Genomic DNA, 55,265 nt, shown 5'->3' with positions numbered 1-55,265 from the left:
AAAGCCCTATCTGGAGACCAGCGCCTTCAGCCTGTGGAAAAAACGCTCCGTCTGGCTGCTGCTGCTGTTTGTCGCGGAAGCCTACACCAGCTCGGTGATCCAGCACTTTGAAGAGGCGCTGGAGTCCGCCATTGCGCTGGCATTTTTTATCCCGCTGCTGATTGGCACCGGCGGGAACAGCGGAACGCAGATCACCTCCACGCTGGTGCGCGCCATGGCGCTGGGTGAAGTGCATCTGCGCGATGTCGGTCGCGTACTTTGCAAAGAGATGACCACCTCACTGATGATTGCCGTCACGCTCGGTATTGCCGGGTGCATCCGCGCATGGATGATGGGGATTGGGCTGGAAATTACCCTTATCGTCAGCCTGACGCTGGTGTGCATTACGCTGTGGAGCGCCATAGTCTCGTCCGTTATTCCCATGGTACTCAAGCGCTGCGGCATTGACCCGGCCGTCGTCTCCGCGCCGTTTATCGCGACGCTTATCGACGGTACCGGGCTGATTATCTACTTCAAAATCGCCCAGTATACGCTGGGGCTGGAGTAATCTTGCGAGCACCTCTTTCCTGTGATTGAGGTGCTCACTCCGCTACACATCACCCAGTTGATGCGCAATCTCGCGCAGCTGCTGGGCCAGCGCCTGGAGGTTTTTTACCTTCTCCCCTTTCGGCCCGGTGGACTGTCGCACCACCAGACGGGCAGGTAAAATCGAAGACATGCGCAGGGCACTCTCTTCGCCGCTGTCCAGAATGCGGCGCACCGCCTCTTTGCCCTGCAGATCTAAATCCAGTGAGACCGTCGTCAGCGCCGGGTAGAAGAACGAGCTTTCGTAGGTATCATCGTAGCCAATCACCGACTTCTCGCCAGGAATGGAAATCTGCTGCTGGTGGAAGGCGCTCAGTACGCCCAGCGCCATCTGGTCGTTGGCCACCAGTACGGCGGAAAACTGCGGCGTTTCGCGCAACATCTGCAGCGCACCGGCATACCCGCTCTGCGCATCCCAGTTGCCGCGGATCACCGAAGCGGGCTCCAGCCCGTAACCCTTCAGGGTTTCGATCCAGCTTTTTAGCCTCAACTGTGCCGACACAGAGGACTCCGGCCCCGCCAGCAGGGCGATGTCGCGATGGCCCAACTCGTAAAGGTATTTAACGCTGGCGCGGGTCCCATCCGCCGGGTTAAACGAAACGTTAAACACAGAACTGTACGGGTCGACGTCCAGGAAAAGACAGACGATATCGTCGTTGTCGGTAGCGATTTTCTGCGCCTCTTCGGCCTCCAGAGGCACGTTAATGATCACCTTGCTCACCAGCTGGGACTTCAGTTCGTTGATAGAGTCCTGAATACTTTGATTGACGTTCTCATCTATCATCGAGATCAGTACCTGGTATCCCTCCACGTTCGCATAGCGTTTTACCGCTGCCGCCACCTGAGAAGGCGCGTGCAAAGCCAGTGAAATGGTCACCAGCCCGACGGTCTGACTCTGCTTGCCTACCAGTTGCTGGGCCAGGCGATTCGGCACATACCGCAATAACTCTATGGATTTCTCAACCTTGTGGCGCGTGGCCTCGGATACATTGGCAGATTTATTCAGTACCCTGGACACGGTCTGATAGGAGACGCCTGCATGGCGTGCGACGTCCTCTAACGTTGCGCTTTTCGACTTCATGGTCCGGTTCCTTATGTTGTTATGCGATGATTGTAACAGGGGCGCTGTAAAAAAACGCTCACCGCCCTCACTTCGCAGACATGACACCATCAAAAAGTATTACGTTCACAATGCCATAATTTGTGGCACAGCTCATCACTCGTAACAAAATTGTCTATTTTATTTGCAGTTAATCACACATTTAGGATCGTTCAATTGCCAGCCAGAAGGTTTAGGCATTTTATGACAGCGGATTTGTGAACGTATTACAAAACAATAAGAGGGTAACAATGAACACGACGATCCGCTCTGTATCCGTTGCGCTGGCTGCCGCGTTAGCGTCTCCATCGCTGTTTGCTGCGTCTTCAGTACCGATTGATTTTCATGGCTATCTTCGCTCCGGCGTGGGCGTCTCACGGGATGGTGGGATGGAGGAGTGGCAGAAGAATAAAATAGGCCGTCTGGGTAACGAAGCCGATACCTACGGCGAGCTGGAACTGGGCTCTGAGGTCTACAAAAAGAACGACGTGAGCTTTTATCTCGACAGCATGGTGAGCATGGTGTCTGACGGCTCTAACGATAACGAAACCACCTTTGGCGACGACGCTCAGTTTGGCCTGCGTCAGCTTAACCTGCAGATCAAGGGGTTGATCCCGGGCGATCCGAATGCGGTTATCTGGGGTGGGAAGCGCTATTACCAGCGTCATGATCTGCACATCATTGACACCAAATACTGGAACATCTCGGGATCCGGTGCAGGTATTGAAAACTATACGCTCGGCCCTGGCGCGGTCTCCGTGGCCTGGATCCGCGGCGATGCCAACGACGTGGACTACCGCGTTGACGGTGATAACGACGTGAACATTAATTATATCGATCTCCGCTATGCGGGCTGGAAACCGTGGGCAGGCGCGTGGACGGAAGTGGGTATTGACTATGCCATGCCAAACCCGACCAACAAACAGAAAGAGTATGGCGGGCTGTACGATGCCGACAACGGCGTGATGGTAACCGGAGAGATCAGCCAGGACATGCTGGGCGGCTATAACAAGCTGGTGCTGCAGTATGCCAACAAAGGTCTGGCGCAGAACATGGTTTCCCAGGGGGGCGGCTGGTACGACATGTGGAACTATGTGAACGATGCCAGCGGCTACCGCGTGATTAATACCGGCTTAATTCCCATTACCGATAAGCTCTCCTTTAACCACGTCCTGACCTGGGGCTCGGCGGATGACACCACGCAGTATACCGATAAATCGCGCCTGATTTCGCTGGTGGGCCGCGCGCAGTATCAGTTCACCGAATATGTGCGTCTGATTGGTGAAGTGGGCGGGTTCTACCAGAAAGATACCTATACCGACGGTTCAAACTACAAGCAGAGCGGTGAGAAGTACACGATCGCCTTAGGTCTGGCGGACGGACCTGATTTTATGTCACGTCCCGAGCTACGGGTGTTTGCCTCCTACCTGAATGATTCCGAACATGGGAAATCCTTCGAAGACGGCACCGCCAGTAATACCTGGAATTTCGGCGTGCAGGTTGAAGCCTGGTGGTAATATTTATTTCTAAAATGCGTTAATCGTTATTGTATCTCCAACAACTGGCAGTTTATTCGCCTGTTTCGGGATAGCCATTATTTTGGCTATCCCTTTTTTTATTTATTGATTAAAATGTTCATCTAATAACTGACGTAAGGCATCAGACTGCCTGCCAAATATGGCATGCACCTGCTGGCCAATAATAATTACCCCCAGCGCCCCTTCATTCTGTAATGCCTCTGAGTCAACTTTATTTAAATCTTTTACCGTCACGCGCAGGCGGGTAATACAGGCTTCGACGTGTTCGATATTATCGTCGCCGCCAAACGCGGGAATTAAACGCTGGGTAATTTGACTGTCCATAATACGCCTCATTATATGCAGATAAAAAAATGCCTGCTCGTGGAGCAGGCGTTCTGTGCCTTTTTGCCCGGACGGTGCGGTCTGATGCCCTCACCCCAGTCCTCTCCCACAGGGAGAGGGAGAAAATCAATTACGCTTTACGCCTGAGCACACGACAGTCCCAGGGCAGCAGAGCGGTATCGCCCGCAGCAGCGGCGTCTGTCATGCAGTCGGTATACCCCTGTGGCAGCGTGATGTACTGCTGCTGTGCCGTGTAGTTCTGCACAAACACCCAGGTGGTTTCGCCATCCGTGCGTGCCGTGGCAACCACGCCCGGCGGGAGTTCACCTTCGATGGCGCGCGGTAGTGCCAGCTCGTTGATAATTCCGGCGAAGAAATCGCGCTGGAACGGCAGATCGTTACGTGAAGCGACATGCCACGCCTTGCCTTTACCGACGCGGTTGACCGTTACCGCAGGGCGACCTGCGTAGAAATCATCGCGGTAGGTCGCCAGCACCTGTGCGGACTCAGCGTGGATCAGCTCGCATAAATGCCGCACCTGATACGGCCCCTGCAAACCTGCCGCGTTGCCTGCCAGCCCCTGAATCAGGTTGCGCTCCCCCTCGCCCAGGCACTCGATTTCTTCCGCCCAGATGCCCAGAAGCTTGCGCAGCGGGCCAGGGAAACCGCCCAGATGACAGAGATCGGTCTCATCCACCACGCCGGTCCAGTAGGTCGTCACCAGATGCCCGCCATTAGCCACAAAGGTTTCTGCCCGCTCGGCAAACCCTTCGCGTACCATATAAAGCATGGGGGCAACCACCAGCGCGTAGTCGCTCAGATCGCCGTCAGCGTCAATGACATCCACCGCGATGCCTTTTTCCCAGAACGGACGATAGTGCTCGTTGACGGTTTTTTCGTACTCCATTCCCATATTGCGCGGACCTTCGGCATCATCCAGCGCCCAGCGGTTTTGCTGGTCGAAGACAATCGCCACCCGGGCCTCGGTACGGCAACCTGCGACCTCCGGCAGGCGTGCCAGCATCTCGCCCAGGCGCGTCACTTCACGCCCGACGCGGGTATCCAGATGACCCACGTGGTCGATAACCGCGCCGTGGAATTTCTCCACCGACCCGCGGCTTTTACGCCACTGGAAGTACTGCACCGAATCCGCTCCGTGCGCCACCGCCTGCATTGACGAGAGAATATGCATCCCCGGCTTTTTCAGCTTGCTGGTTGGCTGCCAGTTGGTGGTGCTCGGCGTCGACTCCATCAGCACGAAGGGCTTACCGCCCTTCAGGCTACGCATCATGTCGTGATACATGGCGGTGTAGCAGGCGAGCGCCGTTTCGTCTTTCTCCTTGTGCCACATCGGATAGCTGTCCCAGGAGATAAAGTCGATCGCCTTCGCAAGCTGCCAGTAGTCGTAGTCGTAGAAATACTCCATAAAATTGGTGGTTACCGGCAGTTCCGCATTCGCTACTTTTAGCGGGGCCACTTCATGGCGGCAGAAATCGGTCACCTGTGCGGTATTGAAGCGACGCCAGTCGAGGTTGAGGCCGTGAATCGACACTTCTCCCTGCGGCGCAGGGGACTCTATCTGCGACCAGTCGGTGTAGGTGTGGCTCCAGAAGGTGCTCCACCACGCGTGGTTCAGCGCGTCCAGGGTTTTATAGCGCGCCTTCAGCCAGTCGCGAAAACGTGCCTGACACAGGTGACAATGACATTCGCCGCCGTATTCATTAGAGATATGCCAGCCCAGCACCGCCGGATGGTGTGAATAACGCTCCGCCAGCAGGCGGTTAATGGTGAATGTCTTCTCACGGTACACTGGCGATGACATGCAGTGGTTATGTCGGCCTCCGTGCAGCGCGGGCACCCGGTTGCGCCCGACGCGCAGCACCTCAGGGTATTTTTGCGACATCCACGCCGGACGCGCGCCGCTTGGCGTAGCAAGGAAAATATGAATACCTGCCGCATACAGTTTTTCAATAATATTATCCAGCCACGCAAAATCATATTCCCCTTCACGCGGCTCCAGCTTTGCCCAGCTAAATATGCCCACCGACATCACATTACATTTTGCCTGCTGCATCATGGCAATATCTTTTTCAATAATACCGGGATAATTCTCCCATTGCTCCGGGTTATAGTCGGCGCCATGCAATAACGCCGCGACCTTTGGGCTTAAAGGCGCAAATTTATTCATATTAAAAACGTCCTGAATGAAGATAAAAATTATTTAAATACCGTTATTGATGGCAGCACTTTTCCCTGGCAATCAAATAACGCCTGATTCTCGCGGGCATTCCCCTCTTTCCATTCGTCATGAATATATTTCATGCCGGCTTTGGTCGCCCACGTGGTGCCCGGTACGGCAATCCAGGTCGGCTCCCAATAAAAAATGCCTTTGCCACGGTGGTCCGGAACATCAATAACGGACTGCATTAAATCGTGAATATAATCGTACTGGCCCTGAACGGTACCCGGATAGCCGCCGTCTTTTTCTTCTTTCGCCTGGAAGCTGTTCTCAGCGTTATCGCAGTTGTCCAGCGTATAGCCGTATGCCGCTTCCACCACAATCACGTCTTTGTTATAGCGCCTGCTGATGTCATCCATATTGGCCTTCAGCGCGCTAATCGGGCCGTTCCAGTAGGTGTACATTGACAGGCCGATGATATCGAATGGCACGCCGCGCTTCGCGATTTCGTCAAACCACCAGCGGAAGGTGTCATTTTTAGTCCCTTCGGCCAGGTGCAGCATGATTTTCACCTGCTCGCCGCCGGTCAGATTCTCTTTTAGCCCGCTAATCGCGGCGTTGAGCAGTCCGGCCAGACGGTCAAACTCGCCGCCGCCCTGCCCCCAGCTTTTGCCTTCCGGCCACAGCATGCCGCCGTTGATTTCGTTACCGATTTGCACCATGTCCGGCAGTACGCCCTCTTGCTTAAAGCGGGCGATGGTGTCGCGGGTGTAGTCATGGATCGCCGTTTTAAGCTGCGGGTAGTCCATCTTCTCCCAGGCTTTCGGCTTGAACTGTTTGCCCGGATCGGTCCAGAAATCGCTGTAGTGGAAATCGAGCAGCAGCTTCAGGCCCAGCGCCTTCACGCGCTTCGCCAGCGCAATCGTGTTTTCCAGGTTGTTACTGCCACCGCCATAGGTCTTGCCGCTCGCATCCTGTGGATCAACCCACAGGCGCAGGCGTACATAGTTCACGCCGTTGGCCTTCAGGATCGCAATCGCATCCTGCTGCTGGCCGTTCTGGTTATAGAATTTCGCGCCGTGTTGTTCGGCTTCCAGTAGGGTCGAAATATCCGCCCCCTTAATAAAATCTGCAGGCATGGCGTTAAACGGACGCGTTTTCACCGCGTCGGCAGCAAAAGCACTCGCGGCAAGGCCACATGAGAGGCAAACGGCGAGCAAAGCGGGTTTGAGTCTTTTCATGGTTATCCTTTGGTACTCCCGGAGGTCAGGCCGGAGACGAAGTATTTTTGTAACGCCAGGTAGAGGATCGCCACCGGCACCGCAATCAGGACCGCGCCTGCCGCGTAGGTGGTGTAGCTGGCACCCATTTTTTGCGCCACCAGGTTATAAAGCCCGATGGGTAAGGTGTATTTGTCCGGGGTGCGCAAAATGGTGCTGGAGAGGATGAAATCCCCCAGCGGCCCGGTGAAGGAGAACAGCGCCACCACCGCCACAATCGGCTTCGAAAGCGGCATGATAATTTCGATGAAAATCCGGAAATTACTGGCCCCGTCCATGCGCGCGGATTCATCCAGATCTTTCGGGATGGCATCGAGATAGCCTTTCATCAGGTAAGTGTTCATTGGGATCATGCCGCCCACGTAGATCAGCACCAGCGCCAGATGACTATTGATAAGGCCCAGCAACTGCGACAGCACGAAGATGGCAATCAGCGCCGAGAACTGGGGGATCATCTGCAGCAGCAGGAACAGCATCAGACCGTTCTGGCGCCCCTTAAAGCGAAAGCGCGAAAACGCGTAGGCGGTAAAGCTGACGCTGATTAAGGTCAGTACCATGGTCAGGAAGCTGATTTTCATTGAGTTCCAGTACCAGGTCATGTAGTTCACCTGGCCGTTGAACAGGTCGGCATAGTGCTGCACCGAGAAGATCTCTGGAATAATCGACGAGCTCAGCAGGCTATTACCCGCGTTAAACGACGCACCGACCGTCCACACCAGCGGGTAAATGATGATTATCGAGACCAGCACGATAACCAGCCAGGAGAGCGAGAGGCGAACCCACTTCTCACGTTTAATACTTTGTGATTGAGCCATTGTTCCGTTCCTTACGCCATGTCGTCATTTTTGAACGATTTCGTGGCGCGGAACTGCCACAGCGCCAGCCCGACGACAAAGATCGACAGCAGGATAGTGATGGTCGCCGCAATCGCATATTGCGAAGAGGACATCGTCAGTTTGTAGATCCACGACACCAGGATATCCGTCCCACCCGCATTCGACCCTACCACCGCCGGTCCGCCGTTATTAAACAGGTAGATGATGTTGAAATTATTGAAGTTGAAGGTGTATTGAGTGATCAGAATCGGCGCAATCGAGTAAAGCACCAGCGGCAGCGTGATGGTACGCAACTTAGTCGCGCTACTGGCACCGTCCATGGTCGCCGCTTCGTACAGATCGTCCGGAATGGCCTGCAGCACGCCGGTGGTCATGGCGAAAACAAACGGGAAGCCGAGCCAGGTCTGCATCATAATTAGCGCCGTTTTGGTCCAGAACGGATCGGTCATCCAGGCTTTTGGCGCGATGCCGAAGAAGGCCAGAATGGCGTTGTTGATCACCCCAAAGGAGTCGTTAAACATTCCGGCAAACACCAGGATGGTGACAAAGCCCGGCACCGCCCAGGGCAGAATGAAGATGGTGCGGATCAGCGGTTTAAAGCGCAGATCTTTCTGGTTTACCAGAATGGCCAGCAGCACGCCTACCGAACATTGCAGCGTGGTAGCGAGCAGGGTCCAGACCACCGTCCACTGCAGCACGTCGAAGAAGGTCGAACGCCAGATGGAGAGCGTGAAGATATTGATGAAGTTCTTAAACCCAACCCAGTCCACCAGCTTAGCCGGCGGCGTGTGATAGAGGTTGTAGTTGGTAAAGGCGATGGCAAAGCCGAACAGGATCGGGAAAACCACTACAAACACCAGCAGGATAAAGCCGGGCGTGATCATCAGATACGGGAAGCCGTCGCTCAGCAGCATCTGGTACTGCTTGCGCACGCTGTTAAGCGCAAGTCCCGTATCGCGTTTTCTGCCATTCACCCACGCATCACGCATCGACAGGTACCAGACCATCACGCCAAACGCGGCGATCAGCACGCTGATGATCCCCTCAGCCAGCAGGAAGATAGAGTTGTCCCGCGGCACCTCCTCGCCCAGCGTCACCAGCCCCCACAGCCCTTCGCGCAGAAAATCGGCAAATACGCCGATAAAACTCACCAGCAGTACCAGGAAGATGATCCCTTTCAGCCACTGACGATGGTAGAACTGGCCGAAGCCGGGGATGAACGCCAGCAGCAGGCCGGTCCAGGCATGGCGCCCGGCCCCGTGCGGTCTGGCAAAATTTTCCGGGATGATACTCACAGACAACTCCTTTCAAAAAAACGGGAGAGAGTCCTCCCGTTTTGCGACGGCAGAAAATTACTGGTTGCTGGCCTGCATGGCTTCGATTTGCATCTGGACCTGTTTTTCTGCGCTATCCAGCGCGGCTTTAGGATCCTGTTTGCCGGTCAGGCTCAACTCCAGCGCGGCGTTGGCTGGCCCCCAGACTTCACCCATTTCAGGGATGCCCGGCATGGCAGTTGCGCGCGCCGACTGTACCGCGACGGCACTCGCTTTTTCGTCGTTTTTGATAATCGGATCGTCGATCATCGCGGTAAGCGGCGGGATTTCACGCGTGGCGATGTAGCGCGTTTTCACATACTGCGGCTGGTTGATGAATTCGATAAATTTCTGCGCCAGGGCTTTGTCTTTGCTCCACGTGGAGACAACGTAGCCTTTCACGCCAAGGAAAGAACTCATAGGCTTGCCGTCGGGCAGCGTTGGCAGCGGCGCAACGCCGTAGTTGATCCCTGCTGCTTCATACGGCTGGAATGCCCACGGCCCATTGATCACGGCTGCCGCTTTCTTCTCGGTGAACAGGGAGTCAATGGCGTTCAGACCGTTGTCACCGACTATCCCGGCCGGGAAGATCCCGTCGGCGTAGAATTTTTTAAGGTACGTCACGGCCTCTACCGCGCCCGGCTTGTTCAGGCCAACGTCGCTGGCGTTATAGCCGCCCTTGTCGTTATGACCGAAGATGTAGCCGCCCATCGGGGAAATTGCCCCCCAGCTGTAGTAAATCTGGTCGAACTTGGCGAGCAGGCCGTACTGGTTTTTCGCGCGCTGCTGTTTCGAAAAGTCATACCAGTCCTGCAGCGAATTGAGGGGCTTGTCGATGAGGTCTTTGTTGTAAATCAGCACCAGCGTCTCGACCGCTTTCGGTACGCCGTAGAGGGCATTATCCATTTTGAAGGCATTGATTGAGGCCGGGGTGTACTGTTCGGTCTGCTTAGCCTCCAGATTCAGGGGGGTCAGCAACCCTTGCACTACGGCGCCGCCCAGCTGATCGTTAGGGATCACCAGCACGTCCGGGCCAATGCCCGCCGGGCCATCCAGACGCAGTTTTTCCAGCTGCTGGGCGTAAGGGGTTTCCTGGACGTTGACCTTAACGTCGTACTGTTTTTCAAAGTCAGCCACCGCCTCTTTTATACCGGATGACTTCTTGATGTCTTCCCAGACGTTAAGCTGCGTGGTGGCATGTACCTGCACCGAGAGCGTAGAGAGGATCAGAGCGGCAAGTAGGTTCTTTTTCATTACAAACCTCATGTGAAGGTATAACAATTTTATGGTTGTTATGACATTTAACGCCTTATCTGCCTCATCTAAAATTCAGCAAAATCAGATGCTGCACGTATGACATCAAATATCTTTGGTTTGGTATACGCTACCCTTCACATCATGATAACTCTACAAAAAACTGTAAGTTGTGTGATCGTCATAACATTAATGGAAAATCTGTATAGGGCGCATGAATACTGGAAGTTATAGTCAATACAGACAAATTGCACCGTCCAGCTATGTTGAACCTGATTGTTATACGTAAAACATAGGCAGCGGTTTACTCGGGGAACACTGATGTCAAACATACAGTTAAGGAATGTCACCAAGCGCTTTGGCGACACCGTCACCTTGCACAACGTGAATCTTGAAATTGAAGACGGGGAATTCGCCGTCTTTGTTGGCCCTTCCGGCTGCGGTAAATCGACCATGCTGCGCATGATTGCCGGTCTGGAGGAGATTAGCGAAGGTGAAGTCTTAATCGGTAATGAGGTCATGAATGACGTCGCGCCTTCCCACCGCGGCGTGGCCATGGTGTTTCAGTCCTACGCGCTCTATCCGCACATGACGGTCGCCGAAAACATGGGCTACGGGCTGAAAGTGAATAAGGTTCCAAAAGAACAGATCCGTCACCAGGTGGAGATGGTGGCAAAAACGCTGCAGCTCTCCCATCTGCTGGACCGCAAACCTAAACAGCTTTCGGGCGGGCAGCGCCAGCGCGTGGCAATAGGCCGCGCCATCGTGCGTAACCCGCGCGTCTTTATGTTTGATGAACCGCTCTCTAACCTGGACGCCGAACTGCGCGTCGAGATGCGTCTGCACCTTGCCCGCCTGCATCAGGAGCTGAAAACCACCATGGTGTATGTCACGCACGACCAGATCGAAGCGATGACCCTGGCCGACAAGATCGTGGTCATGAACTATGGCAAGGTTGAGCAGATGGGCGCCCCGATGGATCTCTATTACAAACCGGCAAATAAGTTTGTCGCCGGGTTTATCGGTTCTCCGAAGATGAACTTTCTGCCGGCGACCGTTGAAGCCTGGCAGCCAGGTAAGCTTACCGTCAGGCTATCGCAACAGAAGTCGCTCACGCTCGCGATAACCACCACACCGCTGCAGCCGGGAAGTCAGGTCACGCTGGGCATCCGCCCGGAACATTTAACCACCGACCTTCACCGCGGCACGCGGCTGGAATTTAACTGTGAAGTAGTGGAGCGACTGGGAAACAATACTTACCTGTTTGGGCAATGCTATGGCCATGACAACGTGAAGATCTTGCTGCCGGGCGACGTGAAGTTCGCGCCCTGGCAGAAGATAGACGTGGCGTTTGACGACCATCACTGCATGGTTTTTGACGACCAGGATGTACGGGTGAGCGCTGATATCGAAGATGCGGTGCGTTCGGTGGCTTAACGCGCGCCACCGTCAGCCAGCGCTCTCACCGCCCGCCCAAACGCCTCAATCGCCAGCGCAACATCCTCAGCCATCACCGACTCCGCCGGATGGTGGCTGATGCCCCCCTTGCAGCGCACAAATAACATCCCCACCGGCCAGCGTTCTGCCAGCGCAATGGTGTCGTGCCCGGCACCGCTCGGCAGCGATAGCGTGCGGCCCTGAACCGATGTCACGGCCTCCCCTAACAGCGATTGCAGTCTGGCATCGCAGGGCGTGGCGGCTATCCGGTAAAACTCCTCGGCGCTGAAACTGAGCCCACGCCGGGCTGCGATCTCTTCCGCCTGAATGAGCTGTTCAGTGAGCAGTGCGTCCAGCGGGGCATCCTGCGGGCCGCGAATATCCAGCGATAGCGCCACCTCGCCGGGAATCACATTGACCGCGCCGGGCAGGCAGCGTAACGCCCCCACCGTGGCAACCAGATTGCCGCCGCGCTGTCGGGTGGTGTTTTCAACCTGCACCATCCATTCGGCAGCTGCGGCCAGGGCATCTTTACGGTGAGCCATCGGCACGGTACCGGCATGCCCGGCTTCGCCGGTAAAGAGACAGTTCAGACGCCGCGCACCGTTAATGGCTTCTACCACCCCCAGCGCCAGCCCCTCCTGCTCCAGGCACGGCCCCTGTTCAATATGCAGCTCCAGACAGGCGCTGAAATCGTCCTGATGTCGCGCGGCAAGTGCTACCCGCGCGGGATCCAGCCCCGCCTGCACCATCGCCTGCGCCACGCTTATGCCACTGGCATCACAGGTATCAAGCCAATTCTCCGACCAGGTGCCCGTCAGGCCGCGACTGCCTAACAGCGTGATGCCGAAGCGGGTCCCCTCTTCGTCGCAGAAGCCAACAATCTCGATGGCCTGCGCCAGGCGCACACCCTGCTGATGCAGGCTGTCCACCACCTCAATGGCGGTGAGCACGCCGAGCATGCCGTCGTAGCGCCCGGCATTGCGCACGGTATCCAGATGCGAGCCAAGCAGTATCGCCGGTGCGCCCTCCAGCTGCGCCTCATAGCGCCCGCAAATATTCCCGACGCTATCCTGCCAGACGGTCATGCCCGCCTGGCTCATCCACTGCCCGACGAGCTGGTTGGCCTGCAGATGCTGCGTGGAAAGATAAACCCGCGTCAGGCCGTCCGGGGTTTCGCTGATGGCGGCCAGCGCATCGGCACGGGCCATTACCCGCTCTGCCGCCGGGCTCATTGTGACGTCTCGCGGCGATAATGATCCCACGCGGCCTGCATCGCCGCCCCCTGGGGGGTGGTAAATTTCAGGTAATTCAGCACCGACTCCAGCGCGCTCAGGGTGGTCATTACGCAGTCTTTACGGGCGTTATAACCCATGGTGCCAATGCGCCATACCTTGCCGTGCAGCGGGCCAAACGAGGTGCCAATTTCGATACCGAAATCTTCCAGCATCAGTTTACGCACCTGATCGCCGTTAACGCCCTGCGGGATCACCACGCCCAGCACGTTGTTCATCTTGTGCTTCAGAGCGCCAAAGGTCTCCAGCCCCATCGCCTGAATGCCTTTCAGCAGCGCATCGCCGTGCAGCTTGTGCCGGGCGATGCCGTTGTCCAGCCCCTCCTGCAGGATCAGCCGCGCGCATTCGCGGGCGCCAAACAGCGCGGTGGTAGCTTCAGTGTGATGGTTCAGCCGCTCCGGCCCCCAGTAATCCATCACCATGCCGAGATCAAAATAGTTGGAGTAGATCATCTCCTCGTCGCCGTCGCGATGGGCGTCGGTGCGGATCCCTTCCTCGACGCATTTGCGGCGGCGGATCGCCTCTTCCATGCGTGGGCTCAGGGTGACCGGTGACGTGCCGGACGGACCGCCAAGGCATTTCTGCATGCCAGCGGAGACGGCATCCAGCCCCCAGGCATCGGTTTCCAGCGCGTTCCCCCCCAGCGACGCGGTGGCGTCGGTGTAAAACAGCACGTCATAACGGCGGCAAATCGCGCCGAGCTCGGCCAGCGGCTGCAGCATGGTGGTGGAGGTATCCCCCTGCACGGTCAGCAGCAGACGGGGACGAATACGTTTGATGGCATCCTCCACCTGATCCGGGGTAAACACCTCGCCCCACGGCACCTCGATGGTATGCACTTCCGCCCGGCAGCGGCGGGCGATTTCGCACAGCAGATGGCCGAAGCGGCCAAACACCGGCACCAGCACTTTATCGCCCGGGCGAATGGCCGACACCAGAATCGCCTCAATGCCCGCGCGCGAGGTGCCGTCCACCAGCATCGTCCAGCGGTTTTCGGTGCGGAACACCCCGCGGTAGAGCGCCATTACTTCGTTCATGTAGTGGGTCATCGCCGGGTCGTACTGACCAATCAGCTGGCTCGACATGGCGCGCAGTACGCGCGGATCGGCGTTGATCGGCCCCGGCCCCATCAGCAGACGCGGCGGCGGATTAAGTTGCGGAAATTGAGCGATATCCATTGTTAAGTCCTTATCAGTTGAGGCCGCGCACGGAGGAGATGAACTGCTTCAGTTCGGTGGTCTGCGGGTTAGCGAAAAGCGTTTTGCTGTCGCCCTGCTCCCAGACTTTCCCCTGGTGCATAAACACCACGCGGTCGCCCACTTCGCGGGCAAAATTCATTTCATGGGTCACGAGAATCAGGGTCATCCCTTCTGCTGCCAGCTGCTCCAGCACCTTAAGCACTTCGCCCACCAGTTCCGGGTCGAGCGCGGAGGTGATCTCGTCACAAAGTAAGACTTTTGGCGACATCGCCAGCGCACGGGCAATCGCCACGCGCTGCTGCTGGCCGCCGGAGAGACTCGACGGGTAGTAATCCAGACGATCGCCGAGGCCCACTTTCTCCAGCATCTGCTGCGCCAGCGCCCGGCATTCGGCGGCGCTTTTCTTCAGCACCCGACGCGGGGCGAGCATCACGTTTTCCAGCGCCGTCATGTGCGGGAACAGGTTAAAGTTCTGGAACACCATCCCGACCGAGCGGCTGATTTCACGCGCCTGGGAATCCCGGTCGGTAATGGTCATGCCGCCAAGCTTGATGCTGCCGTCCTGATACCCTTCCAGACCGTTGATGCAGCGCAGCAGGGTGCTTTTGCCGGATCCGCTGCGCCCGATAATCGAAATCACCTGACCCATGTCGATATCGAGATCGACCCCCTTCAGGACATGGTTATCGCCGTAGTACTTCTGCACCTGATTAATGGTGATGAGAGGCATTGAATTTAGTCTCCAGATAACGGCTGTAACGCGACAGCGGATAACACAGAATGAAGTAGCCCAGCGCCACCAGCGCAAAGACCTTAAACGGTTGATAAGTGACATTGGTGAGCATCGTCCCGGCTTTGGTCAGCTCGATAAAGCCGATGATTGACGCCAGCGCCGTGCCCTTAATCACCTGGACGGCAAAACCGACCGTCGGCGCAATCGCAATCCGCAACGCCTGCGGCGCGACCACCCGATAAAGCGTCTGGCCAAAGGTCAGCCCCAGACAGCGCGACGCTTCCCACTGCCCTTTGGGCAGCGCGCGAATGCTGCCAAACCAGATATCAAGCAAAAACGCGCTGGTGTAGAACGTGAGGGCCAGCGATGCGGCGGTCCATGGCGAGACATCGATGCCGAACAGCGCCACGCCGAAGAACGCCAGAAATAGCTGCATCAGCAGCGGTGTACCCTGAAACAGTTCGATATAGCCGCGGATCAGGCGCATGATCATTCGCCCGCCAGTGAGACGCAGCAGCAGCAGCGGCAGGGTCACCACCGCGCCGCCAACAAACGCCACCAGCGACAGCAGTATCGTCCAGCGCCCGGCCAGCAGCAGGTTGCGAATAATGTCCCAGTCGGTAAAGGTGGTCATCATGCCTGTACCCCCAGCCATTTGCGTCCTGCCGCCATCATCAGCTGACGCAGGGTAATCGACAGCGCTAAGTAAATCCCGGTTGTCACCAGATAAACCTCAAAGCTCAGAAACGTTCTGGACTGGATCAGGTTGGCGGCAAAGGTCAGCTCTTCATACGAGACCTGCGACACCACCGACGAGCCGAGCATCACGATAATGCACTGGCTCACCAGCGCCGGATAAATACGCTGTAGCGCAGGCGGTAACACCACGCGAATGAAGGTCTGGGTGCGGGTCAGCCCCAGCACGCGTCCGGCCTCCCACTGCCCTTTGGGTGTCACCTGAATGCCCGCCCGGACAATCTCCGTGCTATACGCGCCCAGATTGATCACCATCGCCAGCAGTGCCGCCTCACCCGCCGTCATCTTCAGCCCCATATTGGGCAGGCCAAAGACGATAAAAAACAGCTGCACTACAAACGGCGTGTTACGGATAATCTCCACGTAACCGCCCCAGATCCGGCTAAACCACGTCGCCCGCCCGCTGCGAATAGCCGCCCCGAAAATACCAATCGTCAGACCGCCCAGGGTCGCCATCACCGTCAACTGGATGGTGACCCACAGCCCGGCCAGCAGCGCGGGCCAGTGCGGCCAGAGCTCAGAGAAATGGAGTTGCTCTGTCATTGCCTTACACGCCAAGGCTTGCCGGCAGCGGCGCCTTGAGCCACTGCTCAGAGAAGCCGTTCAGGGTGCCGTCTTTAATACCCTGTTCAATCAGCGCATCCACTTTCGCCTTCAGCGCTGGTTCATTTTTCTTCAGCCCGATAAAGCACGGTGAATCTTTCAGCATAAAGCTCGGCACCGGAGCTTTCTCCGCATTCTGGCGCGAGATGGCCGCCACCACGAGGTTGCCGGTGGCCACATACTGTACCTGTCCGGACAGATACGCCGACAGCGTGGTGTTGTTGTCCTCATAGCGTTTTACGTCTGCGTCTTTCGGCGCCAGGCTGGTCAGCACCATGTCCTCGACCGCGCCACGCGTCACGCCGATGGTTTTACCGCTCAGGGCGGCGGCATCTTTCAGCTCTGCGCCTTTCGGGCCAAACACCCCGAGGAAGAACGGCGCATAGGCGCGGCTGAAATCGATCACCTTTTCACGTTCCGCATTCTTACCGAGGCTTGAAATGACAAGGTCAACTTTGTCGGTTTGCAGATACGGCACGCGGTTGGCGCTGGTCACCGGGACCAGTTGCAGCTTGACCTTCATCTGTTTGGCCAGATAACGCGCCATATCAATGTCATAGCCCTGCGGCTGCAGATCGGTTCCGACCGAGCCAAACGGCGGGAAATCCTGCGGCACGGCAATGCGAATGGTGCCGCGTTTTTCAATATTTTGAAGCTGGTCCGCCTTTGCCGACAGGTTAGTGAAGAGACAAACGGCCCCGGCCAGTGCAATCAACAATTTTTTCATGGTGCTTCCCCGTAACGTTAACATGAAACAAAAGATTCTTTGAATTGAATTTTGCAACTAATGTGCCAGATAAAGCGAAACGCGGGATTTTGTTGTAAAGCCTGATAAAATAAAGGCGGGGCGAAAAAGCTCTCTCTTTTTCGCCCCGCCTCACTGCACCATTTCAATGCAAAGCACCACACCGATGCCCCATTATCGTTGTTCGAGCTCGTCCAGGTGCTGATACAGGGTGGCGATCTCATGAATGCGCGGACGGCCTTTATCGAGGATTTCATGCAGGAAGGCGTTTGCCAGCAGGTTGATCAGGCTATTGACCGAGGCGTAGCTGTCATAGGCTGAGACGCTGTCCAGCGGAGCGCAGAGCTGCCAGCTCGCCAGCGGAAACAGGCTGTGCGCCTGCGGCTCGCACATCAGCAGCACCGGAATACCACTGCTCTGAAGCTGCTGCAGCAGCGGGCGGATAATGCGCGGTCGGCGACGAAAGGCCATCATCACCACCAGATCGTCAGGGGTGAGATCCACCAGCTCTTCGCTCAGGCTCTGACCGGGCTGCGGCAACACCAGCACCTGCCCGCGCGCCTGCAATAGCTGCTGACGCAGGTGCAGCGCCGCGGGATAGGCATTACGCATCCCTATAATGACGATGCGCTTCGCCTTAACCATGCACGCCATCGCGTCGGCAAACTGCCGGGCATCCAGGGCATTCACCCACTGGGTCAGGTTAGCCATCTCCTGCTTATAGTGACGCGCCAGCAGCGTATTGCCCTGCACCGCGTCGCGGTTGTCCGTCAGCGGCATACCGCTCTGGCGCAGGGTACGCAGCTCATCGCGCATGTCCTTATACTTCTCATAGCCCAGACGCTTAAACAGGCGGCTCACCGTGGCTTTCGACACCCCGCTCAGCTGTGCCAGCTCGGCGCTGTTGTAGCTGATCAGGTCGTCGAAGTGATCGAAAATAAAATCCGCCACCCGCTGCTCCTGCGGCGACAGTGACGCGTATTGTGCTTTCAGTCGTTCATCAAGCTGTTCCATAACGCCTCTGTAACGTTTGTTTCATCTCTCGCTCTCTATTCATTAAGCATGCCAGCTTATCAGCCGGGATGACATGAAACTTTTCTTTCATACCTGGAACAGCTTTTGCAGCGCCTTGTGACTTTCAGGGTTATGAGGACTGTTCATGCAAAGTAATGTCTCCGTACACGGAATGGCGGTTGCCCCCCATCATCTTGCCAGCCAGAGCGCGCTGTCTGTGCTGCGCGATGGCGGTAGCGCGATTGAAGCGATGGTCGCGGCAGCGGCCACCATTGCCGTGGTCTATCCCCATATGAATGGCCTGGGCGGCGATGGCTTCTGGCTTATCGTGCCCCCCGGCGGCGAACCGATTGCCATCGATGCCAGCGGCGCGGCGGGATCGCTGGCGACGCTTGCCGCCTATGGCGATCTGGCGCACATCCCCCACCGCGGCCCCCGTGCGGCGCTGACCGTGGCGGGTACCGTCAGTGGCTGGGCGGAGGCGCTTAAAGTCTCACACGCGCTGACGGGCAACGCCCTGCCGCTGACGCGCCTGCTGGCAGATGCCATTGACTATGCCCGCAATGGCACGCCGGTCACGGCCTCGCAGGCCACTGCCACCGCCAGTAAATTCGACGAACTGAAAGACCTGCCCGGCTTCGCAGAAACCTGGCTGGTAGACGGCAAACCACCGGAGGTCGGCAGCCGGTTTTATCAACAGGCGCTGGCCTCCACGCTGACGCAACTTGCCGAAGAGGGTCTGGAGAGTTTTTATCGCGGTCCGCTGGCGGCGCGTCTGGCCCGTGGGATGGAGACGCTCGGCCTGCCCATTACGCTGGCGGATTTGAACGCGCATGTCGCCCGGCGCACCACGCCGCTGAAATTAGCGCATCAGCAGGGTGAGGTCTGGAACCTCGCCCCACCGACGCAGGGGCTGGTCTCGCTGGCGATCCTCGGCATCACCGACCGTCTGGCGATGGCCGATGCCGACGACGCCGGGACAGTGCACCGCATTGTGGAAGCCACCAAACTGGCCTTTGGCCTGCGCGATGCCCACATCACCGACCCGCGCGAGCTGAAAACCGATATCCATAGCCTGCTGGATCCTGCGGCGCTTCAGGCGCTCGCCGACCGGGTTGACGATAACCATGCCGCGCCGTGGGGCACCGGCAAAGGCCCTGGCGATACGGTGTGGATGGGGGTGATGGATAACAGCGGCCTGGCCGTGTCGTTTATCCAGAGCATTTATCACGAGTTCGGCAGCGGGGTGGTGCTCCCGGATACGGGTATCGTCTGGCAGAACCGGGGGGCGTCGTTCAGCCTCGATCCCGCACATCTTCTGGCTCTCGCGCCGGGCAAACAGCCGTTCCATACCCTGAACCCGGCCGCGGCGCGTCTGAACGACGGACGGGTGATGGTCTACGGCTCCATGGGCGGTGACGGCCAGCCGCAAACTCAGGCCACGCTCTTTACCCGCTATGTGGTGCAGGGTCTGCCGCTGCAGGAGAGCATCTCCCGTCCGCGCTGGCTGCTGGGGCGCACCTGGGGACAAAGCTCAGACACCTTAAAGGTGGAAGGTCGGTTTTCCCCCGAAACGATCGCGCGCCTGCAGGCGCTGGGTCACGAGGTGGAGATCTTCCCGGACTTTAGCGAAGCCATGGGCCACGCGGGCGCGATTGTCCGCCACCCGAACGGGCTGTTTGAAGGCGCGTTCGACCCGCGCAGCAACGGCGCCGCCGCCGGATACTGAGGAGAAAACCATGACAACACAACAACCTGACTGGCATGCCTACCTGGCGCAGATGGAGGCCGTGCTGGGCGTTGAGCTGGATGACGCCCGCCGCGCGGAGCTTCAGCAGCAGTTTAGCCGCATTGCCGCCATGGCCGCCCCGCTGATGGCGCTGCCGCTTGATGACCGTCTGGAGATCGCAGGAGTATACAAAGCATGAGGCTACACGAGATGAGTATCAGCGCGATCCAGCAGGCACTGACTGCAGGCGAGTTAAGCGCCCGCGAGATCGCCCGTCAGACGCTGGAAGATATTACGCGCATCAACCCGCAGATCAACGCCTGGACGGCGGTTACCGAAGCGCGGATGCTGGCCGAGGCAGAAAATATCGACACCCTGCGCCGGGAAAAGCGCCCCCTGCCGCCGCTGGCGGGCGTGCCTTACGCGGTAAAAAACCTGTTTGATGTGGCCGGGCACACCACCCTCGCCGGAGCCGAGTTGTTCAGCAAGCGAACCGCTGCCAGCGCAGACAGCTTTGCGGTTCGCCAGCTACGCAGCGCGGGAGGACTGTTGTCCGGGATGGTCAATATGGATGCCTATGCCTACGGCTTTACCACGGAAAACAGCCACTACGGCGCCACGCGTAATCCGCACGATCTGACGCGCATTGCAGGCGGTTCCTCCGGTGGCTCTGCCGCCGCCGTCGCCGCCGGGCTGGTCCATTTTTCACTGGGTACCGACACCAACGGGTCGATTCGCGTCCCGGCGTCCCTGTGCGGAATTTACGGCTTAAAACCGACCTTTGGCCGCCTGTCACGCTCCGGCAGCCACCCGTTTGTCGCCAGTCTCGATCATATCGGGCCGTTTGCCCGCCGGGTGTGCGATCTGGCGTCCGTGTACGATGCGCTACAGGGACGAGACACCAGCGACCCTTTTCAGGCAGAGTCCTCCCGCGAGCAGACGCGGCCTTTGCTCGATCGCGGTCTGGATGGTTTGCGCTGCGCCGTCCTCGGGGGCTATTTCAGCACGTGGTGTAACGACGACGCCCGGGAAGCCGTCGCGCGCACGGCACGTGCTCTTGACGTCCAGGAGGAGTTGCAGTTCCCTGAAGCCGCGCTGTCCCGCTCTGCCGCGTTTATCATCAGCGCCTCCGAAGGGGGGAACCAGTACCTGCCGTCACTTCGCCGTGAACCGGAGCGTTTTGAACCACACTCCCGCGAACGCCTGCTGGCTGGGGCAATGATCCCTTCCGCCTGGTATATTCAGGCCCAGCGTTTTCGCGCCCACGCCCGACAGGCCTGTAAAGCGCTGTTTGAGCAGGCCGACGTGCTGATCGCCCCGGCAACGCCGCGCAGCGCCACGACGATTGGCGAGCAGACCATGGAGATTAACGGCGAGCCACTGCCGGTGCGCGCCAGCATGGGGATGCTGACGCAGCCGATTTCATTTTTGGGTTTGCCCGTCACCACCGTTCCGCTACGCACCGCCCAGGGGGCACCGATTGGTCTGCAACTCATCGCAGCGCCGTTTAATGAACAAGCCTGCCTGCGCGTGGCACGGGTCCTGGAAGCGAGCGGGATAACCGATGCTCGTCCTGCGGAGATGGCACAATGATGAATCACGACGACATTAACCTTCCCTGGGTGGTGGCGGACGTCACGGCCGCGTTTTATCGCTATGAAGATGCGCTGGTGAGCAACAACATTGCGGTGCTGGATGAGTTGTTCTGGCACGACAAAAACACGGTGCGACTGGGCGCGGGGGAAAACCTCTACGGCATTGATGAAATCCGCGCCTTTCGGGCGGCGCGCCCCTCCGCCGGGCTGCAGCGGACGTTGCGCAATACCGTGATCACCACCTTCGGAGAAGATTACGCGGTGTGCAGCACCGAATTTACCCGCGAGGGGACGGAACGCATTGGCCGCCAGCAGCAGACGTGGGTGCGGTTTGCTTACGGGTGGCGGATCGTGGCGGCGCAGGTGAGTTTGATGGTGTAATGAAAAGATGCGTAGGGTTGCCTCCATAAGCCACCGCTGAGGTATCCACTCACGGTTGTTTATAGGGTTGCATAAGTCCCTCTGCTTGCTATAGAAAAATCATCGTAGTCATTTTACAAACGGTAGTCATATATCCGGGTGAATAGTCATTCATGACATCATAAATTAACCAGACGCGTCGGGGTATTTACGGGGGAATGCATATGCTTTTGCAGTTCAGGGCGGGAAATCGCCCTGAATGTTTTTTAGCAGTGTACGTAACGAGCGTATGATAAATCAGATCATTCTGGCGGAATATAATCCGTTATTTGCTCAGGTAAAAGAGAAGGCATTGCAACAGTGCGGCCTTCATCATCAACAAATTCAACCATGTAAGCCAGATGTGGTTTTTCATGTATGAATACGATGGCACCTATCATGCCTTTAGTTAACCCTTCATCCGGCAAATCTTCCGCTAACACAACCACTTCAAACTCTTCTCTTCTCATGGTCTGATCTCACTTAACCAAAATCGTCGTCATGCGTGGAACAACAGCATCAGTTTCATATATCCAACCGCTGCGCACTATCACTGTCTCACCGTTTATGCCTAATATCGGCATCTCTACAGCCATTCGCTGCCCGTACTGGTCCGCGTTCAAAATTTTAGCTGGGGCAGTTAGTATGCCCTCTCGGACTCGACCTGCTAACACGTCAGAATTTGTCGGGTTATAACCCAGTGCCGATTGGAATACTCTAGCCTTATGCCCGCCGACTGGGTGGTTAACATCTAAAGAGTAAGTTGATAGTTTTCTGTAATCTACAACGGCGTGTTCGGCATTAAGCAATGTGCCTGACTCCGAGGTAAACCCCTTTAAAGCTGGTGATTCAAACTCTGGGATTTTGCTTAATGACGATAACTTTTCCAGTTCTCCGGGGATGTTAATTTTTCCCATTCTTAGTCCGGCAGCAACAGAAGCGCCAGCAATGATGAGACCTTTGTTGTCCATAATCTGATCGTAACCTGCTGGAGCATCGCCGCCTAGCTGCTGTACGGTCTTATGAAACCCCTCTATGTTGCCGTTGTAGATGCCGCCCGCTGCAAGAAGCCTTCCAGCTGCTTTGTTGTTGATAGTTTTTGTGGCCTGAGCGTGTTGTATCGGGGCATCGTAATAGTGCTCCTTAACGGTCGGAGGCGGCTTCCTGCCCTGGTGTTCGTTGAGGGCATGCTCGTAAATTTGATGCACAACCTGCGGGAAGCTCTCGCCGTAGGTATCCATGAAGCAGTCATAAACCAGATTACCTTCGCCATCAAAGGAGAACGGATTGCGGAACCTATCCCACTTTTCCCCCGTGTCGACGCCGACCATCCAGCCGTGCCCAAGATTCCATTCCACCTCATCATAGAGCTCGTCGAATTCCGACCTGTGCTTGCGTCTGTAGGGCTGCGCCGCATGGCGGTGGTGAACACCTTGCCGCCGTTTCGGGACACTATGACGGTGAAAAGGGTAACGCTGGTCATATTCCAGGTAATCCAGTTCGTAAAATATGCTCGCCATCTCAAGTGATTCACGTGGCGTGAGGATGAACTGAATATCAGCCGGAGCCAGTTTCCGCCTGGCTTCCCATTGCATGTAGAGTGTGAACATCCGGTGTCTGCCTTTCCCTTTAAAATTGCAGGGATTTTCCGGCTAATATGATGAAAAAATCAATCGTTCAGATAAAGAAAGCCTAATGCCCCGTGGTGGGTACACAAGAAAACGGCGAGCGGAGCGACCAACTTCAGGCCGTTCTTTTGGGTTTCAGATTTTGCTTTGGGAGGATAATAGCGTATGCAGCACCGAATTTACCCGCGAAGGGGCGGAACGCATTGGCCGCCAGCAGCAGACGTGGGTGCGGTTTGCTTACGGGTGGCGCATTGTTGCGGCGCAGGTGAGTGTAATGCCGTCGTAGGCCGGGTAAGGCGCAGCCGACACCCGGCACAATACGACACCGCTATTTCTGAAACGGATGCACGTCCCGCCAGTGGTCAGCAATTTGCTGGCGGGTACAGACCCAGACCCGCTCATGCTGCTGCACATAATCCAGGAACCGCTGCAGCGCGTGAAAACGTCCCGGACGCCCCAGCAGGCGGCAGTGCATGCCGATGGACATCATCTTCGGCGCGCTTTCACCCTCTTCATACAGCACGTCAAAGCTGTCTTTCAGATAAGTATAAAACTGCTCGGCGGTATTAAACCCCTGGGCGGTGGCGAAGCGCATGTCGTTGGCGTCCAGCGTGTAGGGCACGATCAGGTGCGGTTTACGGCTGCCATCGCTGCAGGCCACTTCCGTCCAGAAGGGCAAGTCGTCGCCATAGTAGTCGCTGTCGTAGTCAAAACCGCCGTGCTCCACCACCAGCTGGCGCGTGTTGGGGCTGTCGCGCCCGGTGTACCAGCCCGCAGGCGGCTTGCCAAACAGATCGGTCAGCACGTGCACCGCTTTGTGCAGATGTTCCCGCTCCTGGTTGATATCCATGTTCTGATAGTGGATCCAGCGCCAGCCGTGGCTGACCACGTCGTAATCCGCCGCCTTAATCGCCGCGACAATCTCCGGGTGACGCGCCAGCGCCATCGCCACGCCAAAGACCGTCAGCGGCAGGCCGCGTTTCTGAAATTCATGATGAATTCGCCAGAACCCGGCGCGGCTGCCGTATTCGTACAGGGAGTCCATGGACATGTGTTTGTCGGGATAGCTGGCCGCTCCGATGATGTCCGAGAGAAACTGTTCCGACCCGGCATCGCCGTGCAGGACGTGGTTTTCTGCCCCCTCTTCATAATTGAGCACAAACTGCACGGCGATGCGTGCCTGATTCGGCCACTGCGCATGCGGCGGGTTGCCTGCGTAGCCACGCAGATCCCGCGGATAACCCTCTTCAAAAAGCCCCATTGCCACCCCCCAAAAATTAAAATGGATTCAATGCCTGAAAATGTCCGCTTAAGGGTTTGTTCTCCGGGAAGGCCAGATCCCCGTGCTTGCTGGTTGACAGCCCCAGCGCCACCAGCGATTCCACCATCTTCACCGCCGCACTGACGCCGTCGATCACCGGCACGTGCAGCTCGCGCGTCAGCTCCTGGGCGAGCGTTGCCATCCCGCCACAGCCCAGCACGATGGCGCCGCAGCCATCCTCTTTCAGGGCCTGTATACAGCGCGCGCGCACCTTCTCCTGCGCCAGGCCGCTGCCGTCTTCCAGCGCCAGCACCGGGAGATCAATCGCGTGCAGGGCCGCGCAATGATCCTGAAAGCCATACTGCTGCAGCAGATGACGGGCGATAATCAGCGTGCGCGGCAGCGTGGTGACGATGGAAAAGCGCGTCGCCACCAGTGTGGCCATGTGCATGGCGGCTTCGGCAATGCCGACAACCGGCCCTTGCGCCAGCTCGCGCGCGGCCAGCAGCCCCGGATCGCCAAAGCAGGCAATCACGTGCCCCTCCACCCCCTGCTCTCTGCCTTTTTTGACTTGCTCAAGGACACCCACGGCGGCAATGGCTTCATCAAAATGACCTTCGATTGAGGGCACACCCGCACTGGGGCAGACCGCGAGGATCTCCGTGCCCGGCGCAGCCACCGCGCGGGCGGCCGCGCCGATGGTTTCCGTCATCGCGAGGCTGGTATTGGGATTAATGACTTGTATACGGACAGACGACATTACGACTCCTTGTGGCTGGCGAACAGCCGGGCAAAATCGGGCAGGCATTCCCCCGCCCGTTCGAAACAGAGGCTGGCGACGATATGTTCAAAATGGTGCATTAAGGCATCACTCAGGGGTTGCAGCGCTTTCTGACGCAGCAGCTCCACAAGCTGTTCGTGATCATTGCAGCGACACCCCTGACGCCACGGCGCGCCCCAGGTGGCAATCACCAACGAGGAGCGCTGGCTCAGGCGGGTCACCATCTCCGTCAGGACCTGATTGCCGGAGATGGCCTGCAGCTGAATATGGAAATTTGCGGAGTGGCGGATCGCCGCCGGGCCGTCGTAAGCCTCATGCGCCTGCTGCTCCTGACGGATGATTGACGCCAGCGCCGCCAGATGCGGCGGCTGACAGTGCGCCAGTACGTCCGGTAGATTGGCGACCTCCAGCAGCGCGCGGGTGCGAAAGATCTGCCGGGCCTCTTCGACCGTCGGGCTGGCAACGTGTGCACCACGTTTGGGCGTTAAGGTGACCATTTGCACAGCGGCGAGTCGCTGCAGCACCTTACGGATGCCCGTACGGCTCACGCCAAAGACCTCCGCCAGCGCCTCTTCCGGCAATTTGCTTCCCGGCAGCAATTGATGTTCGACAATCGCGGTCATCAGCGCCTGAAAGATGGATTCGTCTTTGTCTTGCAGGTCTGGCGCGGCGTGCAGACTGTTCACGTTGTTCATTAACCACTCCACTTTTTACTTTTCGCTATCGAATCGTATACATAAAAATAAAATATTGCATACAAGATTTATTATTTTGGCCTGAATCCTGCAACACCGTCTGCACTCCCACTCAACGGGTTTTCATTCACAGGAGCAGGTTTCATGCCAAACAGACAAAATATGCAACATGGTACGGCCGCTGATTCCGGTGCGGTATACAGCCCACGGCTTTGCAATGAGGATTTGGCACCGACGCGTGACCAGAACTGGAGCTGGTACAACATCTTTTCTTTCTGGATGTCCGACGTCCACAGCATGGGGGGATACGTGGTCGCCGCGAGCTTCTTTACGCTCGGGCTGGCAAGCTGGCAGGTGTTGCTCTGCCTGCTGGTGGGAATTTGCATTGTGCAGTTGTGTGCCAACCTGGTGGCGAAACCGAGCCAGATGGCGGGCGTGCCGTATGCGGTGATCAGCCGTCAGGCCTTTGGCGTGTTCGGGGCAAACATTCCGGCGGTGATCCGCGGGCTTATCGCCTTTGCCTGGTACGGCATTCAGACCTATCTGGCCGCTAACGCCCTGATGCTGGTGGCGCTGAAGTTCTGGCCGTCGCTCTCGTCGCTCACCACCGGCGCGTTCCTCGGACTGTCGCACCTGGGCTGGGTCTGCTTTGCCATTATGTGGGTATTGCAGGCAATGGTCTTCTGGCACGGCATGAATGCCATCAAGCGCTTTATCGACATCGCCGGCCCGGCGGTGTATGTGGTGATGCTGGCGCTGGCAGGATGGATTGTATACAAGACAGGATTCGACGGGATCTCCTTTACCCTCGCCAGCAAATCCCTGAGCGCGGGCGAGCAGACCTGGCAGATGATCACCGCCACGGCGCTGGTGGTTTCCTACTTCTCAGGCCCGTTGCTCAACTTTGGTGATTTCTCCCGCTACGGCAAAAGCATGGGGGAAATCCGCCGCGGTAACCGCTGGGGCCTGCCGTTTAACTTCCTGCTGTTCTCCATCGTGACTGTGGTGATTGTCTCCGGTACCCAGTCGCTGTTTGGCCGCATGATCACCGACCCAATTGAAACCGTCAGCCGCGTGGGCAACGATCTGGCGGTGGCGATTGGTCTGTTGACCATGATCACCGCCACCATCGGGATTAACATCGTGGCCAACTTCGTCTCCCCGGCGTTTGATTTCTCTAACTGTTCCCCGCAGAAAATCAGCTTCCGCACCGGGGGAATGATTGCCGCCGTCGGCTCGATCCTGTTAACCCCGTGGAACCTGTTTAACTCCCCGGAGCTTATTCATTACACCCTGGATGTGCTGGGGGCGTTTATCGGTCCGCTGTTCGGTATCCTGATTGCCGATTTTTACCTGATTAAGCGTGGCAAGGTATCCGTGGACGACCTGTTCGATGACACGCCAGAAGGGAAATACTGGTACCGCAACGGCTTTAACCCGAAAGCCATCGGCGCGCTGATCCCCTCGGTTGCCGTCGGGCTGGTGATAAGCTTCATCCCGGCGCTGCATGAGGTGGCAAACTTTAGCTGGTTCATTGGCGTGTTCCTTGGCGGGGTAACCTACCGCTGGCTGGCGCGCGAAGAGCGCGAAGGGGCGTCCGCCGCTCACTTCACGGCACGCGAGGCCACGCAAACAATCAGACAGGAGCCGTGATGGATTACCAGACTGCGATACGCGGTGCATTTTTCGATATCGCCCGGGTCTGCGACAGCGCAGACCTGATTGCCGACCATGCGCGCTACCAAGAGGACGGCCTGCTGTTTATTTACCACGGGAAAATCGTGGCGCTCATGGCCTGGCAGGAGGGAGAGCAATATCTTGACCCGCACAAGGGTTACACCGACCTGCGCGGCAAACTGCTGCTGCCAGGCTTTATCGATACCCACGTTCATTACCCGCAGACCGAGATGATCGGCGCCTTCGGCGAGCAGTTGCTGGAGTGGCTGACCACCTATACGTTTCCGGTGGAGAGCCAGTTTGCCGACGAGAGCTACGCAAAAGAGATCGCGGAATTTTTCATAAATCAGCTGGTGAGCCACGGCACCACCACCGCACTGGTGTTTTGCACACTGCATCCGCAATCGGTGGATGCGCTGTTTACCGAAGCATCGCGCCTGAATATGCGCCTTATCGCCGGGAAGGTGATGATGGACCGGCACACCCCGGACTACCTGACCGAAACGGCACAACAGAGCTACCAGCAGACGCGGGATCTAATCCAGCGCTGGCACCACCATGGACGGCTGGGGTATGCCATTACGCCACGCTTTGCACCCACTTCATCACCGGAACTGCTGGCGGCGGTGCGTTTACTCAGAGAGGAGTTTCCGGACACCTGGCTGCAGACCCATCTGAGCGAAAACCCGAACGAAGTGGCCTGGGTTAATGACCTGTGGCCGGAGCATGAACGTTATCTGGATGTCTATCACCACTACGGCCTCACCGGCGAGCGCAGCGTGTTTGCTCACGGGATCCATCTGCACCACAGCGAGTGGCAGTGCCTGCACGACACCGGATCGGCGGTGGCGTTTTGCCCTACTTCCAATCTGTTTCTTGGCAGCGGGCTGTTTCGGTTACCCGCCTGCTGGCAGCACAAGGTGCGAATGGGTATCGGCACCGACGTCGGCGCGGGTACCACCTTCAGCATGCTGCGCACGCTGGGGGAAGCTTACAAGGTGGGTCAGTTGCAGAGCTATCGCCTGCGCGCCAGCGAGGCCTTTTATCATGCCACGCTGGGTGGCGCGCATGCCCTGCGTCTGGATGATAAAATTGGCAACTTCGCTCCGGGCAAAGAGGCCGATTTTATCGTGATCGACCCGGCTGTCACCCCGCTGCAGCGCCTGCGCAGCGGGCGCTGCAAGGATATCTACGAGCAACTGTTTGTGCTGATGACCCTGGGCGACGAGCGTAATATCAGCCAAACCTGGGTCAACGGCGAGCCAGTGTGGTCAGCTGCCGCGGTAGGTTGACCAGCCGCCTGGGGCAATCACAAACGGCAGATGGAAGTGCTCATCTGCCGTTTCGCCGATTAGAAAATCAATCTGAGCGCAGGGATAGAGCGTGTCGCGCCCCGTTTCGCTAAACCAGGCGCCAGTCTCGGCCACCAGCCGATAGCGGCCCGCAGGCAGGACGGGAAAAAATTCGGTGATGCGGCCCTGCGCGTTGGTCACGCCAGTTGCGATGATCTCCGCGTCCTGTTCAAGACGTACCGTCACCCCCTGCGCGGGTTTGCCCGTCGAGATATCCAGAATATGTGTACTGAGCGTGCTCATGCGCCAATGACTCCTTCCAGTCGTAATAAGGTAATTTCCCGCAGCTGATCCAGTGCGGCCTGCACCTCCTGCGCATCGCTGTTTTCCAGCCGCGCGTTCAGGGCCTGGAGGATCTCCTCCCCGCTGCGGCCTTTGGCGCGGATCAGAAAGACGCGCCCGAAACGACTTTCGTAGCGGGCATTGCCTGCCCGCAACGCCTCAGCAAGCCGGGCATCATCATGATTCACCGCTCCCTGCTCCCGACGCGACAGCGCCGCCTCCGCCTGCGTGCCCATGGGCTTCTCACCGATGCGCGGATGCGCGCTCAGGGCCCGCGTGAGCGCGTGTTCATCCCAGCTTTTCGTCAGCGCCTGGGCCGCATCAAAAAGAGCATCCCGGCTCGGATAAGGCCGCCCGGCGACCAGCGCCTCGGCCCAGCCGGGAATGGCCACGCAAGGGTGTAATAGCGTAAGCACCTCTTCGTGACTCCGGTAATTAAAATCGTCCAGCGTTATCATGGTTCCTCCCGTGTCATCATCGTCCCTGAACATTGCACAAAACACGCCACTCTTGCCTGAGACCTGAAACAGTTGATTCCTTAACCCTAAACTGGAAATTATTGATTCATAAAAAGGCATTCCCACCGCGATAACGCACCTTAGCAGTGCAAACATCCCTCCCTCAACGCCCTTTACCCCACTCTGCAGCCTGGTACGCAAATTGCTGATGTTAATGACACCCGGCAAAAGGAGAGAAGCATGAAAGCAATCGTCATTGGTGCGGGCATTGGTGGTCTGAGCGCCGCTGTCGCGCTGGAAAAGGCGGGCATCGACTGTACCGTGTTTGAAGCAGTAAAAGAGATCAAACCCGTTGGCGCGGCCATCTCCATCTGGCCCAACGGGGTGAAATGCATGCAGCACCTCGGCATGGGCGACATTATTGAGACATACGGCGGGCCGATGCGCTTTATGGCCTACAAGGATCACCGGCGCGGCGACACGTTGACCCGCTTTAGCCTGGCCCCGCTGGTGGAGCGCACCGGGGGACGCCCCTGCCCCGTCTCGCGCGCTGAACTACAGCGCGAGATGCTGGACTTCTGGGGTCGCGAGCGGGTGCAGTTCGGCAAGCGCGTCGAACACGTCCGGGAAGATGATGCTGGCGTCAGCGTAACATTTACCGACGGCAGCACGGCGACGGGCGATTTTCTGATTGCCGCCGACGGCAGCCATTCGGCGGTGCGCCCGTACGTGCTGGGGTATACCCCCGAGCGCCGCTACGCCGGTTACGTTAACTGGAACGGACTGGTGAAGATTGATGAAGAGATTGCCCCCGCCCACCAGTGGACCACGTTCGTGGGAGAAGGCAAGCGTGTGTCGCTGATGCCCGTCTCCGGTGGCCGCTTCTATTTCTTTTTTGATGTCCCGCTTCCCCTCGGTCTGGCGGAAGATCGCACCACCCTCAGAGCCGATCTCACGGGTTACTTCCGCGGCTGGGCGCCGCCGGTGCAGAAGCTGATCGCCGCGCTGGATCCGGATACCACCAACCGCATAGAAATCCACGACATTGAGCCCTTCGACAGCCTGGTACGCGGCCACGTGGCGCTGCTCGGCGATGCGGCGCACAGCACCACGCCGGATATCGGCCAGGGCGGCTGTGCGGCGCTGGAGGATGCGGTGGTGCTGGGTGATTGTCTGCGCCAAAACCACAACATTACGCTGGCGCTGCGGCAGTACGAAGCTCTGCGCTGTGACCGGGTACGCGACCTGGTGCTGAAGGCTCGCAAGCGCTGTGACGTCACGCACGGTAAAGATATGGCGTTAACCAGAGCCTGGTATCAGGAGCTGAGAGAGGAGACCGGGGAGCGCATTATCAACGGTCTGTGCGACACCATTCAGGGCGGACCATTAGGCTGAACGTAAGAGGAATACACATGAATAAAGCACCTGTACCACCCGCCCATTGCACGTTTGAGCCAGAGGACTGGCTGCGTCTGGCAAAGTGCTGGCATCCGGTTGCGCGCGCCTGCGACATTGGCGCGGCGCCGGTTAAGGCGACCCTGCTGGACGAAGCGCTGGTTATCTACCGCGTGAACGGCCAGGTCGTGGTCGCTCGCGACGTTTGTCCACATCGCGGCGTGCCGTTGACGCTGGGCTTTCATGATGAGCACGGGATTATCTGCCCCTACCATGGCCTGCGCTTCGGGGAAGATGGCCGCTGCAACCGTATTCCCTCCAGCCCCGACCAGCCGGTACCGGCGAAGCTGAACCTGATTAACTACGCCGTGGAGGAGCGCTTTGGCTTGATCTGGACGTGTCTGGCGTTTGACCCCGACAACCCGATGCCGCTGCCCACCATGCCACACTGGGATGACGACGGCTTTCAGCAGATCAACTGTCCGGCGTTTGAGGTGAATGGCTTCGCTGGCCGCCAGGTGGAAGGATTTCTGGATGTGGCGCATTTTGCGTGGATCCACACCAGCACCTTTGCGGACCCGGATAACCAGCTCGTCCCGACCTATCAGCCACAGGAAACACCGTTTGGTTTTGTAGCGGACTACTGGAGTTCGGTGAGCAATTATCCCGCCAGCGCTGACGTGCAGGCGCCGGAAGGCTTCCAGTGGCTGCGCCATTTTGAAATGCATTTGCCGTTTACCGCCACCCTGACGATCCATTTTCCGGGCGAATCCCGGCTGGTGATCATGAACGCCGCGTCGCCGGTCTCGTCACGCGTCACCCGCATGTTTGCCCCGATTGCGCGCAACTTTGACCTGCATATCCCGGTGGAAGAGGTGCATGCCTTTAACCTGCGAATTTTTGAGGAAGACCGCCTGATGGTCGAGACCCAGCGCCCGGAAAGTTTGCCGTTGGATCTGACCCTTGAAGCCCATATTCCCGCGGATAAAAGCTCGATTGCCTATCGCCGGGGGCTGAAAAAGATGGGTTTTGGCGCGTTTTTCCTGGTCTGATGGAGGGCTGTCATGAGTGATATCTTAAGCGTTATCGTCGACGGGCTGTGGCGGCAGGGGAACAAAAGCCTCGCCGTCAGGCTGGTGGCGGAAAACGGTGAAGCGCTGCCAGAGTGGCAGCCCGGTGCGCATATCGACGTGCATCTGCCCTGCGGGGTAATTCGTCAGTATTCTCTGACCGGCCCATGCGGGAGTGAAGGCTATCTGATCTGCGTGGGCCGGGAAACCGCCTCGCGCGGCGGGTCGCGCTATATTCATGAGACGCTGCGTCCCGGTCAGACGCTGCTGATCTCCGCGCCGCGCAATCTGTTTGCCCTGCAGGAGGCCGAACGGGTGTTGCTGCTGGCTGCGGGGATCGGGATTACGCCACTGTATGCCATGGCCCTGCAGCTGGAAGCAGCCGGAACCCCGTTCACTCTGCACTATTATGTCAGACACGCTGAAAGCGCGGCTTTCGCCCGCGAGCTGGCGCAGCTGAAGCACGGCGAATGCGTTATCCATACCACCAGCCCGCGCACGTTGCTGGCAGAGCATATCCCGGTGGCCACGGCGGGTCTTCACGCCTGGGTCTGTGGCCCGGCCGGGTTTATGGAAAAAGTACGTGAGGTGGCGACGGCGAAAGGCTGGGATGGCGCCACGATCCACAGCGAGGCGTTTCAACCCGCTGCGCCTGATACCTGCGCTGAAAGTGGCGAGATCTTCACGGTTAAACTGGCCTCCACCGGAGAGCGCTGGCCTGTGCCCGCAGATAAAACCATTGCTCAGGTGCTACAGGAAAACGGTGTGGCCGTACCGCTCTCCTGCGAGATGGGGATCTGCGGTGCGTGTCTGACACCGGTGATTGACGGCGTGGTGGATCACCGGGATAGCGTACAGTCAGAGGCAGAGAAAAACGCCCCGAACCCGCATGTGGCGCTGTGTTGCTCAAGAAGTCATTCCGCTGAGCTGGTGATTGGGCTGTAAAACGAAAAAACCCTGCGATAGTGCTATCGCAGGGTTTTCGAATTTGGCGGAAGCGTAGAGATTCGAACTCTAGAACCCTTTCGGGTCGCCGGTTTTCAAGACCGGTGCCTTCAACCGCTCGGCCACGCTTCCAAAGTGAGGCGCACTATAAACATCTCTGAGCATGATGTAAAGCGTGAAATTGCATAAAGTTACACTTGCTCACCATCACCCCGCCCTCTGGCGTCATGACTCACTTCGGCGACGTTAATCTGGATGTGAAGTTTCCCTCTCATTACAGGCACCGGCAAATGTCCGGCAGGCAGCGTGTTGCGCTCAATCACAATATATGTGTTATGTTATAACATAACAATTTGGGATTGATTTTTATGCTTCTGAAAAAAGGGTTATTACTGACAGTACTGCTGGCCATGGCACCAGCCACGTTTGCAGCAACAACTTACCCGCTGACGATTGAAAATTGCGGCGTCAGGCAGACCTTTACACAAGCGCCACAGCGCGTCGTTACCGTGGGTCAGCATGAAACGGAATTGATGCTCGCGCTGGGGCTGGAAAAATCTGTCGCCGCAACCTCAGTCTGGTTCGGCAAACTCCCGGATTCGCTGGCTGATGCCGGAAAAAAACTCCCCCGCCTTGCGGATAACTCCCCCTCTTTTGAAGCCGTGGTGGGACAAAAACCGGAACTCGTCCTCGCTCAGTATCACTGGCATATTGGCCCGCAGGGCGAGGTGGGAACACGCGAGCAGTTTGCATCACTGGGGATCAAGACGTGGATCTCCCCTGCCGACTGCACGGACAAAACGGTGACGGCAACCTCAAATGCTGACGGAGCACGGAGCACGCCGTTTTCACTGGCAGAAATAAAACACGAAGTCACAGACCTGGCCGCCATCTTTGATGTTCCCACGCGTGGCGAGCAGCTCAATCGTGAGCTGACAGAACGGATTCAGAAAGCGCAGGCGCGCATCTCAGCAAAACCCCTGAAGGTTGTCTTCTGGTTTTCAAGCAGCCGCCTGAATGGCGATCCCTGGGTGGCAGGGAATTTCGGCGCGCCTGGCTGGATAAGCCGCACGCTGGGGTTAAAGAACGTTATTGACTCGCATGATGAATGGCCCGCTGTCACCTGGGAACATATTGCCCAAATGCAGCCAGACGTTATCGTCATCGCTCAGATGTCACGCAGGCTCTACCCTGCCGATGACGCCGCGGTAAAAGAGGCCTTTTTACGACGCGATCCGGTGACAAGAAACATTCCGGCGGTCAGGAATAATCAGATTATTGTGGTGCCCGCAATGTCGTTAAACCCTTCTTTGCGTAACGTCGACGCGGTTGAGCTTATCAGCGATCGGCTGGCTTCATTCCAGGGCGAATAATGAGTCATGTATCTTCTCCCCGCCGCCAGCAGGGGTTAATGGCGGCAGGCGCCGTGGCATTGCCGCTGATGCTGGTCTTTGCCGCGAGTATCGGCGATATGCCGGTATCGTATGCCGTTACCGGAAAAGCGATCCTCAATGGTCTTGGGCTGACTGCATACGTTCTGCCGCAACCCGAGGAAGGCATCGTCTGGCAGTACCGCATGAGTCGCGCACTCATGGCTGCTTGCAGCGGCGGCGGCCTGGCGCTGTGCGGGCTGGTGCTCCAGTCAATACTGCGCAACCCCCTGGCGGAGCCCTATCTGCTGGGCATCTCCGCAGGCGCTTCGCTGGGGGCCGTCTGCGTGATGCTGCTCGGTATCGGGGGGAGCGTGATTGGCGTGAGCAGCGGTGCGTTTGTTGGCGCCTGCGCCGCTTTTGCGCTCATCATGTTGATTACAAACGGCATGAGCGCAAGCCCGTCACGCATTTTGCTGGCAGGCATTGCGGGCACACAGCTCTTCAACGCCATGACTGCGTATATCGTCAGCACCTCCGCCAATGCCGAGCAGTCGCGTAGCGTTATGTTCTGGTTAATGGGCAGCCTGAGCGGTGTGCGCTGGCCGGACGCGCTGCTGGCGCTGGCCGTTACGTTGACGGGCCTGCTGATGGTATGCCTCTTTGCGCGGGCGCTGGACACCTTTACCTTTGGAGACGAGGTCTCTACCACCCTCGGGATTCCGGTGACCGCTGTACGAATTATCCTGTTGCTGACCTGCGCGTTCGTCACCGCAACCCTGGTCAGCGCCATAGGGGCAGTGGGATTTGTGGGGCTGGTCATTCCCCATGTGACGCGCATGCTCAGCGGTCCGGGCCATCGCCGCACGATCCCGCTGACGTTTCTTATCGGCGCGCACTTTATGATCCTGGCCGATGTCGTGTCACGCACGCTGATTGTGCACCAGGTGCTTCCCATCGGCGTGGTGACGGCACTGGTGGGCGCGCCTGTCTTTGTGGCGCTGCTTTATCAAAACCGGAAGGAGCATCCATGAATATTTCCGTCTCGGGGTTAAGTGTGACCCGACAAGCACAGACGGTGCTTGAGGATATCGATCTCGACCTGTCATCCGGGCAGATTGTCGGCCTGTTAGGGCCAAACGGCTCGGGCAAATCAACGCTGCTACGCTGTCTTGCCGGGCTGTTTCCACACCACAGTGAACGCGTCGCGCTTAATGGCACGTCGCTTAGCGTGATGCCGTTAAAAACACGCGCGCGGCAGTTAGCCTTCGTCCCGCAACATGCCAACGTTGAGGGAGAACTGACCGTCGAGGAAATCGTGCGGCTGGGACGTACACCTTACCGGAAGGCGTTTCAGAGAAGCACTCGCGATGATGATATGGCGGTGGAAGAGGCGATTAGCCTCATGCGGCTATGCGGATTACGCCAGCGGCGGTGGCAGCAACTGTCTGGTGGGGAGCGTCAGCGAACCCAGATAGCGCGAGCGCTGGCACAGCAGCCCCGGGTGTTGCTACTTGATGAGCCGACAAACCACCTGGACATTCAGCACCAGCTGGAGCTGATGCGACTTATATCGCAACTGCCTCTTACGGTGGTGGTGGCGCTGCACGATCTCAATCTGGCGGCCAACTACTGCCAGCGGCTGATCCTTCTGAAGGCCGGGCGTATCGCGGCCACGGGCGCGCCTGCGGAAGTGCTCACCCCTGAAAATATCGAGCAAACCTGGTGTGTCAAAGCGAGCGTCTACAGGGCAGACGCCGGGATGACGATCGGCTACAACATGGGCGGCATGGCGGAGGTGTAGAGCCAAAGCAAAAAACCCTGCGATATTGCTATCGCAGGGTTTTCGAATTTGGCGGAAGCGTAGAGATTCGAACTCTAGAACCCTTTCGGGTCGCCGGTTTTCAAGACCGGTGCCTTCAACCGCTCGGCCACGCTTCCTAAGTGAGGCGAACTATAAACACCTCACCGCAGGCTGTAAAGAGCACGCGCATTCGTTCGCTTTAAAAATAGCCAAATTACGTTTAATCGGTTGAATAGACAACATATTGGCCATTTTGCCAGCATAATATCCAGCGATTGCCTTAGTGTTTTTTGATGTACATATCTTTCGTGTAGTAGTACCCGAGCTTATCCGGCGTGAATCCCCCCACCCACGGCTTCACCAGGTGCGTACGAACGTAGTGATAGACAGGGATCGCCGGCACATCACGCCCCAGCAAATCCTCTGCCTGTTGATAAAACTTACCGCGCTCTTGTGCCGTTTTCGACTTCGCCGCATTCACCAGCGCTTGATCGTACTCAGGATTGCTGTACTGCGTGGTGTTTTGGCTATCCCCGGTACGGAAGTTATTCAGGAATGTGGAGGCGTCATCGTAATCGGCAATCCAGGCGTAGCGCACCGCGTCAAAGTTATGGGTGTGCATGGTATCGAGCATGGTTTTCCACTCCTGGTTCTGCAGCTTCGCCTCGACGCCCAGATTTTTCTTCCACAATGAGCTGGCAGCAATCGCGATACGCTGGTGCGTTTCAGAGGTGTTATACAACAGATTAAAACTCAGTGGATGGCTGGCGTTATACCCGGCCTCTTCGAGCAGTTTTTTCGCCTCGGCAATTCGTTTGTCCCGCGGCCAGCTGGCGTAATCCGGGTTCTGTAACTTAACGCCACCAATGTCCGGCTGGCTGATAAGCCACGCCGGACGCTGCCCCTGCCCCATCACTTTATCTGCGATGATGTCTTTATCGAGCGCCATATTGAGCGCCTTACGCACGCGCGCATCGTTGAACGGCGGACGGGCGGTGTTGAATTCGTAATAGTAGGTGGCAAGCTGCGGAGAGACATCCAGCTGACTGCCCAGCGTTTTCTTAAGCTGGGCGAACTGGTTGACTGGCACCGTGTAGACAATATCGATTTCTCCCGCTTTATAGCGGTTCACATCAGCCGCCTCGGAGGTGATAGGCAGATATGTCACCTTATTGATCACGGTATGGGCATTATCCCAGTAGCGCGGGTTACGCTCCGCCACAATGCGTTCGTTAACCACCCATGAGGACAGCTTATAGGCACCGCTGCTGACGATGTGCTCGGGCTTGGTCCACTTATCGCCGAAACGCCCCACCAGGACTTTATCTATCGGCACCAGAGACGGGTGTGCCAGCATCGCAAGGAAAGCTGCATTAGGCTGCGAAAGCGTGACTTCCAGCGTGGTGTCATTAATGGCTTTCACGCCCAGCGTATCGGGCGCTTTTTTGCCTTCGGCAATTTCAGTGCCGTTGACGATAAGCATGCTACCAGGATAGCTGGCATACGGTGAGGCGGTTTTTGGGTCAACCAGTCGCTGCCAGCTCCAGACGATATCTTCCGCGGTGATGGCGGTACCGTCGCTCCAGGTGATGCCCGGACGCAGATGGAACGTCCAGACTTTGTTGTCCTTGTTCTCCCATTTTTCCGCCAGCCGTGGCTGGATTTCACCCGCCGGGGAGACACTGACCAGCCCGTCGAATAAATCGCTGATAATATTGAATTCGACGTCGCTTTCGACTTTATGCGGGTCGAGCGAAGCGGGTTCACTTCCGTTATTCCTGACCAGTTCCTGCTTATCGGCCAACTGCGTTCCTGCCGGCACGTTAGCCGCCAAGGATGCCGTGCTGGCACACAGGATCCCGGCCGCCAGTAAAGAGAGTGTAAAGTGAGTGCGTGTTTGTGGTTTCATTTCCTTCGCCTTATTGTCTGTTTTGTGACGATCCGGAAATAACTCTTAGCGGCCTTATGGTAATAAGGCAATATTTTTCAGTAACCTATAAGAGCTTGATCTGATTAATTGCGCCAAACCGCTGTTCATACTAATGAAACGTCTTTCTGCAGAATAAATAACCAGCTCCGGCGCTAACCTGCTGAGTAAAGATGGGTAAAACCACTTTGAGACTGGCGCGCCGTTTCCTATTCTTTCCGTTAATTACATCTGTCATAAGAGAGTGACTCATGGATCGTATAATTACTTCCTCACGCGACCGCACATCGCTACTCAGCACCCACAAGGTGCTGCGCAATACGTACTTTATGCTCAGCCTGACGCTGGCGTTTTCGGCGATCACCGCCACCGCCAGCACCGTGCTGATGCTGCCGTCTCCGGGGCTGATCCTGACGCTGGTGGGGATGTACGGTCTGATGTTCCTGACCTACAAAACCGCTGACAAACCGGTCGGTATTCTCTCCGCGTTCGCCTTTACCGGCTTCCTGGGTTATATCCTGGGGCCAATCCTGAACGCATACCTGTCTGCCGGCATGGGTGATGTGATCGGTATGGCGCTGGGCGGCACCGCGCTGGTGTTCTTCTGCTGCTCCGCCTACGTGCTGACCACCCGCAAGGACATGTCCTTCCTCGGCGGTATGCTGATGGCAGGTATCGTGGTGGTGCTGATTGGTATGGTGGCTAACATCTTCCTGCAGCTCCCTGCCCTGCACCTGGCGATTAGCGCGGTGTTTATCCTGCTGTCATCCGGCGCGATCCTGTATGAAACCAGCAACATCATTCACGGCGGTGAGACCAACTACATCCGCGCCACCGTGAGCCTGTATGTGTCGCTGTACAACATCTTCGTCAGCCTGCTGAGCATCCTGGGCTTCGCCAGCCGGGATTAAGCCAGAGTGTTGTGTACCGAGCCCCGCTTATGCGGGGCTTTGTTTTTTGGTACACTGCGGCGGTTTTTGACTGATGCGTGAATAACTATGTTGAGCTTTGAAGGTAAAGAGATCGAAACCGATAACGACGGTTATCTGAAAGACAGCCACCAGTGGAGCGAGGCGCTGGCGGAAGTGATTGCAGAAAAAGAGGCGATCGCGCTCTCCCCTGAGCACTGGGAAGTGGTGCGCTTTGTGCGCGAGTTCTATCTCGAATTCAATACCTCTCCGGCTATCCGGATGCTGGTTAAAGCTATGGCCAATAAATTCGGTGAAGAGAAAGGCAACAGCCGCTATCTGTATCGTCTGTTCCCGAAAGGCCCGGCCAAACAGGCCACCAAAATTGCCGGCCTGCCTAAACCGGTGAAATGCATTTAGTAGCGAATACCGAAGTTCATGTATTCCCGGCCGGGTTGATGCGGTTCGGTTAAGACCTTATCAACCCGGGCACTGCGCGGCCCACCCGCTTTCAGCCACGCCAGCAGTTTTTCAACCTGCTCTGCCTCGCCACAGGCGACCACCTCAACGCTGCCATCATCCATGTTTCGCGCATATCCCGTTAGCCCAAGCTGAACGGCCTCGCGCTGCGTGCTGTAGCGGAAGCCCACGCCCTGAACGACGCCGTGAACCCAGGCGATAGTGCAGACTTTTGACATCTTCCTTCTCCTTATCCGTCTGGCGCGTTGCATTTCCCCGGCGAACTCGGGAAAATGGCGGCCATTTTCTTGAATCGACAGAATAGCAAATTATGAGTGTACGTTTAGTGTTAGCCAAAGGGCGCGAGAAGTCATTACTGCGCCGTCATCCCTGGGTCTTTTCCGGCGCGGTTGCCCGTATGGAAGGTAAAGCCAGCCTCGGTGAAACCATTGATATTGTTGACCATCAGGGGAAATGGTTAGCACGAGGCGCCTACTCGCCAGCCTCCCAGATCCGCGCGCGCGTCTGGACCTTCGACAAAGATGAAACCATCGATATCGACTTCTTCGTGCGTCGTTTGCAGCAGGCGCAGCAGTGGCGCGACTGGCTGGCCAAACGCGATGGTCTGGACAGCTACCGCCTGATTGCCGGAGAGTCCGACGGTCTGCCGGGCGTGACCATTGACCGCTTCGGTAACTTCCTGGTTCTGCAGTTACTGAGCGCTGGGGCGGAATACCAGCGCGCCGCGCTGATCAGCGCCCTGCAGTCGCTGTTCCCGGAGTGCGCCATCTACGACCGCAGCGATGTGGCTGTGCGTAAAAAAGAGGGAATGGAACTGACCCAGGGTCCGGTGACCGGCGAACTGCCGCCTGCCTTGCTGCCTATCGAAGAACACGGCATGAAGCTGCTGGTGGATATTCAGGGTGGTCATAAAACGGGCTATTACCTCGATCAGCGTGACAGCCGTCTGGCCACGCGTCAGTACGTTGCCGACAAACGCGTGCTCAACTGCTTCTCTTACACCGGCGGCTTTGCGGTATCGGCTTTAATGGGCGGCTGCGCGCAGGTGGTGAGCGTGGATACGTCTCAGGAAGCGCTGGATGTGGCAAAACAGAACGTCGAGCTGAACAAGCTGGATCTGAGCAAAGCCGAATTCATTCGCGACGACGTCTTCAAACTGCTGCGTAAATATCGCGATCAGGGTGAGAAGTTTGACGTTATCGTGATGGATCCGCCTAAGTTTGTGGAGAACAAAAGCCAGCTGATGGGTGCCTGCCGCGGCTATAAAGATATCAACATGCTGGCCATTCAGCTGTTGAACCCAGGCGGCGTGCTGCTCACCTTCTCCTGCTCTGGACTGATGACCACAGATTTATTTCAGAAAATCATCGCCGATGCCGCAATAGATGCTGGTCGTGATGTACAATTTATAGAGCAGTTCCGTCAGGCAGCCGATCACCCGGTGATCGCTACCTACCCGGAAGGGCTGTATCTGAAAGGGTTTGCCTGTCGCGTCATGTAACTTGAAAAGAGAAATATTGCCCGCACATAGAGTGTAAGTAGTGTTTCCCGGGAGGTGACTATGATTGCCAGCAAATTCGGTATCGGCCAGCAGGTCCGCCACACTTTGCTCGGGTATTTGGGTGTGGTCGTGGATATCGACCCGGAGTATTCCCTTGATGAACCGTCGGCGGATGAGCTGGCGGTGAACGCAGAGCTTCGCGCCGCACCCTGGTACCATGTGGTGATGGAAGGTGATGATGGACAACCCGTCCATACCTATCTTGCTGAGGCGCAGCTAAGCAGTGAATTGCAGGATGAGCATCCGGAGCAACCCACGATGGATGAACTGGCTCAGACTATCCGCAAACAGTTACAGGCTCCGCGCCTGCGGAACTAAGCGTGTAAAAAAAGCCCGATAACGGGCTTTTTTTTATGACTTTGTCAGCCCCAGCCGGGGGATTTCAATCGCTGGACAGCGGTCCATCACTACCGCCAGCCCCGCCTCGCGCGCCAGCACCGCAGCCTGTTCGTTAATAACGCCTAACTGCATCCACAGCGTTTTCGCACCGATGGCAATGGCCTCCTGCGCCACGCCCCATGCAGCCTCGGAATTACGGAACACATCCACCATATCCACTTTTTCCGGTACGTCGTTTAGCGTGGCGTATCCTGGCTGGCCCAGCAAGGTCTTACCGGCCACTTTTGGTGACACAGGGATGACGTGGTAGCCCTGATCGAGAAGGTACTTCATTACCCGATAGCTTGGACGATCCGGTTTATCGCTCGCTCCCACCAGCGCAATGGTGCGTGTGGACGTCAAAATCTCGGCAATATCATTCTCTTTCATGCTTTTCCTCCTGGCTTTTTAACAAGTGTATGTCAAAGCGCACATCTCAACCATCCATCCCATACAGATGTATGAGAGCAAAAGGCCAGAATATGTCTATATGTTAGTAAACATGATTATCGACAAATTTAGATACATTATCGCGGTAAGCGTACGTAAACAGGAGCCCCTATGAAAGCCGGCCTTGCCACTGCTGTGATTGCGTTAGCGATGCCGGTTTGCGTTTTTGCAACCACGCTTCGGCTTTCTTCCGACATTGACCTGCTGGTGCTGGACGGGAAAAAAGTCTCCAGTTCGTTATTACGCGGTGCCGACAGCATCGAACTGGATAACGGCCCTCATCAGGTGGTGTTCCGGGTGGAAAAAACCATCCGCCTTGCTAATCATGAACAACGCACGTATCTCTCTCCCCCGCTGATTATGAGCTTTAACACCCAGCAGGTAAGCCAGGTGAACTTTACGTTGCCGCGTCTGGAAACGGAAAAAGAGTCGGCGACGTTTGACGCCTCGCCGCGTGTGGAACTGGTGGATGGCGATGCCACCCCGATCCCGGTGAAGCTGGATATTCTGGCGCTGACGTCGTCACCGAAGGGCACAGATTATGAGGCCGCAACGCAAGCCTATAACAAAGCGGGTAAGCGCGCCTCGCTGCCCCGGTTTGCCACCATGATGGCTGACGACAGTACGCTGCTGTCCGGCGTCTCAGAGCTGGATGTGATCCCCCCTCAATCCCAGACGCTGACAGAACAACGCCTGAAATTTTGGTTTCAGCAGGCCGATCCCGACACGCGAGCCCGTTTTTTACAGTGGGTGAAGCAACAACCTTCGTCGTAAGCCACATTTTTTTCGCCTTTCTCTTGCAGCATCAGGCGGTTCCCGTCATCGTGTAGCCAGTTAACCTGATGGATATGATTATGGAACTGACAACACGCACATTACCGGCACGCAAGCACATTGCGCTGGTTGCGCACGATCACTGTAAACAAATGCTGCTTAACTGGGTTCGCCGCCATCAGTCCTTGCTGGAAAAGCACGCCCTCTCGGCGACGGGCACCACCGGTAACCTTATCCACCGCGAAACGGGTCTGGAGGTGAACGCCATGCTGAGCGGCCCGATGGGTGGCGATCAGCAGGTGGGCGCACAGATTTCTGAGGGGAAAATTGATGTTCTGATCTTCTTCTGGGATCCGCTGAATGCGGTTCCGCATGACCCGGACGTGAAAGCGCTGCTGCGTCTTGCCACCGTCTGGAATATTCCGGTGGCGACAAACCTGTCGACGGCGGATTTCATCATTGAATCACCGCAGTTCAACTCGCCGGTTGAAATTCTCATCCCGGATTATCAGCGTTATCTTTCCGAGAGACTGAAGTAGCGTTATGCCAGGCGGCGCTACGCTTGCACGGGTCAACGAGTTTTGTCGGCCGGGTCAGGCGAAGCCGCCACCCGGCAATCCCGCTACGGCTTGCGCGCCACCGGCACATCAATACTCTTCAGAATATCGACAAATACTGACGGCTCCTCTTTGTTGAACAGCAGCCACACGCAATGACGCGCGCGGGTGATCGCCACGTACAGCAAACGCCGCTCTTCGGCATCCGGGAAATCCTCCGGTACCGGCAGTAATGCTTCTTCCATCACCGACTCACGGGCAGGGGCCGGGAACCCATCGCTCCCCTCTTTCAGCCCGACCACAATGACGTAATCGGCCTGCTGGCCTTTGCTTGCGTGGATGGTCATAAAATCAAGCAGCAGCTTCGGCCAGCGAGTCGCCGCCTTCTCCAGCGCCGCAGGTTTTAGATGGTGATAACGCGCCAGTACCAGAATACGTTCATCTGGCTTTGCGTAGCCGCTGAGTTTGTCCAGCAGCGGCTCAAGCTGGTCGTCCGCCAGCAGGGTTACGGCTTTTTTATCTCCCGCCCTCAGGCTATTAAGCGGCTTGGCCAACTGATGGGGGTTCTGCTGAATAAAGCGGTTCGCAATTTCGCCAATTCGGGAGTTAAAGCGGTAGGTGGTATCCAGATCGCTGCGATCGCCTTCGCCAAAATAGTGATGGAACGCGGTGGTCAGTGAAAGCTGCGCGCCGCTAAAGCGGTAGATGGCCTGCCAGTCATCCCCGACGGCAAACAGAGAGGTATGTTTATTTTGCGCCCGTAACGCCGAAAGCAGCGCGGCACGCTGCGGAGAGATATCCTGGAACTCATCAACCAGAATGTGTTTCCACGGGCTGACGAAGCGCCCCTTCTCCAGAATGATGATGGCCTGATGGATCAGGCCTGAGAAGTCGACGGCGTTTTCCTCCTTCAGCGCCGTTTTCCAGGCTTTCAGCAGCGGTGCCATCAGTTTGACCCGCTTTGAAAAAAGCGCGCGGATGTCCTCCGGCGCACTCTCAATCATCTCGGCTTGGGTTCCGCCGTGCATACGCATCAGGCTCACCCAGCGGTCGAGACGCGAGCCAAGCCGTCGCGCCAGCTTTTCATCCTGCCAGAAACTGCCTTCCGGCACGTCCCAGTTGAGCTCGTCTTCCAGCCATTGTCGCCACCCTTTCGCCTGCGCTTTTTTCTCGCTGCACTGCTGCCGCCACGCCTTAATAAACAGGGCCTGACGCGCCTGGGTGTCGTTTTCCAGTTTACTGATGGAAGGGACTTTTTTGCTGCCCTGCTGAATGATGTGCAGGGCGAGGGCATGGAAGGTTCGGGCGGTAATATCCCGGGTGTGCAAACGCTCCTGAATGCGTTCGTCCATCTCCTGCGCCGCCTTGCGACCAAACGCCAGCAGCAGGATCTGATCGGCGACGGCCTCGCCCGTTGTCAGCAACCACCCCGCCCGCGCGACCAGTACGGACGTTTTGCCGCTCCCGGCCCCCGCGAGCACCAGCAGCGATTGTTCGCCGTTAACCACGGCGCGAGCCTGGGCAGGATTCAGCGGCGACGACTCCACCGTACTGAAGAAATCGGCATAGCGGGTGAGCATTTCGTCAGTCCACGCCTGGTTATGCGCCAGCCGGCTCTTGTCTGCGTCGCTCAGCCAGGCCTGACACTGTCGCCAGGCGTCACGGCAATTATCAAACTCATTGAGACGCGTCACCGGTAACGGCAGCGCCGTCAGCGCCTGCCTGATTTTTTGCTGCAGACCGGCGGTCTGCTGACGGGTCAGCCACGTTTGTTGGGCATTACTCTGCGCGATATCACTCAGCACCTGCTGCAGGACCTGTGCGGCTATCACGCTCATATCGTGACTCCACTGCTGCCAGAGCTGGTTCAGATGATGATGAAAACGCTGGGTTTCGCCCCACTCCGTACCGTGAAGACGCACGACTTTATCCGCAGGAAGCACAAACTCCAGTTCGCCCCATACCAGCCCGCGTTTGCAGTGGATGGCCAGGAGTTGATTGAACGGAATGAGGTATTCGTGGCGTTCACCGGAGACCTTTACTCCCGCGTTGAGGAGGACAACCTTGTCATAAGGGTGTTGCGCCAGGCGTTTGCCCATTGAAGTTGCTTTCAGTTCCATATCCAGCCGGATCCACGAAGAGATAATTGCCTGATAGTTTAACTGCCAGTTTTAAGGTGCTCCAGCCTAAAAAAACGTTACAATCATTGGGCGTTAATTTTATCGAAAGGAAGTGAGGGTTTATGCGTACCGTTCTGAATGTGTTGAATTTTGTGCTGGGCGGTTTTGCCACCACCCTTTCCTGGCTTTTTGCCACCCTGGTGAGCATCGTCCTGATTTTTACGCTTCCCCTGACCCGCTCCTGCTGGGAAATCACCAAACTCTCCTTTATCCCTTACGGGAATGAAGCGGTTCACGTTGACGAACTTAACCCGGAGAATAAAAGCGCGCTGATGAACACGGGCGGAACCGTGCTGAACATTCTGTGGCTGATTTTCTTCGGCTGGTGGCTGTGCGTAATGCATATTTTTGCCGGTATTGCGCAGTGCATCACAATCATTGGTATTCCGGTGGGGATCGCAAACTTTAAGATCGCCGCCATCGCTCTGTGGCCTGTCGGGCGCAGGGTGGTTCCGGTCGAAGTGGCCCAGGCGGCGCGTGAAGCGAATGCACGTCGTCGTTTTCAGTGATTAAGGACTGGCCGCGTCTATGCTAAGCCCACTGCTTCGCCGTTACACCTGGAACAGCTCCTGGCTCTATAACGTCAGGATTTTTATCGCACTTTGCGGCACGGTTGCCCTGCCGTGGTGGCTGAATGATGTCAAGCTCACCATTCCGCTCACGCTGGGGGTGGTTGCGGGGGCGCTGGCGGATCTCGACGATCGCCTTGCCGGGCGTCTGCGCAACCTGGTCATCACCCTTGTCTGCTTTTTTATTGCCTCCGCGTCCGTGGAGTTGCTGTTCCCGTGGCCATGGCTGTTTGCATTAGGTCTTACGCTTTCCACCAGCGGGTTTATTTTGCTGGGTGGGCTGGGGCAGCGCTATGCCACCATCGCGTTTGGCGCCCTGCTGATTGCCATCTACACCATGCTGGGGGTGTCGCTTTACGACCAATGGTATCAGCAGCCTGTACTGCTATTGCTGGGGGCCATCTGGTATAACCTGCTGACGTTAACCGGCCATCTGATCTTCCCGGTTCGTCCTCTGCAGGATAACCTTGCCAGAAGTTACGAGCAGTTGGCCCACTATCTTGAGCTCAAATCCCGGCTGTTTGACCCGGATATCGAAGAGGAGAGCCAGGCTCCGCTCTACGATCTGGCTCTGGCGAACGGCCAGCTTGTCGCCACGCTTAACCAGACAAAAGCGTCGCTGCTTACCCGGCTTCGCGGCGACCGTGGCCAGCGAGGGACGCGCAGAACGCTGCACTATTACTTTGCCGCTCAGGATATTCATGAACGCGCCAGCTCGACTCATGTTCAGTATGCGGCCCTGCGCGAGAAGTTTCGCTACAGCGACGTTATGTTCCGCTTCCAGCGTCTGCTCTCCATGCAGTCCCAGGCGTGCCAGCAGCTGGCGCGCTCCATTCTGCTGCGCACGCCTTATCAACACGATCCACGCTTTGAACGCGTGTTCAGCCATCTTGATGCGGCAATTGACCGCGTGCGAGCCAGCGGAACGTCGCCGGAGCACATTAAAGCGTTGGGATTTTTGCTCAATAACCTGCGGGCGATTGATGCTCAGCTGGCAACGATTGAGTCTGAACAGGCCATGGCGCTGCCGGGCAATGAGGCGGACAGTCAGCTCGCGGATGACAGCGTGCACAGTTTTAGCGATATGTGGCTCCGGTTAAGCCGAAACTTTACGCCGGAATCTGCCCTGTTTCGCCATGCGGTACGCATGTCGCTGGTGCTGTGCGTGGGCTACGCCTTTATCCAGATAACCGGTTTACACCACGGGTACTGGATCCTGCTGACCAGCCTGTTCGTCTGCCAGCCGAACTATAACGCCACCCGACACCGCCTGGCGCTGCGTATTATCGGCACGCTGGTGGGGGTCGCAATCGGGCTACCGGTGCTCTATTTTGTGCCCTCGGTGGAAGGTCAACTGATCCTGATCGTGATAACCGGGGTGCTGTTCTTCGCCTTTCGTAATGTGCAGTACGCCCACGCGACGATGTTCATCACCCTGCTGGTGCTACTCTGCTTTAATCTGCTGGGCGAAGGGTTTGAAGTCGCCCTGCCCCGCGTGGTCGATACGCTGCTCGGCTGTGCTATCGCCTGGGCGGCAGTGAGTTTTATCTGGCCCGACTGGCGTTTTCGTAATTTGCCGCGCGTCCTGGACAGGGCGATGAATGCCAACTGCCGCTATCTGGATGCCATTCTTGAACAGTACCACCAGGGACGCGATAACCGTCTGGCTTACCGCATTGCCCGACGTGATGCGCATAACAGCGATGCTGAACTGGCTTCCGTAGTCTCTAATATGTCAACGGAGCCGCGCGCCACGGCAGAAATTCGTGAAACGGCTTTCCGCCTGCTGTGCCTGAACCATACCTTCACCAGCTATATCTCTACGCTCGGTGCCCACCGCGAAAAACTGACAAACCCGGGCATCCTTGCCTTGCTGGATGATGCTGTCTGCTATGTCGATGATGCGCTACATCACCGCCCAGCCGATCAACCGCGTGTCCAGCAGGCGCTGGATGAACTGGCTCAACGGATTGCGCATCTTGACCCAGGAAACGACAGCAAAGCGCCGCTGGTTCTCCAGCAGATTGGTCTGCTTATCGCTCTGCTGCCAGAAATTTGCCGACTGCAACAGCAAATCGCTACCTGGAGGAGCGATTCTCCTGTGGCTCAGGCAGCGCATTAAACCACTCCGTCAGCTCCCGGCGAATTTCCGCCGGGAGTGCCGCTTCATGCAGGCCCTCAATCGCCCCTTCCAGGGCAAACAGTACTTTGATACTGAGTGCTTTATTTTTTGCCCGCAGCTTTAGCCAGCTCGTTCTGGCTCCCAGCGACCGGAGGGTATCTTCGTTGGTAATCCCGGCTTCACAGAGCAGCACTTCCAGCTGAAAAGTCAGGTTGGGCAGATCCTTAAGCCGGTTTCGCTGGTAGCGCTGGATGCGCTCTTTACGCGCGGCATTAAGCGCGTAAGAGGAAAGCTGAAGCAGCCGCTCCCTGTCCTGCCAGAGACCGTCATCCACACGATAATAGTTGAGAAGGATCGGCCGGCCGCGTTTCATTAAGGTCAAAAAGGAGGATCCGTTTTTTACACAGTACTTCGCACTTTCCTCACAGGCGCGAAGGTAAAGCTCACCGTCTGACACCATGGCAAACACCGCCTCATCGACGGCCAGGGTATAGCCACCAAAAAGCGCACGATGATGAATTTCTCCTAATGGAGAGAGGTATTCCTGGGATTTATAAATCCGTTCATAAGATATCTTTTTCATGATATTTCCATTAAAAATCAGATATTAACGACGACATTTCTTACTAACGGATCCGTTAACAGGAAAATAGGCAACTTATTGCCGATGAGCAAGATGATTTTTTCAGGTTCGCCAGGAATGAATGAATTTTGCGAGTCGCTTTCCGAAATTGAGGTTGATCTTTATGCATACAGGGGTTACTGTATATCCATACAGTAACTACAGGGCTGGAATGATTATGTACACTTCAGGCTATGCAAATCGCTCAACATCTTTCTCTTCTACCGCTGGCGATGTCGCACAGAACGCCGTCGGGCGTGTTTCGACAGGGCTTATCAGTGAAGTGGTTTATCGTGAAGACCAGCCCCTGTTGACCCAACTTCTGTTACTGCCGCTCTTGCAGCAGCTTGGCCAGCAATCGCGCTGGCAGCTCTGGCTGACGCCGCAGCAGAAACTAAGCCGGGAATGGGTTCAGTCTGCAGGCCTGCCGCTGACGAAGGTCATGCAAATTAACCAACTCTCTCCTTGCGATACGGTTGAGTCGATGATCCGGGCATTACGTACAGGGAATTACAGCGTGGTGATTGGATGGTTATCAGACGAATTGACGGAGCAGGAACATTTTCGCCTCACCGAAGCGGCAGAAGAAGGCAATGCGATCGGCTTTATCATGCGCCCGGTTCGCCAGGATTCTTACCGCAGAGGACAACTTTCTGGGCTAAAAATTCACTCAAATTTGTATCACTGAGCAAATTTAAGAGTTTTCCTGGAATTTTTTTCGGCCTTAAGATGCGCTTTTAGTTCCATCGTCCAAAACGGCGGCAAGGCTTGTCTGGTGCGGTTCTTCTTAATTTTATTGCACAAATTTCGTTCAGAAATTGTTAAATAATCGGTATACGGAACTTTTTTTTTCATATGCCTGACGGACTTCACACTTGTAAGTTTTCAGCTACGTTGTAGACTTTACATCGCCAGGGGTGCTCGGCCTAAGCCGAAGATATCGGTAGATTTATATTTGACCACGCCCCCCGGTGAAGGATTTAACCGTGATTCTCGATTGAGATTTTCATGGCGAATTTTGGATGATAACGAGGCGCAAAAAATGAAAAAGACAGCTATCGCGATTGCAGTGGCACTGGCTGGCTTCGCTACCGTAGCGCAGGCCGCTCCGAAAGATAATACCTGGTATGCAGGTGGTAAACTGGGCTGGTCTCAGTTCCATGACACCGGCTGGTACAACAGCGCAAACAACAATGATGGCCCGACTCACGAGAGCCAGCTTGGTGCAGGTGCGTTCGGTGGCTATCAGGTTAACCCGTATGTTGGCTTTGAAATGGGTTACGACTGGTTAGGTCGTATGCCATACAAAGGCGACACCGTAAACGGCGCTTTCAAAGCTCAGGGCGTTCAGCTGACCGCTAAACTGGGTTACCCAGTAACTGACGATCTGGACGTGTACACCCGTCTGGGCGGCATGGTATGGCGCGCTGACTCCAGCAACAGCAACGCTGGCGACGACCACGACACTGGTGTTTCCCCAGTATTCGCTGGTGGCGTAGAGTGGGCTATGACCCGTGACATCGCTACCCGTCTGGAATACCAGTGGGTTAACAACATCGGTGACGGTGCTACCGTTGGTGTTCGTCCAGACAACGGCATGCTGAGCGTAGGTGTTTCCTACCGCTTCGGCCAGCAGGAAGATGCAGCACCAGTTGTTGCTCCAGCGCCGGCTCCAGCTCCAGAAGTACAGACCAAGCACTTCACTCTGAAGTCTGACGTTCTGTTCAACTTCAACAAAGCGACCCTGAAACCAGAAGGTCAGCAGGCACTGGATCAGCTGTACACCCAGCTGAGCAACCTGGATCCTAAAGACGGTTCTGTAGTGGTTCTGGGCTTCACCGACCGTATCGGTTCTGACGCTTACAACCAGAAACTGTCTGAGAAACGTGCTCAGTCTGTTGTTGATTACCTGATCTCTAAAGGTATCCCAGCTAACAAGATCTCCCCACGTGGTATGGGCGAATCTAACCCAGTTACTGGCAACACCTGTGACAACGTTAAAGCTCGCGCTGCTCTGATCGACTGCCTGGCACCAGATCGTCGCGTAGAGATCGAAGTTAAAGGCGTTAAAGACGTTGTAACTCAGCCAGCGGCTTAAGTTATCGTCTTATAAAAAAACCCCGCGATGCGGGGTTTTTTATTATCTGAAGAAACTCAAAAGTTATTTTTTACCCAGCAGCGCCTGAAGATCGTTCTTCAGCGTAGACATCTGGTTGGCGTATTTCTCTTTATGCTCGGCATCTTCAATCAACTGCACCACCGTTTCTGACAACGTTTTTCCCCGCCGTTGCGCAAGCCCTGCAAGACGCTGCCAGACCATGAATTCGAGGTCGATGGATTTTTTACGGGTGTGCTGATGCTCAGCATTAAAATGCCGTTTGCGTCGTGCACGGATAGTTTGCTTCATCCGGTTCAACAGTGCCGGATTGATATGTTTCTCAATCCAGCCATTCACCTGTACCGGTTCATTTTCGAGGGTCAGCAAAATATCCACGGCCTCTTGTGCGGCGCTGGCTTCGATGTAGCAGGTAATCAGCTCCCCTTCTCGGTGCTTCTTGACCAGGTACTTCCATTTCCAGCCGCTTTCGAGATTTTCCAGTTGTTGATATTTCATTGCGATCTCAGTGTTACCACGTAACTCTGTTCAGAATATCAGTTTTTTAGCAATCTGCTGAAAAGAAATCATATCCTGTGAAGCATTGCAGGCGATTCGCTTCCCGAAAACCCCAATCCTGCTTGGGAAGAGCCCCCCGCTTACGGTATACTCCACGGTTTTACATCTGACTAAAAAACATCAACTTTGACCATTACGAAACTTGCATGGCGTGACCTTGTTCCGGATACCGAAAGTTATCAGGAATTGTTTGCACAGCCAGACCTCGCACAAGAACACGAATTCATACTTAGCGATACACAACCGCGTTTGCATTACGCACTGGAGCAGGTGTTAAGCCCGTGGGCGACATCTCCCTTCATGCTGCTCAAAGCCCCGGAAGAAGCCGAGTATTTAACGCTTCTGGGTGATGCCATGCGCCAGTTGCAGCCGGAAGCCAATGCTATTTACGGCGGTCAGTATCGTATTTCAGGACATGATGTCACTTTCGAACCCGCAGAACAGGCTGATGGCCGTTTTGCGGTAAAGGGCGAAGTGGTATCCGCTAACTGGGCCGAGGCCGAACAACTCTTTGGTTGCCTTCGCCAGTTTAACGGTGAGTTATCGCTGCAACCGGGCCTGGTGCATCGCGCCAATGGCGGCGTACTGATCATTTCCCTGCGTACCCTGCTCTCCCAGCCGCTGCTATGGATGCGCCTGAAAACGATTGTGAGCCAGCAACGCTTTGACTGGGTGGGCTATGACGAGTCTCGTCCTCTGCCGGTCTCTGTCCCTTCCATGCCGCTGTCGTTGACCGTGGTGCTGACGGGTGACCGTGAATCGCTGGCTGATTTCCAGGAAATGGAGCCGGAGCTGGCTGCACAGGCAGTGTACAGCGAGTACGAAGACAATATTCAGATTGCTGATGCCGATGACATGGCGCAGTGGTGTCAGTGGGTGATGGCCGTTGCTGCCCGCTTTGCCCTGCCGACGCCTGCGGCTGACGCCTGGCCGGGACTTATCCGCGAAGCGGTTCGCTATACCGGTGACCAGGAGACGCTGCCGCTGTGTCCGCTCTGGATCAGCAAACAGCTGCGTGAAGTGGGTGCGATCAGTGGGAATGGCGCATTTACCGGTGAGCAACTTTCCCAGATGCTGGCCCAAAGAGAGTGGCGGGAAGGCTATCTGGCCGATCGTATGCAGGATGAAATTCTGCTGGAGCAAATTCTGGTCGAGACCGAAGGCGAGCGCATCGGACAGATCAATGCCCTGTCGGTGATTGAATTTCCCGGGCATCCGCGTGCGTTTGGCGAGCCTTCACGCATCAGCTGCGTCGTCCATATTGGCGATGGCGAGTTTACCGACATCGAACGGAAAGCCGAGCTGGGTGGAAACATCCACGCCAAAGGCATGATGATCATGCAGGCGTTCCTGATGTCAGAGCTGCAGCTTGAGCAACAAATCCCCTTCTCTGCCTCGCTGACGTTTGAGCAATCCTACAGCGAAGTGGATGGTGATAGCGCCTCTATGGCCGAGCTGTGTGCCTTAATCAGCGCCCTGGCGGAAGTCCCGATCAATCAGAACATCGCCATTACCGGTTCGGTCGATCAATTTGGTCGTGCCCAGCCAGTGGGGGGCCTGAATGAAAAGATTGAGGGCTTCTTCTCTATTTGTCAGCAACGCGGGTTAAACGGCAAACAGGGTGTGATTATTCCAGCCCCCAACGCACGCCATTTAAGCCTCAGCCAGGCACTGCTGGATGCGGTAGAGCAGGGACAATTCTCCCTGTGGGCCATCGAAGGCGTCGAGGATGCACTACCCTTACTGACAAACCTGGTATGGGACGGCGAGGGACAAACGACCCTGATGCAGACCATCCAGGAGCGCATTGCTCAGGCGACCCAGCAAGATGCTCGTCATCGTTATCCGTGGCCGTTACGCTGGTTAGGTTGGTTTAGTTCAAACTGATCGGACTTGTTCAGCGTACACGTGTTAGCTATCCTGCGTCCTTCACTAAAATAAGGCTTACTGAGAACATGGTAGATAAACGCGAATCCTATACAAAAGAAGATCTTCTTGCCTCTGGTCGCGGTGAACTGTTTGGCGCGAAAGGCCCACAGTTACCGGCCCCGAACATGCTGATGATGGACCGTGTCGTGAAAATGACCGAAACCGGCGGCAACTTCGATAAGGGTTACGTAGAAGCAGAACTCGATATCAATCCGGACCTGTGGTTCTTCGGTTGCCACTTTATTGGCGATCCGGTAATGCCTGGCTGCCTGGGCCTGGATGCGATGTGGCAGCTGGTTGGCTTCTACCTGGGCTGGCTGGGCGGCGAAGGTAAAGGCCGTGCGCTGGGCGTGGGTGAAGTGAAATTCACGGGTCAGGTTCTGCCATCTGCGAAGAAAGTGACCTATCGTATTCACTTCAAACGCATTGTTAACCGCCGCCTGATTATGGGCCTGGCGGATGGCGAAGTGCTGGTAGATGGCCGTCTGATCTATACCGCGAACGACCTGAAAGTGGGCCTGTTCCAGGATACATCTGCTTTCTAAACGCAGCTTTACGCGGCTTCAGAAAGGCGAAACCTCCGCATTGCGGAGGTTTCTGTTTTTAAAGAGACGTTATCAGGCTATGAGTGCCCTGTCGCCGATGGCTTCTCGCCAGCCTCCCAGCCATTGTGACCTTTGATTAATCGTCTGATAAGGACACATTTCTTTAGATCGTCCAGCGATGCCGGCCTGATAACCACGTTGATGAGCCCGTTCCAGGCGATCTCGTTTCTGTCTCTTCATGCCTCGTTTCCCTCATTCTTTTGTCTGGTGGAAAGAAAACAGTGACTGCACAATGCGTGCAGGCACAGATAACGAATACCCCGAATTAGTCGTAGCGTCAACGTTCAAAATTCATACGGATGTCATATTTGTGAGCTAGCCAGAAGATCATTTGTACAAAAATTGTGACCCGGGACAAGTAACGGTCTGACGTAAAACCGAAAAAAAAACCGCAATCAGTGGCACACCGATTGCGGTTTTTGATGATGAATTTTACTTATGGCAGCCGGGAGATTTCTCTCGCGATGTTGGCCGATTCCTGTGCCCACCCCTGGGCAAGCACTTTCACCATTTCATCATAGCCATCTTTTTGCTGCTTGAGCTCCAGATGGAACGGACGCTTAATCAGCTGTCCCTGATGGTTAAGCAGCCATTCTCCGCTGATGACAACGGCACCGTCATAACGACCATGGAAGCCCGTTACCGTCACGTTCAGCGTGTCCTGGTCGCTTCCAAGAGGCTGGGAGGCGACAACCCAGCCCGGAAGCTGGCTGCTCAGATTCGCCACCAGCGTATTGCGCAACTGTTGATCCAGCGGGCTGGCCCACAGGTTATTATTCGCAATCACATACTGCACATCGCTGGTCTGGTAAACCACCCCGTTGCCGGCCAGATAATCTGGCACAGCCACTTGCTCAACCCACAGCAGACGGTTGCCCTGCGAGGCGGTGCTCTGCGT

The 55,265-nt window shown here is 56.6% G+C and carries 55 protein-coding genes, 2 tRNA genes and 2 pseudogenes (2 of these 59 only partly in view); 28 read left to right on the top strand and 31 right to left on the bottom strand.

Annotated features, from left to right (window positions below):
* A protein-coding gene (locus ACQG19_RS08735; RefSeq protein WP_246931461.1) for a magnesium transporter crosses the window boundary here: on the top strand, window positions 1-547 show its 3' portion. Its footprint begins 455 nt before the window's first position; only the last 547 of its 1,002 coding nucleotides appear in the window; its start codon lies beyond the left edge, outside the window; the stop codon is at window positions 545-547.
* Window positions 548-589: 42 nt separating this feature from the next.
* Here the strand turns inward: ACQG19_RS08735 and ACQG19_RS08730 are convergent, their stop codons facing one another.
* Window positions 590-1,666, bottom strand: a complete 1,077-nt coding sequence (locus ACQG19_RS08730) for a LacI family DNA-binding transcriptional regulator (protein WP_222168632.1) — start codon at window positions 1,664-1,666, stop codon at window positions 590-592.
* 269 nt (window positions 1,667-1,935) lie between these two features.
* On the opposite strand from ACQG19_RS08730, the gene ACQG19_RS08725 reads away from it, so the two are divergent.
* Window positions 1,936-3,201, top strand: coding sequence for a maltoporin (locus ACQG19_RS08725; RefSeq protein WP_246931462.1), 1,266 nt, complete (start codon window positions 1,936-1,938; stop codon window positions 3,199-3,201).
* A gap of 102 nt (window positions 3,202-3,303) precedes the next feature.
* Here ACQG19_RS08725 and ACQG19_RS08720 read toward each other — a convergent pair whose 3' ends face one another.
* From ACQG19_RS08720 to ACQG19_RS08695, 6 genes are all read right to left on the bottom strand, one after another.
* Entirely contained in the window at window positions 3,304-3,546 is a 243-nt protein-coding gene (locus ACQG19_RS08720; RefSeq protein ID WP_013097212.1) for a PTS transporter subunit EIIB, read from the bottom strand.
* A 130-nt stretch (window positions 3,547-3,676) separates the two neighbouring features.
* Complete coding sequence (locus tag ACQG19_RS08715; protein WP_246931463.1) at window positions 3,677-5,734, bottom strand: beta-galactosidase; 2,058 nt, start codon at window positions 5,732-5,734, stop codon at window positions 3,677-3,679.
* Window positions 5,735-5,763: 29 nt separating this feature from the next.
* Window positions 5,764-6,966, bottom strand: coding sequence for a glycoside hydrolase family 53 protein (locus tag ACQG19_RS08710; RefSeq protein WP_047351984.1), 1,203 nt, complete (start codon window positions 6,964-6,966; stop codon window positions 5,764-5,766).
* A gap of 2 nt (window positions 6,967-6,968) precedes the next feature.
* The gene (locus ACQG19_RS08705) at window positions 6,969-7,820 is read right to left on the bottom strand and encodes a sugar ABC transporter permease (protein ID WP_426725862.1); all 852 of its coding nucleotides are present in this window, start codon (window positions 7,818-7,820) and stop codon (window positions 6,969-6,971) included.
* A gap of 11 nt (window positions 7,821-7,831) precedes the next feature.
* Window positions 7,832-9,136 carry a carbohydrate ABC transporter permease gene (locus ACQG19_RS08700; protein WP_047351983.1) on the bottom strand — a complete coding sequence of 435 codons (1,305 nt, stop codon included), beginning with the start codon at window positions 9,134-9,136 and terminating at the stop codon, window positions 7,832-7,834.
* A gap of 57 nt (window positions 9,137-9,193) precedes the next feature.
* Window positions 9,194-10,408 (bottom strand): extracellular solute-binding protein, encoded by a 1,215-nt coding sequence (locus ACQG19_RS08695; RefSeq protein WP_013097217.1) that lies wholly within the window; start codon window positions 10,406-10,408, stop codon window positions 9,194-9,196.
* Window positions 10,409-10,729: 321 nt separating this feature from the next.
* Here ACQG19_RS08695 and ACQG19_RS08690 point away from each other — a divergent pair, with 321 nt between their 5' ends.
* Complete coding sequence (locus ACQG19_RS08690) at window positions 10,730-11,845, top strand: ABC transporter ATP-binding protein (RefSeq protein ID WP_029883249.1); 1,116 nt, start codon at window positions 10,730-10,732, stop codon at window positions 11,843-11,845.
* On the opposite strand, the gene hpxK is transcribed toward ACQG19_RS08690, so the two are convergent.
* The 7 genes from hpxK to hpxU all read right to left on the bottom strand — a co-directional run bounded on the left by hpxK (window position 11,842) and on the right by hpxU (window position 18,190).
* A complete protein-coding gene (gene hpxK, locus ACQG19_RS08685; RefSeq protein ID WP_246931465.1) occupies window positions 11,842-13,080 on the bottom strand; it encodes an allantoate amidohydrolase in 1,239 nt (412 codons plus the stop codon). The genes ACQG19_RS08690 and hpxK overlap by 4 nt on opposite strands.
* On the bottom strand, window positions 13,077-14,318 hold the full coding sequence (locus tag ACQG19_RS08680) for a pyridoxal-phosphate-dependent aminotransferase family protein (RefSeq protein ID WP_246931467.1): 1,242 nt from the start codon (window positions 14,316-14,318) through the stop codon (window positions 13,077-13,079). The genes hpxK and ACQG19_RS08680 overlap by 4 nt, the downstream gene beginning before the upstream one ends.
* A gap of 13 nt (window positions 14,319-14,331) precedes the next feature.
* Window positions 14,332-15,069, bottom strand: coding sequence for an amino acid ABC transporter ATP-binding protein (locus ACQG19_RS08675; protein WP_013097221.1), 738 nt, complete (start codon window positions 15,067-15,069; stop codon window positions 14,332-14,334).
* Complete coding sequence (locus tag ACQG19_RS08670; RefSeq protein WP_020689664.1) at window positions 15,050-15,706, bottom strand: amino acid ABC transporter permease; 657 nt, start codon at window positions 15,704-15,706, stop codon at window positions 15,050-15,052. Before ACQG19_RS08670 ends, ACQG19_RS08675 begins: the two co-directional genes overlap by 20 nt.
* Entirely contained in the window at window positions 15,706-16,371 is a 666-nt protein-coding gene (locus ACQG19_RS08665) for an amino acid ABC transporter permease (protein WP_040021584.1), read from the bottom strand. Before ACQG19_RS08665 ends, ACQG19_RS08670 begins: the two co-directional genes overlap by 1 nt.
* Window positions 16,372-16,375: 4 nt before the next feature.
* Complete coding sequence (locus tag ACQG19_RS08660; RefSeq protein ID WP_130627023.1) at window positions 16,376-17,158, bottom strand: transporter substrate-binding domain-containing protein; 783 nt, start codon at window positions 17,156-17,158, stop codon at window positions 16,376-16,378.
* A gap of 192 nt (window positions 17,159-17,350) precedes the next feature.
* On the bottom strand, window positions 17,351-18,190 hold the full coding sequence (gene hpxU, locus ACQG19_RS08655; RefSeq protein WP_013097225.1) for a MurR/RpiR family transcriptional regulator HpxU: 840 nt from the start codon (window positions 18,188-18,190) through the stop codon (window positions 17,351-17,353).
* A 145-nt stretch (window positions 18,191-18,335) separates the two neighbouring features.
* Here hpxU and hpxW point away from each other — a divergent pair, with 145 nt between their 5' ends.
* From hpxW to hpxZ, 4 genes are read left to right on the top strand one after another with little or no spacing between them, the layout of a single operon-like run.
* Window positions 18,336-19,919, top strand: a complete 1,584-nt coding sequence (hpxW, locus tag ACQG19_RS08650; RefSeq protein WP_246931469.1) for an oxamate amidohydrolase — start codon at window positions 18,336-18,338, stop codon at window positions 19,917-19,919.
* A gap of 10 nt (window positions 19,920-19,929) precedes the next feature.
* Window positions 19,930-20,118, top strand: a complete 189-nt coding sequence (gene hpxX / locus ACQG19_RS08645; RefSeq protein ID WP_045902785.1) for an oxalurate catabolism protein HpxX — start codon at window positions 19,930-19,932, stop codon at window positions 20,116-20,118.
* Complete coding sequence (locus tag ACQG19_RS08640; RefSeq protein ID WP_246931470.1) at window positions 20,115-21,512, top strand: AtzE family amidohydrolase; 1,398 nt, start codon at window positions 20,115-20,117, stop codon at window positions 21,510-21,512. Before hpxX ends, ACQG19_RS08640 begins: the two co-directional genes overlap by 4 nt.
* Entirely contained in the window at window positions 21,509-21,895 is a 387-nt protein-coding gene (gene hpxZ, locus ACQG19_RS08635) for an oxalurate catabolism protein HpxZ (protein WP_013097228.1), read from the top strand. The genes ACQG19_RS08640 and hpxZ overlap by 4 nt, the downstream gene beginning before the upstream one ends.
* A 281-nt stretch (window positions 21,896-22,176) precedes the next feature.
* Here hpxZ and ACQG19_RS08630 read toward each other — a convergent pair whose 3' ends face one another.
* Together ACQG19_RS08630 and ACQG19_RS08625 are read right to left on the bottom strand one after the other, a co-directional pair.
* Window positions 22,177-22,383 carry a DUF4926 domain-containing protein gene (locus ACQG19_RS08630; RefSeq protein WP_010429419.1) on the bottom strand — a complete coding sequence of 69 codons (207 nt, stop codon included), beginning with the start codon at window positions 22,381-22,383 and terminating at the stop codon, window positions 22,177-22,179.
* A gap of 9 nt (window positions 22,384-22,392) precedes the next feature.
* Window positions 22,393-23,523, bottom strand: a complete 1,131-nt coding sequence (locus tag ACQG19_RS08625) for a DUF6883 domain-containing protein (protein ID WP_246931475.1) — start codon at window positions 23,521-23,523, stop codon at window positions 22,393-22,395.
* Between the two features lie 106 nt (window positions 23,524-23,629).
* On the opposite strand from ACQG19_RS08625, the pseudogene ACQG19_RS08620 reads away from it, so the two are divergent.
* A pseudogene (locus ACQG19_RS08620) lies at window positions 23,630-23,827 on the top strand (AtzH-like domain-containing protein); the annotation flags it as partial.
* A 42-nt stretch (window positions 23,828-23,869) separates the two neighbouring features.
* Here ACQG19_RS08620 and puuE read toward each other — a convergent pair.
* The 3 genes and pseudogenes from puuE to ACQG19_RS08605 form a co-directional block, all read right to left on the bottom strand.
* Window positions 23,870-24,769: an allantoinase PuuE gene (puuE, locus tag ACQG19_RS08615; protein WP_246931626.1), complete on the bottom strand. Its 900-nt coding sequence runs from the start codon at window positions 24,767-24,769 to the stop codon at window positions 23,870-23,872.
* A pseudogene (gene hpxA / locus ACQG19_RS08610) lies at window positions 24,687-25,562 on the bottom strand (allantoin racemase). Before hpxA ends, puuE begins: the two are co-directional and overlap by 83 nt.
* Complete coding sequence (locus ACQG19_RS08605) at window positions 25,562-26,278, bottom strand: GntR family transcriptional regulator (protein WP_013097231.1); 717 nt, start codon at window positions 26,276-26,278, stop codon at window positions 25,562-25,564. Before ACQG19_RS08605 ends, hpxA begins: the two are co-directional and overlap by 1 nt.
* 144 nt (window positions 26,279-26,422) lie before the next feature.
* On the opposite strand from ACQG19_RS08605, the gene ACQG19_RS08600 reads away from it, so the two are divergent.
* Window positions 26,423-27,931 carry an NCS1 family nucleobase:cation symporter-1 gene (locus ACQG19_RS08600; RefSeq protein WP_038419053.1) on the top strand — a complete coding sequence of 503 codons (1,509 nt, stop codon included), beginning with the start codon at window positions 26,423-26,425 and terminating at the stop codon, window positions 27,929-27,931.
* Window positions 27,931-29,247: a guanine deaminase gene (guaD, locus tag ACQG19_RS08595; RefSeq protein ID WP_058678392.1), complete on the top strand. Its 1,317-nt coding sequence runs from the start codon at window positions 27,931-27,933 to the stop codon at window positions 29,245-29,247. Before ACQG19_RS08600 ends, guaD begins: the two co-directional genes overlap by 1 nt.
* Here guaD and uraH read toward each other — a convergent pair.
* Both uraH and uraD read right to left on the bottom strand, forming a co-directional pair.
* Window positions 29,227-29,550: a hydroxyisourate hydrolase gene (gene uraH, locus ACQG19_RS08590; RefSeq protein WP_058684555.1), complete on the bottom strand. Its 324-nt coding sequence runs from the start codon at window positions 29,548-29,550 to the stop codon at window positions 29,227-29,229. The genes guaD and uraH overlap by 21 nt on opposite strands.
* On the bottom strand, window positions 29,547-30,047 hold the full coding sequence (uraD, locus tag ACQG19_RS08585; protein ID WP_045295752.1) for a 2-oxo-4-hydroxy-4-carboxy-5-ureidoimidazoline decarboxylase: 501 nt from the start codon (window positions 30,045-30,047) through the stop codon (window positions 29,547-29,549). Before uraD ends, uraH begins: the two co-directional genes overlap by 4 nt.
* A 240-nt stretch (window positions 30,048-30,287) precedes the next feature.
* On the opposite strand from uraD, the gene hpxO reads away from it, so the two are divergent.
* The 3 genes from hpxO to ACQG19_RS08570 are packed head-to-tail and all read left to right on the top strand — an operon-like array spanning window position 30,288 to window position 33,457.
* Window positions 30,288-31,442 (top strand): FAD-dependent urate hydroxylase HpxO, encoded by a 1,155-nt coding sequence (hpxO, locus tag ACQG19_RS08580; protein ID WP_057072079.1) that lies wholly within the window; start codon window positions 30,288-30,290, stop codon window positions 31,440-31,442.
* A 17-nt stretch (window positions 31,443-31,459) separates the two neighbouring features.
* Window positions 31,460-32,494 carry a molybdenum cofactor-independent xanthine hydroxylase subunit HpxD gene (gene hpxD, locus ACQG19_RS08575; protein WP_038985564.1) on the top strand — a complete coding sequence of 345 codons (1,035 nt, stop codon included), beginning with the start codon at window positions 31,460-31,462 and terminating at the stop codon, window positions 32,492-32,494.
* A gap of 12 nt (window positions 32,495-32,506) precedes the next feature.
* Window positions 32,507-33,457 (top strand): PDR/VanB family oxidoreductase, encoded by a 951-nt coding sequence (locus ACQG19_RS08570; protein WP_246931477.1) that lies wholly within the window; start codon window positions 32,507-32,509, stop codon window positions 33,455-33,457.
* A 44-nt stretch (window positions 33,458-33,501) separates the two neighbouring features.
* Here the strand turns inward: ACQG19_RS08570 and ACQG19_RS08565 are convergent.
* Window positions 33,502-33,589, bottom strand: a tRNA-Ser gene (locus ACQG19_RS08565).
* A gap of 236 nt (window positions 33,590-33,825) precedes the next feature.
* Here ACQG19_RS08565 and ACQG19_RS08560 point away from each other — a divergent pair.
* The 3 genes from ACQG19_RS08560 to ACQG19_RS08550 are packed head-to-tail and all read left to right on the top strand — an operon-like array spanning window position 33,826 to window position 36,631.
* A complete protein-coding gene (locus ACQG19_RS08560; protein ID WP_246931479.1) occupies window positions 33,826-34,830 on the top strand; it encodes an ABC transporter substrate-binding protein in 1,005 nt (334 codons plus the stop codon).
* Window positions 34,830-35,861 (top strand): FecCD family ABC transporter permease, encoded by a 1,032-nt coding sequence (locus ACQG19_RS08555; protein ID WP_095427249.1) that lies wholly within the window; start codon window positions 34,830-34,832, stop codon window positions 35,859-35,861. Before ACQG19_RS08560 ends, ACQG19_RS08555 begins: the two co-directional genes overlap by 1 nt.
* Entirely contained in the window at window positions 35,858-36,631 is a 774-nt protein-coding gene (locus ACQG19_RS08550; protein ID WP_058680333.1) for an ABC transporter ATP-binding protein, read from the top strand. The genes ACQG19_RS08555 and ACQG19_RS08550 overlap by 4 nt, the downstream gene beginning before the upstream one ends.
* 49 nt (window positions 36,632-36,680) lie before the next feature.
* Here the strand turns inward: ACQG19_RS08550 and ACQG19_RS08545 are convergent.
* Window positions 36,681-36,768: transfer RNA gene (locus ACQG19_RS08545), tRNA-Ser, on the bottom strand.
* A 143-nt stretch (window positions 36,769-36,911) separates the two neighbouring features.
* On the bottom strand, window positions 36,912-38,540 hold the full coding sequence (locus ACQG19_RS08540; protein ID WP_246931480.1) for an ABC transporter substrate-binding protein: 1,629 nt from the start codon (window positions 38,538-38,540) through the stop codon (window positions 36,912-36,914).
* A 269-nt stretch (window positions 38,541-38,809) separates the two neighbouring features.
* Between ACQG19_RS08540 and yccA the strand changes: the two genes are divergently transcribed.
* Together yccA and tusE are read left to right on the top strand one after the other, a co-directional pair.
* Window positions 38,810-39,469: an FtsH protease modulator YccA gene (gene yccA, locus ACQG19_RS08535; protein ID WP_013097244.1), complete on the top strand. Its 660-nt coding sequence runs from the start codon at window positions 38,810-38,812 to the stop codon at window positions 39,467-39,469.
* 87 nt (window positions 39,470-39,556) lie between these two features.
* Window positions 39,557-39,886 (top strand): sulfurtransferase TusE, encoded by a 330-nt coding sequence (gene tusE, locus ACQG19_RS08530; protein WP_013097245.1) that lies wholly within the window; start codon window positions 39,557-39,559, stop codon window positions 39,884-39,886.
* On the opposite strand, the gene yccX is transcribed toward tusE, so the two are convergent.
* Window positions 39,883-40,164, bottom strand: a complete 282-nt coding sequence (gene yccX, locus ACQG19_RS08525) for an acylphosphatase (protein WP_013097246.1) — start codon at window positions 40,162-40,164, stop codon at window positions 39,883-39,885. The two genes, tusE and yccX, sit on opposite strands and share 4 nt — an antisense overlap.
* Before the next feature lie 92 nt (window positions 40,165-40,256).
* On the opposite strand from yccX, the gene rlmI reads away from it, so the two are divergent.
* Together rlmI and hspQ are read left to right on the top strand one after the other, a co-directional pair.
* Entirely contained in the window at window positions 40,257-41,447 is a 1,191-nt protein-coding gene (gene rlmI, locus ACQG19_RS08520; protein WP_013097247.1) for a 23S rRNA (cytosine(1962)-C(5))-methyltransferase RlmI, read from the top strand.
* A gap of 60 nt (window positions 41,448-41,507) precedes the next feature.
* Window positions 41,508-41,825 carry a heat shock protein HspQ gene (hspQ, locus tag ACQG19_RS08515; RefSeq protein WP_013097248.1) on the top strand — a complete coding sequence of 106 codons (318 nt, stop codon included), beginning with the start codon at window positions 41,508-41,510 and terminating at the stop codon, window positions 41,823-41,825.
* Between the two features lie 33 nt (window positions 41,826-41,858).
* On the opposite strand, the gene ACQG19_RS08510 is transcribed toward hspQ, so the two are convergent.
* The gene (locus ACQG19_RS08510; protein WP_058684560.1) at window positions 41,859-42,275 is read right to left on the bottom strand and encodes a CoA-binding protein; all 417 of its coding nucleotides are present in this window, start codon (window positions 42,273-42,275) and stop codon (window positions 41,859-41,861) included.
* Window positions 42,276-42,446: 171 nt separating this feature from the next.
* Between ACQG19_RS08510 and csgI the strand changes: the two genes are divergently transcribed.
* Together csgI and mgsA are read left to right on the top strand one after the other, a co-directional pair.
* Window positions 42,447-43,109 (top strand): curli synthesis inhibitor, encoded by a 663-nt coding sequence (gene csgI, locus ACQG19_RS08505; protein ID WP_108453614.1) that lies wholly within the window; start codon window positions 42,447-42,449, stop codon window positions 43,107-43,109.
* 80 nt (window positions 43,110-43,189) lie between these two features.
* Entirely contained in the window at window positions 43,190-43,648 is a 459-nt protein-coding gene (gene mgsA, locus ACQG19_RS08500; RefSeq protein WP_013097251.1) for a methylglyoxal synthase, read from the top strand.
* Window positions 43,649-43,731: 83 nt separating this feature from the next.
* On the opposite strand, the gene helD is transcribed toward mgsA, so the two are convergent.
* Entirely contained in the window at window positions 43,732-45,786 is a 2,055-nt protein-coding gene (gene helD / locus ACQG19_RS08495) for a DNA helicase IV (protein WP_246931482.1), read from the bottom strand.
* 122 nt (window positions 45,787-45,908) lie between these two features.
* Here helD and ACQG19_RS08490 point away from each other — a divergent pair, with 122 nt between their 5' ends.
* On the top strand, window positions 45,909-46,355 hold the full coding sequence (locus ACQG19_RS08490; RefSeq protein WP_013097253.1) for a YccF domain-containing protein: 447 nt from the start codon (window positions 45,909-45,911) through the stop codon (window positions 46,353-46,355).
* A gap of 19 nt (window positions 46,356-46,374) precedes the next feature.
* Complete coding sequence (gene yccS, locus ACQG19_RS08485; protein ID WP_246931484.1) at window positions 46,375-48,537, top strand: YccS family putative transporter; 2,163 nt, start codon at window positions 46,375-46,377, stop codon at window positions 48,535-48,537.
* Here yccS and ACQG19_RS08480 read toward each other — a convergent pair.
* Entirely contained in the window at window positions 48,494-49,120 is a 627-nt protein-coding gene (locus ACQG19_RS08480; RefSeq protein ID WP_013097255.1) for a TfoX/Sxy family DNA transformation protein, read from the bottom strand. The genes yccS and ACQG19_RS08480 overlap by 44 nt on opposite strands.
* A 217-nt stretch (window positions 49,121-49,337) precedes the next feature.
* Here ACQG19_RS08480 and sulA point away from each other — a divergent pair, with 217 nt between their 5' ends.
* Together sulA and ompA are read left to right on the top strand one after the other, a co-directional pair.
* Window positions 49,338-49,847 (top strand): SOS-induced cell division inhibitor SulA, encoded by a 510-nt coding sequence (gene sulA, locus ACQG19_RS08475; RefSeq protein WP_013097256.1) that lies wholly within the window; start codon window positions 49,338-49,340, stop codon window positions 49,845-49,847.
* 354 nt (window positions 49,848-50,201) lie between these two features.
* Window positions 50,202-51,257 carry a porin OmpA gene (gene ompA, locus ACQG19_RS08470; RefSeq protein WP_141237438.1) on the top strand — a complete coding sequence of 352 codons (1,056 nt, stop codon included), beginning with the start codon at window positions 50,202-50,204 and terminating at the stop codon, window positions 51,255-51,257.
* A gap of 63 nt (window positions 51,258-51,320) precedes the next feature.
* On the opposite strand, the gene matP is transcribed toward ompA, so the two are convergent.
* Window positions 51,321-51,773, bottom strand: coding sequence for a macrodomain Ter protein MatP (matP, locus tag ACQG19_RS08465; RefSeq protein WP_013097258.1), 453 nt, complete (start codon window positions 51,771-51,773; stop codon window positions 51,321-51,323).
* A gap of 186 nt (window positions 51,774-51,959) precedes the next feature.
* Between matP and ACQG19_RS08460 the strand changes: the two genes are divergently transcribed.
* Window positions 51,960-53,720, top strand: a complete 1,761-nt coding sequence (locus tag ACQG19_RS08460; RefSeq protein WP_013097259.1) for a Lon protease family protein — start codon at window positions 51,960-51,962, stop codon at window positions 53,718-53,720.
* A gap of 68 nt (window positions 53,721-53,788) precedes the next feature.
* The gene (fabA, locus tag ACQG19_RS08455) at window positions 53,789-54,307 is read left to right on the top strand and encodes a bifunctional 3-hydroxydecanoyl-ACP dehydratase/trans-2-decenoyl-ACP isomerase (RefSeq protein ID WP_013097260.1); all 519 of its coding nucleotides are present in this window, start codon (window positions 53,789-53,791) and stop codon (window positions 54,305-54,307) included.
* Between the two features lie 72 nt (window positions 54,308-54,379).
* Here the strand turns inward: fabA and rmf are convergent, their stop codons facing one another.
* Window positions 54,380-54,547 carry a ribosome modulation factor gene (rmf, locus tag ACQG19_RS08450; RefSeq protein ID WP_013097261.1) on the bottom strand — a complete coding sequence of 56 codons (168 nt, stop codon included), beginning with the start codon at window positions 54,545-54,547 and terminating at the stop codon, window positions 54,380-54,382.
* A gap of 256 nt (window positions 54,548-54,803) precedes the next feature.
* On the bottom strand, window positions 54,804-55,265 hold the 3' portion of the coding sequence (gene pqiC / locus ACQG19_RS08445) for a membrane integrity-associated transporter subunit PqiC (protein ID WP_013097262.1). It continues 105 nt past the right edge of the window; the window shows 462 of its 567 coding nt (coding positions 106-567); its start codon lies beyond the right edge, outside the window; it ends in the stop codon at window positions 54,804-54,806.

The sequence above is a fragment of the Enterobacter cloacae complex sp. 277I4 genome (genome assembly GCF_050031465.1).
GTDB lineage: Bacteria > Pseudomonadota > Gammaproteobacteria > Enterobacterales > Enterobacteriaceae > Enterobacter > Enterobacter cloacae.
Note: the sequence above shows the minus strand (reverse complement) of the source record. Positions and strands in the feature narration are given on the sequence as shown.

What these genes read in the sequence shown, in the direction of transcription:
- ACQG19_RS08730 (WP_222168632.1), bottom strand. Translation starts at nt 1,666, where the DNA reads ATGAAGTCGAAAAGCGCAACGTTAGAGGACGTCGCACGCCATGCAGGC.
- ACQG19_RS08725 (WP_246931462.1), top strand. Translation starts at nt 1,936, where the DNA reads ATGAACACGACGATCCGCTCTGTATCCGTTGCGCTGGCTGCCGCGTTA.
- ACQG19_RS08720 (WP_013097212.1), bottom strand. Translation starts at nt 3,546, where the DNA reads ATGGACAGTCAAATTACCCAGCGTTTAATTCCCGCGTTTGGCGGCGAC.
- ACQG19_RS08715 (WP_246931463.1), bottom strand. Translation starts at nt 5,734, where the DNA reads ATGAATAAATTTGCGCCTTTAAGCCCAAAGGTCGCGGCGTTATTGCAT.
- ACQG19_RS08710 (WP_047351984.1), bottom strand. Translation starts at nt 6,966, where the DNA reads ATGAAAAGACTCAAACCCGCTTTGCTCGCCGTTTGCCTCTCATGTGGC.
- ACQG19_RS08705 (WP_426725862.1), bottom strand. Translation starts at nt 7,820, where the DNA reads ATGGCTCAATCACAAAGTATTAAACGTGAGAAGTGGGTTCGCCTCTCG.
- ACQG19_RS08695 (WP_013097217.1), bottom strand. Translation starts at nt 10,408, where the DNA reads ATGAAAAAGAACCTACTTGCCGCTCTGATCCTCTCTACGCTCTCGGTG.
- ACQG19_RS08690 (WP_029883249.1), top strand. Translation starts at nt 10,730, where the DNA reads ATGTCAAACATACAGTTAAGGAATGTCACCAAGCGCTTTGGCGACACC.
- hpxK (WP_246931465.1), bottom strand. Translation starts at nt 13,080, where the DNA reads ATGAGCCCGGCGGCAGAGCGGGTAATGGCCCGTGCCGATGCGCTGGCC.
- ACQG19_RS08680 (WP_246931467.1), bottom strand. Translation starts at nt 14,318, where the DNA reads ATGGATATCGCTCAATTTCCGCAACTTAATCCGCCGCCGCGTCTGCTG.
- ACQG19_RS08675 (WP_013097221.1), bottom strand. Translation starts at nt 15,069, where the DNA reads ATGCCTCTCATCACCATTAATCAGGTGCAGAAGTACTACGGCGATAAC.
- ACQG19_RS08670 (WP_020689664.1), bottom strand. Translation starts at nt 15,706, where the DNA reads ATGACCACCTTTACCGACTGGGACATTATTCGCAACCTGCTGCTGGCC.
- ACQG19_RS08665 (WP_040021584.1), bottom strand. Translation starts at nt 16,371, where the DNA reads ATGACAGAGCAACTCCATTTCTCTGAGCTCTGGCCGCACTGGCCCGCG.
- ACQG19_RS08660 (WP_130627023.1), bottom strand. Translation starts at nt 17,158, where the DNA reads ATGAAAAAATTGTTGATTGCACTGGCCGGGGCCGTTTGTCTCTTCACT.
- hpxU (WP_013097225.1), bottom strand. Translation starts at nt 18,190, where the DNA reads ATGGAACAGCTTGATGAACGACTGAAAGCACAATACGCGTCACTGTCG.
- hpxW (WP_246931469.1), top strand. Translation starts at nt 18,336, where the DNA reads ATGCAAAGTAATGTCTCCGTACACGGAATGGCGGTTGCCCCCCATCAT.
- hpxX (WP_045902785.1), top strand. Translation starts at nt 19,930, where the DNA reads ATGACAACACAACAACCTGACTGGCATGCCTACCTGGCGCAGATGGAG.
- ACQG19_RS08640 (WP_246931470.1), top strand. Translation starts at nt 20,115, where the DNA reads ATGAGGCTACACGAGATGAGTATCAGCGCGATCCAGCAGGCACTGACT.
- hpxZ (WP_013097228.1), top strand. Translation starts at nt 21,509, where the DNA reads ATGATGAATCACGACGACATTAACCTTCCCTGGGTGGTGGCGGACGTC.
- ACQG19_RS08630 (WP_010429419.1), bottom strand. Translation starts at nt 22,383, where the DNA reads ATGAGAAGAGAAGAGTTTGAAGTGGTTGTGTTAGCGGAAGATTTGCCG.
- ACQG19_RS08625 (WP_246931475.1), bottom strand. Translation starts at nt 23,523, where the DNA reads ATGTTCACACTCTACATGCAATGGGAAGCCAGGCGGAAACTGGCTCCG.
- ACQG19_RS08605 (WP_013097231.1), bottom strand. Translation starts at nt 26,278, where the DNA reads ATGAACAACGTGAACAGTCTGCACGCCGCGCCAGACCTGCAAGACAAA.
- ACQG19_RS08600 (WP_038419053.1), top strand. Translation starts at nt 26,423, where the DNA reads ATGCCAAACAGACAAAATATGCAACATGGTACGGCCGCTGATTCCGGT.
- guaD (WP_058678392.1), top strand. Translation starts at nt 27,931, where the DNA reads ATGGATTACCAGACTGCGATACGCGGTGCATTTTTCGATATCGCCCGG.
- uraH (WP_058684555.1), bottom strand. Translation starts at nt 29,550, where the DNA reads ATGAGCACGCTCAGTACACATATTCTGGATATCTCGACGGGCAAACCC.
- uraD (WP_045295752.1), bottom strand. Translation starts at nt 30,047, where the DNA reads ATGATAACGCTGGACGATTTTAATTACCGGAGTCACGAAGAGGTGCTT.
- hpxO (WP_057072079.1), top strand. Translation starts at nt 30,288, where the DNA reads ATGAAAGCAATCGTCATTGGTGCGGGCATTGGTGGTCTGAGCGCCGCT.
- hpxD (WP_038985564.1), top strand. Translation starts at nt 31,460, where the DNA reads ATGAATAAAGCACCTGTACCACCCGCCCATTGCACGTTTGAGCCAGAG.
- ACQG19_RS08570 (WP_246931477.1), top strand. Translation starts at nt 32,507, where the DNA reads ATGAGTGATATCTTAAGCGTTATCGTCGACGGGCTGTGGCGGCAGGGG.
- ACQG19_RS08560 (WP_246931479.1), top strand. Translation starts at nt 33,826, where the DNA reads ATGCTTCTGAAAAAAGGGTTATTACTGACAGTACTGCTGGCCATGGCA.
- ACQG19_RS08555 (WP_095427249.1), top strand. Translation starts at nt 34,830, where the DNA reads ATGAGTCATGTATCTTCTCCCCGCCGCCAGCAGGGGTTAATGGCGGCA.
- ACQG19_RS08550 (WP_058680333.1), top strand. Translation starts at nt 35,858, where the DNA reads ATGAATATTTCCGTCTCGGGGTTAAGTGTGACCCGACAAGCACAGACG.
- ACQG19_RS08540 (WP_246931480.1), bottom strand. Translation starts at nt 38,540, where the DNA reads ATGAAACCACAAACACGCACTCACTTTACACTCTCTTTACTGGCGGCC.
- yccA (WP_013097244.1), top strand. Translation starts at nt 38,810, where the DNA reads ATGGATCGTATAATTACTTCCTCACGCGACCGCACATCGCTACTCAGC.
- tusE (WP_013097245.1), top strand. Translation starts at nt 39,557, where the DNA reads ATGTTGAGCTTTGAAGGTAAAGAGATCGAAACCGATAACGACGGTTAT.
- yccX (WP_013097246.1), bottom strand. Translation starts at nt 40,164, where the DNA reads ATGTCAAAAGTCTGCACTATCGCCTGGGTTCACGGCGTCGTTCAGGGC.
- rlmI (WP_013097247.1), top strand. Translation starts at nt 40,257, where the DNA reads ATGAGTGTACGTTTAGTGTTAGCCAAAGGGCGCGAGAAGTCATTACTG.
- hspQ (WP_013097248.1), top strand. Translation starts at nt 41,508, where the DNA reads ATGATTGCCAGCAAATTCGGTATCGGCCAGCAGGTCCGCCACACTTTG.
- ACQG19_RS08510 (WP_058684560.1), bottom strand. Translation starts at nt 42,275, where the DNA reads ATGAAAGAGAATGATATTGCCGAGATTTTGACGTCCACACGCACCATT.
- csgI (WP_108453614.1), top strand. Translation starts at nt 42,447, where the DNA reads ATGAAAGCCGGCCTTGCCACTGCTGTGATTGCGTTAGCGATGCCGGTT.
- mgsA (WP_013097251.1), top strand. Translation starts at nt 43,190, where the DNA reads ATGGAACTGACAACACGCACATTACCGGCACGCAAGCACATTGCGCTG.
- helD (WP_246931482.1), bottom strand. Translation starts at nt 45,786, where the DNA reads ATGGAACTGAAAGCAACTTCAATGGGCAAACGCCTGGCGCAACACCCT.
- ACQG19_RS08490 (WP_013097253.1), top strand. Translation starts at nt 45,909, where the DNA reads ATGCGTACCGTTCTGAATGTGTTGAATTTTGTGCTGGGCGGTTTTGCC.
- yccS (WP_246931484.1), top strand. Translation starts at nt 46,375, where the DNA reads ATGCTAAGCCCACTGCTTCGCCGTTACACCTGGAACAGCTCCTGGCTC.
- ACQG19_RS08480 (WP_013097255.1), bottom strand. Translation starts at nt 49,120, where the DNA reads ATGAAAAAGATATCTTATGAACGGATTTATAAATCCCAGGAATACCTC.
- sulA (WP_013097256.1), top strand. Translation starts at nt 49,338, where the DNA reads ATGTACACTTCAGGCTATGCAAATCGCTCAACATCTTTCTCTTCTACC.
- ompA (WP_141237438.1), top strand. Translation starts at nt 50,202, where the DNA reads ATGAAAAAGACAGCTATCGCGATTGCAGTGGCACTGGCTGGCTTCGCT.
- matP (WP_013097258.1), bottom strand. Translation starts at nt 51,773, where the DNA reads ATGAAATATCAACAACTGGAAAATCTCGAAAGCGGCTGGAAATGGAAG.
- fabA (WP_013097260.1), top strand. Translation starts at nt 53,789, where the DNA reads ATGGTAGATAAACGCGAATCCTATACAAAAGAAGATCTTCTTGCCTCT.
- rmf (WP_013097261.1), bottom strand. Translation starts at nt 54,547, where the DNA reads ATGAAGAGACAGAAACGAGATCGCCTGGAACGGGCTCATCAACGTGGT.